General features: G+C 66.5%; 57 protein-coding genes (2 of these 57 running past the window's edge). 34 read left to right on the top strand and 23 right to left on the bottom strand.

Going from position 1 to position 53985, the window contains the following annotated elements; translation table 11 throughout:
- Positions 1-207: the 3' end of a DUF1523 family protein gene (locus tag QO033_RS03175; protein WP_284479481.1), read on the top strand. Its footprint begins 429 nt before the window's first position; 207 of the gene's 636 nt are visible here — the last part of the coding sequence; its start codon lies beyond the left edge, outside the window; its stop codon occupies positions 205-207.
- A 1-nt stretch (position 208) separates the two neighbouring features.
- Here QO033_RS03175 and QO033_RS03170 read toward each other — a convergent pair whose 3' ends face one another.
- A complete protein-coding gene (locus tag QO033_RS03170) occupies positions 209-1786 on the bottom strand; it encodes a DUF5928 domain-containing protein (RefSeq protein ID WP_284479480.1) in 1578 nt (525 codons plus the stop codon).
- A gap of 147 nt (positions 1787-1933) precedes the next feature.
- Between QO033_RS03170 and QO033_RS03165 the strand changes: the two genes are divergently transcribed.
- The 4 genes from QO033_RS03165 to QO033_RS03150 all read left to right on the top strand — a co-directional run bounded on the left by QO033_RS03165 (position 1934) and on the right by QO033_RS03150 (position 6025).
- Complete coding sequence (locus QO033_RS03165; protein ID WP_284479479.1) at positions 1934-2752, top strand: sulfotransferase family protein; 819 nt, start codon at positions 1934-1936, stop codon at positions 2750-2752.
- 160 nt (positions 2753-2912) lie between these two features.
- Positions 2913-3389, top strand: a complete 477-nt coding sequence (gene smpB, locus QO033_RS03160; protein ID WP_284479478.1) for an SsrA-binding protein SmpB — start codon at positions 2913-2915, stop codon at positions 3387-3389.
- A gap of 595 nt (positions 3390-3984) precedes the next feature.
- Positions 3985-4836, top strand: a complete 852-nt coding sequence (sseA, locus tag QO033_RS03155) for a 3-mercaptopyruvate sulfurtransferase (RefSeq protein ID WP_284479477.1) — start codon at positions 3985-3987, stop codon at positions 4834-4836.
- 4 nt (positions 4837-4840) lie between these two features.
- Positions 4841-6025: an amino acid aminotransferase gene (locus tag QO033_RS03150; protein ID WP_284479476.1), complete on the top strand. Its 1185-nt coding sequence runs from the start codon at positions 4841-4843 to the stop codon at positions 6023-6025.
- 166 nt (positions 6026-6191) lie between these two features.
- Here QO033_RS03150 and QO033_RS03145 read toward each other — a convergent pair whose 3' ends face one another.
- Together QO033_RS03145 and QO033_RS03140 are read right to left on the bottom strand one after the other, a co-directional pair.
- Positions 6192-7514, bottom strand: coding sequence for an ammonium transporter (locus tag QO033_RS03145; protein ID WP_284479475.1), 1323 nt, complete (start codon positions 7512-7514; stop codon positions 6192-6194).
- A gap of 29 nt (positions 7515-7543) precedes the next feature.
- Positions 7544-7882, bottom strand: a complete 339-nt coding sequence (locus QO033_RS03140) for a P-II family nitrogen regulator (protein WP_284479474.1) — start codon at positions 7880-7882, stop codon at positions 7544-7546.
- Between the two features lie 253 nt (positions 7883-8135).
- Here QO033_RS03140 and QO033_RS03135 point away from each other — a divergent pair, with 253 nt between their 5' ends.
- Entirely contained in the window at positions 8136-10403 is a 2268-nt protein-coding gene (locus QO033_RS03135) for a transglycosylase domain-containing protein (RefSeq protein WP_284479473.1), read from the top strand.
- A gap of 121 nt (positions 10404-10524) precedes the next feature.
- Here QO033_RS03135 and QO033_RS03130 read toward each other — a convergent pair whose 3' ends face one another.
- Together QO033_RS03130 and QO033_RS03125 are read right to left on the bottom strand one after the other, a co-directional pair.
- Positions 10525-11130 (bottom strand): MlaC/ttg2D family ABC transporter substrate-binding protein, encoded by a 606-nt coding sequence (locus tag QO033_RS03130; RefSeq protein ID WP_284479472.1) that lies wholly within the window; start codon positions 11128-11130, stop codon positions 10525-10527.
- Entirely contained in the window at positions 11130-11891 is a 762-nt protein-coding gene (locus QO033_RS03125) for an MlaA family lipoprotein (RefSeq protein ID WP_284479471.1), read from the bottom strand. The genes QO033_RS03130 and QO033_RS03125 overlap by 1 nt, the downstream gene beginning before the upstream one ends.
- 195 nt (positions 11892-12086) lie before the next feature.
- On the opposite strand from QO033_RS03125, the gene QO033_RS03120 reads away from it, so the two are divergent.
- From QO033_RS03120 to QO033_RS03095, 6 genes are all read left to right on the top strand, one after another.
- Positions 12087-13835, top strand: a complete 1749-nt coding sequence (locus QO033_RS03120) for a type I secretion system permease/ATPase (protein ID WP_284479470.1) — start codon at positions 12087-12089, stop codon at positions 13833-13835.
- Complete coding sequence (locus QO033_RS03115; protein WP_284479469.1) at positions 13832-15277, top strand: HlyD family type I secretion periplasmic adaptor subunit; 1446 nt, start codon at positions 13832-13834, stop codon at positions 15275-15277. Before QO033_RS03120 ends, QO033_RS03115 begins: the two co-directional genes overlap by 4 nt.
- 71 nt (positions 15278-15348) lie before the next feature.
- Entirely contained in the window at positions 15349-15807 is a 459-nt protein-coding gene (locus tag QO033_RS03110) for a RidA family protein (protein WP_284479468.1), read from the top strand.
- Positions 15804-16580, top strand: a complete 777-nt coding sequence (locus QO033_RS03105; RefSeq protein WP_284479467.1) for a glycerophosphodiester phosphodiesterase family protein — start codon at positions 15804-15806, stop codon at positions 16578-16580. The genes QO033_RS03110 and QO033_RS03105 overlap by 4 nt, the downstream gene beginning before the upstream one ends.
- A 46-nt stretch (positions 16581-16626) precedes the next feature.
- On the top strand, positions 16627-17814 hold the full coding sequence (locus QO033_RS03100) for a GNAT family N-acetyltransferase (protein ID WP_284479466.1): 1188 nt from the start codon (positions 16627-16629) through the stop codon (positions 17812-17814).
- Positions 17811-18104 carry a 4a-hydroxytetrahydrobiopterin dehydratase gene (locus QO033_RS03095; RefSeq protein ID WP_284479465.1) on the top strand — a complete coding sequence of 98 codons (294 nt, stop codon included), beginning with the start codon at positions 17811-17813 and terminating at the stop codon, positions 18102-18104. The genes QO033_RS03100 and QO033_RS03095 overlap by 4 nt, the downstream gene beginning before the upstream one ends.
- Before the next feature lie 63 nt (positions 18105-18167).
- Here QO033_RS03095 and QO033_RS03090 read toward each other — a convergent pair whose 3' ends face one another.
- On the bottom strand, positions 18168-18656 hold the full coding sequence (locus tag QO033_RS03090; RefSeq protein ID WP_284479464.1) for a peroxiredoxin: 489 nt from the start codon (positions 18654-18656) through the stop codon (positions 18168-18170).
- A 95-nt stretch (positions 18657-18751) separates the two neighbouring features.
- Here QO033_RS03090 and QO033_RS03085 point away from each other — a divergent pair, with 95 nt between their 5' ends.
- The 3 genes from QO033_RS03085 to QO033_RS03075 all read left to right on the top strand — a co-directional run bounded on the left by QO033_RS03085 (position 18752) and on the right by QO033_RS03075 (position 20846).
- A complete protein-coding gene (locus QO033_RS03085) occupies positions 18752-19963 on the top strand; it encodes an NAD(P)/FAD-dependent oxidoreductase (RefSeq protein WP_284479463.1) in 1212 nt (403 codons plus the stop codon).
- On the top strand, positions 19960-20520 hold the full coding sequence (gene rsmD, locus QO033_RS03080) for a 16S rRNA (guanine(966)-N(2))-methyltransferase RsmD (RefSeq protein WP_284479462.1): 561 nt from the start codon (positions 19960-19962) through the stop codon (positions 20518-20520). Before QO033_RS03085 ends, rsmD begins: the two co-directional genes overlap by 4 nt.
- Before the next feature lie 164 nt (positions 20521-20684).
- Complete coding sequence (locus QO033_RS03075) at positions 20685-20846, top strand: hypothetical protein (RefSeq protein ID WP_284479461.1); 162 nt, start codon at positions 20685-20687, stop codon at positions 20844-20846.
- 95 nt (positions 20847-20941) lie between these two features.
- On the opposite strand, the gene map is transcribed toward QO033_RS03075, so the two are convergent.
- Positions 20942-21784, bottom strand: coding sequence for a type I methionyl aminopeptidase (gene map / locus QO033_RS03070; protein WP_284479460.1), 843 nt, complete (start codon positions 21782-21784; stop codon positions 20942-20944).
- Positions 21785-21906: 122 nt separating this feature from the next.
- Between map and QO033_RS03065 the strand changes: the two genes are divergently transcribed.
- Positions 21907-22554 (top strand): hypothetical protein, encoded by a 648-nt coding sequence (locus QO033_RS03065; RefSeq protein WP_284479459.1) that lies wholly within the window; start codon positions 21907-21909, stop codon positions 22552-22554.
- A gap of 6 nt (positions 22555-22560) precedes the next feature.
- Here the strand turns inward: QO033_RS03065 and sfsA are convergent, their stop codons facing one another.
- Positions 22561-23259: a DNA/RNA nuclease SfsA gene (sfsA, locus tag QO033_RS03060; RefSeq protein WP_284479458.1), complete on the bottom strand. Its 699-nt coding sequence runs from the start codon at positions 23257-23259 to the stop codon at positions 22561-22563.
- A gap of 62 nt (positions 23260-23321) precedes the next feature.
- On the opposite strand from sfsA, the gene QO033_RS03055 reads away from it, so the two are divergent.
- From QO033_RS03055 to QO033_RS03040, 4 genes are read left to right on the top strand one after another with little or no spacing between them, the layout of a single operon-like run.
- Positions 23322-24044, top strand: coding sequence for a competence/damage-inducible protein A (locus tag QO033_RS03055; protein ID WP_284479457.1), 723 nt, complete (start codon positions 23322-23324; stop codon positions 24042-24044).
- Positions 24041-24757, top strand: coding sequence for a GNAT family N-acetyltransferase (locus tag QO033_RS03050; protein ID WP_284479456.1), 717 nt, complete (start codon positions 24041-24043; stop codon positions 24755-24757). Before QO033_RS03055 ends, QO033_RS03050 begins: the two co-directional genes overlap by 4 nt.
- Positions 24758-24770: 13 nt before the next feature.
- Positions 24771-25343, top strand: a complete 573-nt coding sequence (locus QO033_RS03045) for a peroxidase-related enzyme (RefSeq protein WP_284479455.1) — start codon at positions 24771-24773, stop codon at positions 25341-25343.
- Positions 25344-25355: 12 nt separating this feature from the next.
- On the top strand, positions 25356-26300 hold the full coding sequence (locus QO033_RS03040) for an OmpA family protein (protein WP_284479454.1): 945 nt from the start codon (positions 25356-25358) through the stop codon (positions 26298-26300).
- A gap of 121 nt (positions 26301-26421) precedes the next feature.
- On the opposite strand, the gene QO033_RS03035 is transcribed toward QO033_RS03040, so the two are convergent.
- Together QO033_RS03035 and QO033_RS03030 are read right to left on the bottom strand one after the other, a co-directional pair.
- Positions 26422-27327, bottom strand: coding sequence for a LysR family transcriptional regulator (locus tag QO033_RS03035; protein ID WP_284479453.1), 906 nt, complete (start codon positions 27325-27327; stop codon positions 26422-26424).
- Between the two features lie 129 nt (positions 27328-27456).
- A complete protein-coding gene (locus QO033_RS03030; protein ID WP_284479452.1) occupies positions 27457-28170 on the bottom strand; it encodes an ArsR/SmtB family transcription factor in 714 nt (237 codons plus the stop codon).
- 72 nt (positions 28171-28242) lie between these two features.
- On the opposite strand from QO033_RS03030, the gene QO033_RS03025 reads away from it, so the two are divergent.
- Positions 28243-28557, top strand: coding sequence for an NIPSNAP family protein (locus QO033_RS03025; protein ID WP_284479451.1), 315 nt, complete (start codon positions 28243-28245; stop codon positions 28555-28557).
- Positions 28554-28904, top strand: coding sequence for an antibiotic biosynthesis monooxygenase family protein (locus tag QO033_RS03020; protein ID WP_284479450.1), 351 nt, complete (start codon positions 28554-28556; stop codon positions 28902-28904). The genes QO033_RS03025 and QO033_RS03020 overlap by 4 nt, the downstream gene beginning before the upstream one ends.
- 187 nt (positions 28905-29091) lie before the next feature.
- On the opposite strand, the gene QO033_RS03015 is transcribed toward QO033_RS03020, so the two are convergent.
- Positions 29092-31116: an NADPH-dependent 2,4-dienoyl-CoA reductase gene (locus tag QO033_RS03015; RefSeq protein ID WP_284479449.1), complete on the bottom strand. Its 2025-nt coding sequence runs from the start codon at positions 31114-31116 to the stop codon at positions 29092-29094.
- Between the two features lie 130 nt (positions 31117-31246).
- Between QO033_RS03015 and QO033_RS03010 the strand changes: the two genes are divergently transcribed.
- Positions 31247-31735: an RNA pyrophosphohydrolase gene (locus QO033_RS03010; protein WP_284479448.1), complete on the top strand. Its 489-nt coding sequence runs from the start codon at positions 31247-31249 to the stop codon at positions 31733-31735.
- A gap of 38 nt (positions 31736-31773) precedes the next feature.
- Positions 31774-31971 (top strand): hypothetical protein, encoded by a 198-nt coding sequence (locus QO033_RS03005; protein WP_284479447.1) that lies wholly within the window; start codon positions 31774-31776, stop codon positions 31969-31971.
- A gap of 50 nt (positions 31972-32021) precedes the next feature.
- Here the strand turns inward: QO033_RS03005 and QO033_RS03000 are convergent, their stop codons facing one another.
- Genes QO033_RS03000 through nth form a run of 3 tightly spaced genes read right to left on the bottom strand, consistent with a single transcriptional unit; the run spans position 32022 to position 34251 of the window.
- On the bottom strand, positions 32022-32621 hold the full coding sequence (locus QO033_RS03000) for a GNAT family N-acetyltransferase (RefSeq protein ID WP_284479446.1): 600 nt from the start codon (positions 32619-32621) through the stop codon (positions 32022-32024).
- The gene (locus QO033_RS02995; RefSeq protein ID WP_284479445.1) at positions 32621-33610 is read right to left on the bottom strand and encodes an adenosine kinase; all 990 of its coding nucleotides are present in this window, start codon (positions 33608-33610) and stop codon (positions 32621-32623) included. The genes QO033_RS03000 and QO033_RS02995 overlap by 1 nt, the downstream gene beginning before the upstream one ends.
- A complete protein-coding gene (gene nth / locus QO033_RS02990; protein ID WP_284479444.1) occupies positions 33607-34251 on the bottom strand; it encodes an endonuclease III in 645 nt (214 codons plus the stop codon). The genes QO033_RS02995 and nth overlap by 4 nt, the downstream gene beginning before the upstream one ends.
- Positions 34252-34450: 199 nt before the next feature.
- Between nth and QO033_RS02985 the strand changes: the two genes are divergently transcribed.
- Positions 34451-35320, top strand: coding sequence for a bifunctional helix-turn-helix domain-containing protein/methylated-DNA--[protein]-cysteine S-methyltransferase (locus tag QO033_RS02985; protein ID WP_284479443.1), 870 nt, complete (start codon positions 34451-34453; stop codon positions 35318-35320).
- A 122-nt stretch (positions 35321-35442) separates the two neighbouring features.
- On the opposite strand, the gene QO033_RS02980 is transcribed toward QO033_RS02985, so the two are convergent.
- Together QO033_RS02980 and QO033_RS02975 are read right to left on the bottom strand one after the other, a co-directional pair.
- Positions 35443-36066 carry a sulfotransferase family 2 domain-containing protein gene (locus QO033_RS02980; RefSeq protein WP_284479442.1) on the bottom strand — a complete coding sequence of 208 codons (624 nt, stop codon included), beginning with the start codon at positions 36064-36066 and terminating at the stop codon, positions 35443-35445.
- Positions 36067-36402: 336 nt separating this feature from the next.
- Positions 36403-36606, bottom strand: coding sequence for a hypothetical protein (locus tag QO033_RS02975; RefSeq protein WP_284479441.1), 204 nt, complete (start codon positions 36604-36606; stop codon positions 36403-36405).
- Positions 36607-36734: 128 nt separating this feature from the next.
- Between QO033_RS02975 and QO033_RS02970 the strand changes: the two genes are divergently transcribed.
- The 3 genes from QO033_RS02970 to QO033_RS02960 all read left to right on the top strand — a co-directional run bounded on the left by QO033_RS02970 (position 36735) and on the right by QO033_RS02960 (position 38911).
- Entirely contained in the window at positions 36735-37424 is a 690-nt protein-coding gene (locus QO033_RS02970; RefSeq protein WP_284479440.1) for a helix-turn-helix transcriptional regulator, read from the top strand.
- Positions 37425-37598: 174 nt separating this feature from the next.
- Positions 37599-38261 (top strand): OmpA family protein, encoded by a 663-nt coding sequence (locus tag QO033_RS02965; protein WP_284479439.1) that lies wholly within the window; start codon positions 37599-37601, stop codon positions 38259-38261.
- A gap of 107 nt (positions 38262-38368) precedes the next feature.
- Positions 38369-38911 carry an NADPH-dependent FMN reductase gene (locus tag QO033_RS02960; RefSeq protein ID WP_284479438.1) on the top strand — a complete coding sequence of 181 codons (543 nt, stop codon included), beginning with the start codon at positions 38369-38371 and terminating at the stop codon, positions 38909-38911.
- An 84-nt stretch (positions 38912-38995) separates the two neighbouring features.
- On the opposite strand, the gene QO033_RS02955 is transcribed toward QO033_RS02960, so the two are convergent.
- The gene (locus QO033_RS02955) at positions 38996-39400 is read right to left on the bottom strand and encodes a VOC family protein (protein ID WP_284479437.1); all 405 of its coding nucleotides are present in this window, start codon (positions 39398-39400) and stop codon (positions 38996-38998) included.
- The gene (locus tag QO033_RS02950; RefSeq protein ID WP_284479740.1) at positions 39397-40434 is read right to left on the bottom strand and encodes an NAD(P)/FAD-dependent oxidoreductase; all 1038 of its coding nucleotides are present in this window, start codon (positions 40432-40434) and stop codon (positions 39397-39399) included. The genes QO033_RS02955 and QO033_RS02950 overlap by 4 nt, the downstream gene beginning before the upstream one ends.
- 63 nt (positions 40435-40497) lie before the next feature.
- On the opposite strand from QO033_RS02950, the gene mnmD reads away from it, so the two are divergent.
- Together mnmD and QO033_RS02940 are read left to right on the top strand one after the other, a co-directional pair.
- Entirely contained in the window at positions 40498-41169 is a 672-nt protein-coding gene (mnmD, locus tag QO033_RS02945; protein WP_284479436.1) for a tRNA (5-methylaminomethyl-2-thiouridine)(34)-methyltransferase MnmD, read from the top strand.
- Complete coding sequence (locus QO033_RS02940) at positions 41166-42041, top strand: DMT family transporter (protein ID WP_284479435.1); 876 nt, start codon at positions 41166-41168, stop codon at positions 42039-42041. The genes mnmD and QO033_RS02940 overlap by 4 nt, the downstream gene beginning before the upstream one ends.
- On the opposite strand, the gene QO033_RS02935 is transcribed toward QO033_RS02940, so the two are convergent.
- On the bottom strand, positions 42015-44009 hold the full coding sequence (locus tag QO033_RS02935) for a lytic transglycosylase domain-containing protein (protein WP_284479434.1): 1995 nt from the start codon (positions 44007-44009) through the stop codon (positions 42015-42017). The two genes, QO033_RS02940 and QO033_RS02935, sit on opposite strands and share 27 nt — an antisense overlap.
- A gap of 190 nt (positions 44010-44199) precedes the next feature.
- Between QO033_RS02935 and dapA the strand changes: the two genes are divergently transcribed.
- Positions 44200-45072, top strand: a complete 873-nt coding sequence (gene dapA, locus QO033_RS02930) for a 4-hydroxy-tetrahydrodipicolinate synthase (protein ID WP_284479433.1) — start codon at positions 44200-44202, stop codon at positions 45070-45072.
- A gap of 63 nt (positions 45073-45135) precedes the next feature.
- Here the strand turns inward: dapA and QO033_RS02925 are convergent, their stop codons facing one another.
- Positions 45136-46269, bottom strand: a complete 1134-nt coding sequence (locus QO033_RS02925) for a citrate/2-methylcitrate synthase (protein WP_284479432.1) — start codon at positions 46267-46269, stop codon at positions 45136-45138.
- Positions 46270-46302: 33 nt separating this feature from the next.
- Here QO033_RS02925 and QO033_RS02920 point away from each other — a divergent pair, with 33 nt between their 5' ends.
- Entirely contained in the window at positions 46303-47157 is an 855-nt protein-coding gene (locus QO033_RS02920) for a phosphate acyltransferase (RefSeq protein ID WP_284479431.1), read from the top strand.
- Between the two features lie 107 nt (positions 47158-47264).
- Here QO033_RS02920 and xsc read toward each other — a convergent pair whose 3' ends face one another.
- Together xsc and pdxR are read right to left on the bottom strand one after the other, a co-directional pair.
- Positions 47265-49040, bottom strand: a complete 1776-nt coding sequence (xsc, locus tag QO033_RS02915) for a sulfoacetaldehyde acetyltransferase (protein WP_284479430.1) — start codon at positions 49038-49040, stop codon at positions 47265-47267.
- Between the two features lie 611 nt (positions 49041-49651).
- On the bottom strand, positions 49652-51133 hold the full coding sequence (gene pdxR, locus QO033_RS02910; protein WP_284479429.1) for a MocR-like pyridoxine biosynthesis transcription factor PdxR: 1482 nt from the start codon (positions 51131-51133) through the stop codon (positions 49652-49654).
- A 208-nt stretch (positions 51134-51341) separates the two neighbouring features.
- Here pdxR and QO033_RS02905 point away from each other — a divergent pair, with 208 nt between their 5' ends.
- Both QO033_RS02905 and QO033_RS02900 read left to right on the top strand, forming a co-directional pair.
- A complete protein-coding gene (locus QO033_RS02905) occupies positions 51342-51650 on the top strand; it encodes an ArsR/SmtB family transcription factor (protein WP_284479428.1) in 309 nt (102 codons plus the stop codon).
- Positions 51643-52692 (top strand): permease, encoded by a 1050-nt coding sequence (locus QO033_RS02900; RefSeq protein ID WP_407682086.1) that lies wholly within the window; start codon positions 51643-51645, stop codon positions 52690-52692. Before QO033_RS02905 ends, QO033_RS02900 begins: the two co-directional genes overlap by 8 nt.
- 106 nt (positions 52693-52798) lie before the next feature.
- On the opposite strand, the gene QO033_RS02895 is transcribed toward QO033_RS02900, so the two are convergent.
- A protein-coding gene (locus tag QO033_RS02895) for a bifunctional metallophosphatase/5'-nucleotidase (RefSeq protein WP_284479427.1) crosses the window boundary here: on the bottom strand, positions 52799-53985 show its 3' portion. 811 nt of this gene lie beyond the right edge of the window; the window shows 1187 of its 1998 coding nt (coding positions 812-1998); its start codon lies off the right edge, out of view; it ends in the stop codon at positions 52799-52801.

The following is a 53985-nucleotide window of genomic DNA, read 5'->3' as shown; positions in this document are numbered from 1 at the left end:
CCGGATGTTCGGATCATCCCCTGGTTCAACATCGTCTTTCTGACGCTGCTGGCGGCGGTGGTCTATGCCATCTGGGTGCGCTGGCGCCGGTTCCGCCGCCGTCGCATCGATCCGCTGATCGAGGATATCGAAGACAATCTGGAAATCGCCGGAGAGGCGATCTCGGAACGCCGCAGCCGGTTCCGGCGCTGGCTGGACGGGCGCTGAGCTAGTCGGCGAAGAGATACTCGGTCCGGGCCAGGCTCAGGGCCTGATCCCGGCCGATATTGAGGAAAGCGGCGAGATGATCGGCGTTTTCCTCGGCGGAGGCGGTTTCGCTGATCCGTTCGTAATGGCCGAAACCGGCATCGCGGATGCGGTCGGTTTCGTAATGCATGTCGTTGCGGATCGTCGGCAGCAGCCGTTCCAGCGTTGCCGGGCTGGTCTGATCGCCGGCCAGCCCGATGCGGTGGGCGTGGCCGATCAGATAGTCATCCGAGAACAGGCATTCGACCTCGAGGATCCGGGTCACCGACCGGTCCGAGGCGAAATCCTGGATCAGATCCAGATTGGCCGGGTCCATGCAGACGATCAGCCGGTCGGTTTCGTAATAGTCGAACAGCATCCGCATCAGCGCCCGGCGGTGGCGGGTGCGTTTTTCCAGCGTGGTCTGGATGCCGCCGAGATCGGGCAGCGGCGTATCCGCTTCGTTAAAGAGATATTCGATCGCCGGCACATTGGTGGTCTGGCGGATATGGGCCAGCAGCCGCTTGGCCACATGCCATTTCTTGCAGACCACGATCATCAGTTCGCGTTCGCGGCCCAGGCTGCTTTCGGTTTCCCAGAACCGCATGCCGAACCGCCGGCCGATCCGTCCGCGCCCGGTGAGGAACTTGTACAGGCTGCGTCCCTCGTTCGAGATCCGGAACGCGACATCTTCCTCGGAATAGAGCCGCCCCAGCCGGCTTTTCAGCTCGCTTGCCTCGGGGCTGATCTTCCGGGCGAACAGGAAATCCTGCCCCAGTAGCATGTCGTAGTGATCGTTGTAGAAGGTCACCGGCATGCCGTAGTCGGAAAACATCAGAAATGTCAGCGTGCGGCACTCGATCTCGTTCTCGGGGACCAGATGGCGCACCAGTGTCTGGAAAAAGGTCTCGTCCGGGATCCAGGTGGTTCGGAAGAACCGCATCACGTCGCGGCGCGCGCGAGTGAAATCGAGGATCCATTCGATGGTGCGGCGGCGCAGGCACCACCACTGGCTGCCGATCTGGATCTGCAGATCGGCCGGGATCGCCCGTTTCAGCCCCAGCTTTTTCTGCAGGTTGAAACTGGCATAGAACAGCGCCTTGTGTTTGCGTTCGTTCAGGACGTGGCGATAGATCAATCGCTCTTCTTTGATGCCGGTCTTGATCCAGTCGCTTTCGAAGAAATCGAAGCTCTCGATGAAATCGCTGTCGTGATCGTCGAGGAAACGGCGGGCGTATTCGGCCGTCTTGATCGGCATGCAATCGCCCGAAAGCATGTAGAAATGGGTGGCGCGCGGAAAGGCGTCGACCGCCGCCGCCACCGCGTTCAGCGTCGCCTGAACCAGCGACCATTCCCCCCAGCCACAGCGAATCCGCGGCCGCGCGAAGGTGACGTTGGGGTTATCGCCGAGGGTGTCGCGGATCTGGCGGAACGCTTCCAGCGGCGCGCTGGCATCGAAGTGGATGGAGATGTAGTCGCCAGCGTCAGTGATCCGCCTGGCCTGCGTGACGATGGCGTCGGGATCCTTGTGACACAGAAGGATATACGCGATTTTCGCCATGGGGGACAGGATTTACCGCTAACTGCTCTACCCCACATTAGATAAAGGCGAAGTCCGATTGAATAAACACTGATTATTTGGTTTTTTCGGGCGGCGGATGCGGCGCAGTGAAACAGACGCCCCCGCGCAGCATGGAGGCAGGAGCAGATGGGCTTTCCCGGGACCTGGATGACCGAGAGTGAGAGCATGGTGTATCGGGTGGTGCCGAAATGCGCCTGTTCGACGATCGGGCAGATCATGTTCTACTCCGACCACGGGCGGTTTTTCGACGGCGACATCCATGATGCGCGCGAGGGGCTGCACAAGTGGTCGCAGGAGCACAGTCACGAGCCGATCACCCGCAACGTGCAGGCGCATCGGTCCTATGCCTTCACCTGCGTGCGCAATCCCTACACCCGGATTCTCAGCTCCTTCTTCGACAAGATCTGCGGCATCCAGCGCAATGGCAAACGCTATCGCGGCAATATGGTGCCGAAGCTGACCTATACCTATGGTGTCGAGGTCGGCGGCGACGACGGCAAGCAGGAGTTCGACCAGATCCAGAGCTTTCGCCGGTTCCTGCTGTTCGCCCGTGACACCATCCGCTGGCGCCGGCCGATGGAGCCGGACATCCACTGGTCGGCGATGTCGGGCCATGTATCGACCTTCATCGCCAATGGCGGACGCTACGATCACATCTTCTGGACCGAGCGGTTCAACGAAGGCATGCAGGGGGTGCTGGACGCGGTGGAGACGCCTCATCCGGTCGATCTGGCGGCGATCCCGCGGTTCAACGAAAGCGAGGGCCACGGCCCCAAACGGGCGCATCCGGTCGAGGAGTATTTCGACGATCTGTCGATGCATCTGGTCTATGAGATCTACAAGCGGGACTTCGAACTGTTCAAATACGACCCCGCCGATCCGTCCAACAAGATGCCGGTGGGGGAGATCGACCTCGACGAGGTGCATGCCAAACTGGGCGGCTGAGACGCGGCCGGGGGCGGGCCCGATATCGCGGCTGCGCCGCGATCCCTTCGGGGAGGATATTTGAAGCCAGAAAAAGAGCCGGGCGCGGCGGACCTGCGCGGCGCGGGGAACTTGCAGGCGGATCTTGCAGAATGCCGGTGGCATGCGTAGATCGGTGCGCATGGCCAAGCAGAAGACAGATCCGAACTACAAGATCATCGCCGAGAACCGGCGCGCGCGCTTCGATTACGCGATCGAGGAGGATTTGGAGTGCGGCATCGTCCTGGAAGGTTCCGAGGTGAAATCGCTGCGCGCCCATGGCGGCAATATCGCCGAAAGCTATGCGGCGGTGGAGAACGGCGAGCTCTGGCTGGTGAACTCCTATATCGCGCCCTACGCGCAGGCCAAGACCTTCGGCCATGAGGAGCGGCGGCGGCGCAAGCTTCTGGTCAGCCGCAAGCAGATGGCCGACCTGTGGAACGCCACCCAGCGCAAGGGCATGACGCTGGTGCCGCTGGTGATGTATTTCAACCATCGCGGCATCGCCAAGATGAAGCTGGGCATCGCCAAGGGCAAGAAGAACCATGACAAGCGTGAAACCAGCGCCCAACGCGACTGGTCGCGGCAGAAGCAGCGGTTGTTGAAAGACAATCGTTGAGGCGGCGTTTTGGGGCGGTGTACTATCGCTCCGGCGCCGGGATTTCGTGAAAACCCCGGCTGGGGAAGAGTTTTTTGCCTGATCGCGGGGCCGGCCGAGCAGCTGCCGCGCCGGATCGGCGAAGGCGGCGAAACCGGGGGGGGAGCCGGTCGTGCTGCCTGCCTTCGACGATCCACAGAACCGGCGCCTGCCCCCGCGCGCAGCAGACCCCGGCAAAGGCCACGGCGGCGGGGCCGCAGACCTCTTGCTCGCGATTCGCTTTCAGCGGGAAGGCGGGGGGCGGGAGGCGGGACATGGCCTGGCATGCTGCCGGAAAACCGGCACCGGGGGAAGCGCCCGGCGGGTCGGCGCCGCGCCCGCGGTCGATGTGGCGCCGTGAGTATTTTTGCAGAGAAGAAGCCAGGGCAGGGCGCGGCGTGTCGAGGGTCGGGTGCAACTGACCTCTTCTTCTCTGTGCAAATACTCTCGCCGAAGGCATCCGCCGCGTCGGGGTGGGCGGCCGCTTTGGCCGTGGCGCGCCGCCAAAGCCCGCTTGCCTTGCACCCGGGCGCCCCCGATAGTAGGCAGGATACGGTTTTATGCACAGGGTGGAGCGATGCAGGACGACCCGAAAACACTGGTTTCGACCGACTGGCTGGCGGCGCATATCAAGGACCCAGATCTGCGGATTCTCGATGCCTCCTGGTATCTGCCGCAGTTGGGCCGGGACGCGCGGGCCGAATACGAGGCCGCCCATATTCCCGGCGCGCGTTTCTTCGATATCGACGAGATTTCGGATCACCGCTCGGACCTGCCGCATATGGCGCCGCCGGTCGAGAAATTCATGTCGCGGCTGCGCGCGATGGGGGTCGGCGACGGGCATCAGGTGGTGGTCTACGACGGCGCCGGCATCGGCTCTGCGCCGCGGGTCTGGTGGCTGTTCCAGCTGATGGGGCAGACCAATATTGCCGTTCTGGACGGCGGTCTGCCGAAGTGGCAGGCCGAGGGGCGCGAGATCGAGGACCTGCCGCCGGTGGTGCGTGACCGTCACATGACTGTACGGGTGCAGAACCATCTGGTGCGCGATGTGACCCAGGTGTCTTCCGCCGCCAAGCTCGGTGATCACGAGATCGTCGACGCCCGTTCGGCCGGCCGGTTCCGCGGCGAGGAGCCCGAGCCGCGTCCGGGGCTGCGCAGCGGCCATATCCCCGGCGCCCGCAACGTGCCCTATACGACGCTGCTGAACGATGACGGCACGATGAAATCGCCGGAGGACTGCCGCGCGGTGTTCGAGGCCGCCGGCGTCGATCTGTCCAAGCCGGTGATCACCAGCTGCGGATCGGGGGTGACCGCCGCGGTGCTGAGCCTGGCGCTGGAGCGTATGGGCAAGACCGATCATTCGCTGTACGACGGCTCCTGGTCCGAATGGGGGGCCTTCCCCACTCTGCCCGTCGCAACCGGAGACTAAGTTTATGTTCGAAACTCTCAAGAAGCAGCCGGCAGACAAGATTCTGCAGCTGATGCTGATGTATGCCGACGACCCGCGCGATCAGAAGATCGACCTGGGCGTGGGCGTTTACAAGAATGCCGAGGGCGTCACCCCGATCATGCGGGCGGTCAAGGCGGCGGAGAAGCGGATCTGGGACGAGCAGACCACCAAGACCTATACCGGGCTGACCGGCGACAGCGCCTTTACCGGCGGCATGACCCGGCTGCTGCTGGCGGATGCGGTGGCGCCTGAGGCGATCTCGGCGGTGGCCACCACCGGCGGCACCGGGGCGGTGCGCCTGGGCTTCGAGCTGATCCAGATGATGAAGCCCGGCGGGCGGATCTGGATTTCCGATCCGACCTGGCCCAACCATATCGCGATCCTGAACTACCTCGGCATCGAGATCAAAACCTATCGCTATTTCGACGCGGAGACCCGCGGTGTCGATTTCGACGCGATGATGGAGGATCTGAAGGGCGCGGAAGCCGGCGATGCGGTGTTGCTGCATGGCTGCTGCCACAATCCGACCGGCGCCAACCTGAACATGGTGCAATGGCAGGAGGTCGCCGACCTGCTGAACGCGCGCCGCCTGCTGCCGATGATCGACATCGCCTATCAGGGCTTTGGCGACGGCCTGGAAGAGGACGCCGCCGGCACCCGGCTGATCGCCTCCTCGGTGCCGGAATGCCTGATCGCGTCGAGCTGTTCGAAGAACTTCGGCATCTACCGCGAGCGGACCGGCATGCTGATGGCGATTTCCGCCGATACCGCCCGCAAGCCGCTGGTGCTGGACACGATGGCGACGCTGAACCGCCTGGCCTATTCCTTCCCGCCCGATCACGGCGCCCGGATCGTCGCGACGATCCTGAACGACGATGCGCTGCGCGCCGACTGGATGGCGGAACTGGAGGAGGTGCGGCTGTCGATGCTGGGCCTGCGCCAGCAGCTTGCGGACGAGCTGCAGCGGCTGACCGGCTCGGATCGCTTCGCCTTCCTGGCTGGGCACCGGGGCATGTTCTCGCGGCTGGGCGTCTCGCCCGAGATCGTGGAGCGGCTGCGCACCGATTACGGCGTCTACATGGTGGGCGACAGCCGGATGAACATCGCCGGGCTGAACAGCAGGACGGTGCCGCTGCTGGCCCAGGCGATCGTCGACGCCGGCGCCTGACACCTGCGTTCCAGACGGATTGAAAACGCCCCGTTCCCTGTGGACGGGGCGTTTTCTTATGCCCGGATCAGGCCGGCCGCCCGGGTCGTGGCATATGGGGCGGGGCCCAAGGAAAAAGGCCCGGGCGGATGCCCGGGCCTTCTGGTTGTTTCGGATCGAGGACCGATCAGGTCTTCGAGAATTCCGGATAGGCTTCCATGCCCAGTTCCGCCATGTCGAGACCGTTGATCTCGACTTCTTCGCTCACCCGCAGGCCCATGATGGCTTTCAGGATGAACCAGACCACGGCGGAGACGATGCTGACGAACAGACCGACCACGATGATCGAGTAGAGCTGGGTGCCGAAGGAGGCGCCCGGGTTGGTCAGCGGAACCGCCAGGGTGCCCCAGATGCCGCAGACCAGGTGCACCGGGATGGCGCCGACGACGTCGTCGATCTTCAGCTTGTCCAGGAACGGCACGGCGAAGACCACCAGGACACCGCCCACGGCGCCGATCAGGGTTGCTGCGCCCAGCGAGGGCATCAGCGGTTCGGCGGTGATCGACACCAGGCCGGCCAGCGAACCGTTCAGCACCATGGTGATGTCGGCCTTTTTGTACAGCAGCTGGGTCAGGATCAGCGCTGCGATGGCGCCACCGGCGGCTGCGGTGTTGGTGTTGGCGAAGATCCGGCTGATGTCAGCCACGTTGCCTGCGGTGTCCATGTAGAGTTGCGAACCGCCGTTGAAGCCGAACCAGCCCAGCCACAGGATGAACGTCCCCAGGGTGGCCAGCGTCAGGTTCGAACCCGGGAAGGGATGGACCTTGCCGTCTTTGTACTTGCCGATGCGCGGGCCGAGGATCAGCGCGCCCATCAGAGCCGCCCAGCCACCGACGGAGTGCACCACGGTCGAACCGGCGAAGTCCTGGAAGCCGGCCGCATCGAGGAAGCCGCCGCCCCATTTCCACGACGCCTGGATCGGATAGATCAGAGCGGTCAGGATGATGACGAAGATCAGGAAGGGCCACAGCTTGATACGCTCGGCCAGGGTGCCCGACACGATCGACGCGGTGGTGGCGCAGAACATCAGCTGGAAGAAGAAGTCCGAGCCAACCGACGCATAGGTCAGATCGGTTTCGGTGTCGGCCAGGCCGACCGGCTCAAGCACCGCGGGCGAGAAGGCGCCGAGGATGCCATCGATGCTCCAGCCGTCGCCGGGATACATCAGGTTGTAGCCGATCAGATAGTACATGATGGCAGCGAAGGCGAAGAGCGCGACGTTCTTCATCAGCTGCATGGTGACGTTCTTCTGACGAACCAGACCTGCTTCCAGCATCGAGAAGCCGGCGCCCATGAACATCACGAGGAAACCGGTGACTAGGAACATGAACGTGGTGAAGATGTAGCCGATCTCAGCATTCGGCGGGGTTACATCCGCCTCCTGCGCCAGCCCGAGGCTCGGCAGCGCGATCAGCGCCGCGGCCAGGCCGAGTTTCGTCAAGGATTTCATTTGCATTTCTGTTTCCCCTGTTCCGCGTCTCAGAGCGCGTCGTCGTTGGTTTCACCGGTGCGCACGCGGATCGCTTGTTCCACGTCCAGCACGAAGATCTTGCCGTCGCCGATTTTCCCGGTCTTGGCAGTGCTGGTGATGGTCTCGACCACCTGGTCGGCCATGGCGGCGCTGACCACGATTTCCAGCTTGATTTTCGGCACGAAATTCACGGCGTATTCCGCGCCGCGATAAATCTCGGTGTGGCCGGACTGCGATCCGAACCCTTTGATTTCCGTCACCATCATGCCGCGAACGCCGGCCTCGGTCAGCGCTTCGCGCACCTCCTCCAGCTTGAACGGCTTGATTGTCGCAATGATCAGTTTCACGATCGTCCCCTTCGTTCGGCAGGTCCCCCTGCGGTCGCCTCGCAAGGAAGGCTTCCCACAGGCAGGAATGGAATGTTTTCTGCCACATAACTGTGACTTGTCGCCTATTTTTTGCACATTTTTTGCACAGAAAATGTATGATGCCCAATAAATGGGCGAAATAGAGTCGTGTCACAGTCGGGTTACGGGCTCTCAACAAATCGCCGCGGGCGCTGTAGTCTGTCTCCAGAACAAAGATCGAGCAGGATCGGGCATGGCAGACTCCTCACGTCGCAAACCGCCACTGGTTGCGGACAAACGCTATTCTTCGGCCAAGAGCGGGGCGAAGGGCACGGCGAAGGCCGGGGCCAAGAAGACGGCGAAACCGGCCAAGACCACCAAGACCACCAAGACCGCCAGCAAGGCCAAGCCGGCCACCGGCGGCCGGCGCCGGACGAAGGCCGCGGCGCGGCGCGGCTCGGGCGGTGGCGGCGGCGGTATCGTGGGGTTTTTCAAGCGTGTGATCTTCGGCATCTTCGGCCTGATCTGGGGATTCTCCTGGCGCATGGGGATGGTGATCGGGCTGCTGATCGCTGCGGCAGTGGGATATCAGTACACGCAGCTGCCCGAGATGACCGCGCTGCTCGACGGTCGGGCGCGCGGCTCGGTGACGCTTCTGGACCGCAACGGTCAGGTTTTCGCCTGGCGCGGCGATCAGTTCGGCGGTGTCGTCACCACCGAAACGGTCTCGCCCTATCTCAAACACGCGATCATCGCGACCGAGGACCGGCGATTCTATCATCACTTCGGGGTCAGCCCGCGCGGCGTCGCCAGCGCCGTGGCGATCAACCTGCGCGAAGGTCGCGGGCCGCTGTCCGGGCATGGCGGCTCGACGATCACCCAGCAGACGGCCAAGCTGCTGTGCCTCGGGGTGCCCTACGATCCCGAGAGCGGCATGACCGAGGCGGAATACGAGGCCGACTGCCGGCAGAGCACGCTGTGGCGCAAGATCAAGGAAGCGATCTACGCCATGGCGATGGAGGCGAAATACTCCAAGGACGATATCCTGACCATTTACATGAACCGGGCGTTCCTGGGCGCTGGTGCCCGTGGCTTCGAGGCGGCGGCGCAGCGCTATTTCGGCAAGTCGGCCTCTGACCTGAAACCCGCCGAGGCGGCGATGCTGGCCGGGCTGCTGGTGGCGCCGACCCGATTCGCGCCCACCAACAACCTGACCCGGGCGCAGAACCGGGCCGGGGTGATCGTCGGCCTGATGCAGGAGCAGGGCTATATCACCCAGGCGCAGGCCGATCAGGCGCGCGCCAACCCCGCCGAATTGTCCGAGGCCGCGGCGGCGCGGGCGGGCGGGTATTTCGCCGATTGGGTGATGGACGAGACGCCGGAGTTCTTCGGCGACAAGACCACCGAGGACGTGATCATCAAGACCACGCTGGATCAGCGCATCCAGACCTCGGCGGAAGAGGCGATGAACTTCATCTTCCAGGAAAAGGTCAGCCCGGGGTCCAAGGCGCAGGCTGCCATCGTGGTGATGAGCCCGGACGGCGCGGTGCGCGCCATGGTCGGCGGTCGCAAGACCCGGGTGTCCGGGGTGTTCAACCGCGCCACACAGGCCAAGCGGCAGACCGGTTCGGCCTTCAAACCCTTCGTTTATGCCACGGCGCTCGATCTCGGGGCCTCGCCGCTGGACATGGTGACGGACGAGGCCTTCTGCATGACCATCCCCGGCTCCGGCCAGTGGTGTCCGCAGAACTATACCCACAGGTTCTATGGCCAGGTGACCTTGACCGAGGCGCTGAAGAAGTCGCTGAACATCCCGGCGGTGAAGATCTCCGAGAAATACGGCCGCGACAAGGTGCGGCTGGTGGCGAAGGAGTTCGGCCTGGACAGCGATCTGGCGATGGGTCCGGCGCTGGCGCTGGGGGCCTCGGAAAGCACGCTGATCAACATGACCGGGGCCTATGCCGGCATCCTGAACGGCGGCTCTTCGGTCAAACCCTATGGGCTGACCGAGCTGAAGCTGGTGGGTGACGATGCGCCGGTCTTCGGCGCCTCGGGCGGCATCGGCGAGCGGGTGATCCGCACCGAGGCGGCCGAACAGCTGATCTGGATGCTTGAGAAGGTGGTTTCCGAAGGTACCGGCGGACGGGCGCGGCTGCCGGGCTGGCAAGTGGCGGGCAAGACCGGCACCTCGCAGGAGGCGCGCGATGCCTGGTTCATCGGCTTCACCGCCGATTACGTCACCGGGGTCTGGATGGGCTATGACGACAACACCCCGCTCAAGGGGGTGACGGGCAGCGGCCTGCCGGCGGAGATCTGGCATGAGACCATGATGCGGGTGCAGGAGGGGATGACCCCGACACCGCTGCCGATGCGGGAGCCGATCCCGCCGACCGCGCCGCCGGCGGCCAAGGCGCCGTCCTCGGGCGGTGGCGGGTTGGGCCAGGCTGTCGACCAGCTCCTGCGCGACATCTTCGGCGGTGGCGGCGGCGGCAATGGTGCCGGGGCGCAGTCCAAACGCTAGGGCGTCCTGCTGGCCGGGCGACAAAAAACCGGCCCCGCTGCCGTCTGGCAGGTCGGGGCCGGGTCATTCTTGCCGCGTCTGGCGCAGCGTCTCACTTTTTGGTGAGGATCAGGTGATCTGCCTAACCAATAGTCTTCAGATCGCTGATCAGCTGGTCGATGTTGCCTTTGCGCTTGTCCAGAAGCGAGCCGATCTCGGTTCGTTCGGTCAAGAGCATGTTCACACCCTCGATATAGATGTTGAAGAACAGCTCCTTGCCGGTGCGGTCGGAGACGTGGAACGCGACCTCGAAAGGCGATTCCCCACGCAGGTAGGCGGTGGTGCGCACCTCGAGGAAATTCTTGATCTGCCGCACGTCCTCGACCTCGAGCCGGCCGCCGATGAATTCGCGGAACCGCTTGCCGTATTTGCGGGCGATATAGCCGGTGAACGCCTCGGTGAAAGCGCGTTTCTGGCTTGAGGTCGCACGGCGTCCGTCCACCCCCAGCGCATAGGCCGCGATATAGGACGTATCGGCGTAGGATCTGAAAATCCCCTCGAAATCGCGATACATCGCGCTTTCGGATTTGCCGCTGTCAATGACGCGGTTGATCTGCCCCACCAGCTGGTCGACCATGGATTTTGCCTTGGTCTCGCTGAGCGCCAGGGCGGATTTGGGCAGGGTTACACTCGCCAAAACAGCGCCGGCCGTGGCGATCAGATGCCGGCGCGAAAAAGTAAAGCTCATCAGAAGCCCTCGGTACTGATCTCGTCAGGCGTAATGTAGAGGTCCGGGGTATCGCCTTCCAGCTTGAACCGGCGATTTTGCATGTAGATAGTCCGTGCCTGCGCGTAACTATCTGCACTTTCATAAAGAATTGCATCGACCGCATCGGAGTAGCGGCCCCGGTCACCCAGTCGTTTGACCGCCTGCGCGTAAAGGCCGAGGTTATCCACGGGCTGGTTCTTGGCGTAATCCAGCGGGTTGAGCACGAAATCGACCAGCAGGCCGATCGCATCGCGGCTGGTCGAGGGGCCGTAGAGCGGCAGTTCGATATAGGCGCCCTCGCCAAGGCCCCAGCTGTGCAGGGTTTCGCCGAAATCGGTATCGACCTTGGGGATTTCGAAGTTGCTGGCCGGGTCGGACAGGCCGGCGAAGCCGACGGTGGAGTTGATCACGAAGCGCGCCAGGGCGATGCCGGCCTGTTTCGGCTTGCCCTGCAGCAGCGAGTCGACCATCTGCCCCGGCATCGACAGGTTCTCGGCGAAGTAGTTGAAGCTGTCGACCATCGGCGGCGGGACGATGGCGACGTAGCCTTTGGCGGCAGGGCGCAGCAGCACCTTGTCGAGACCGACGTTGAAGCCGTGAATCGAGCGGTTGGTCGATTCGTAGGGGTCGAAAATTTCACGGCTTGCTTTCTGTTCCGGCGTAGGCGTGGCACAGCCGGCGAGAAAACCCGTTGCTCCGAGCAGAGCGGCAACGAGGAGGGGGCGCAGCGAAAGGTCCATGGGTCAGGAGAATCCGTTATTTTCGGGCAGCAGGGCGGTAACCCTTGAAATGTAGGAGCCGACATGATTGGTCAAAGGCGACATTGCGCTCCTTAATGGATGTGTTGCTGTATTGGAACAGACGCCAGGTGATTTGACTGCGAACATGCCTGGTGCCGGTGTATTTGTGACCGGCCGAGAACGTGGGGGAGAACCTTGAGACCCGCCTATCGAAATGCCGCCTTCCCGGCGGATGGTTTTGCGGAGCTGGCCGCGGCGCGGCGCCAGAGCCGCGCCTTGTACTGGGCCGTGGGGCTGTTCAGCTTCTTCTGCAATCTGCTGATGCTGACCGGCCCGCTCTATATGCTGCAGGTCTATGACCGGGTGCTGGGCAGCCGGTCCGAGGAAACCCTGGTGGCGCTGTCGCTGCTGGTGGCCTTCCTCTATGGGGTGATGGGTCTGCTCGACTTCACCCGCGGCCGGGTGATGGCGCGTGTCGGCGCCCGGTTCCAGGCGACGCTGGATCGCCGGGTGTTCGAGGCGATGCTGAGCCGCTCGGCGGTGGCCAACGATCCGGTGGCGCAGACCGGGCTGCAGGATCTCGAAGCGGTGCAGCGGCTGATGGCGGCACCGGTGCTTCTGGTGGTCTTCGACCTGCCCTGGACGCCGTTCTTCCTGGCCGGCATCGCGCTGTTTCACCCCTGGCTGGGGATTCTGGCGGTGGCCGGCGGCAGCCTGCTGGTGCTGATCACCGTGCTGAACCAGTTCTACTCCCGCAGCCCGGTGCTGAAGGCCAATGTCACCTCGCATCGTGCCACCCTGATGGCGGAGGAGATCCGCGGCGAGGCGGAGACCATCCAGTCGATGGGGATGCGCGGCGCGGCGTTTTCGCGCTGGAACGGCACCCGCCAGACCTCGCTCGACGAATCCGTGCTGGCCAGCGATGTGGGCGGCTCGTTCTCTTCTCTGACCAAGACGCTGCGGATGTTCCTGCAATCGGCGATGCTGGGCCTGGGCGCTTATCTGGTGCTGAAGGCCGAGGTCACCGCCGGGGTGATGATCGCCTCCTCGATCCTGCTCAGCCGGGCGCTGGCGCCGATCGAACAGCTGGTCGGCCACTGGCCGCAGGTGCAGCGCGCCCGCAAGGGCTGGCAGTCGCTGGGCGAGCTGCTGTCCAAGGTGCCCGCCGATGTGCGGCGGACGGCGCTGCCCAAACCCAGGGCACGGCTGGACGTTCAGGGGCTGACCGTGGTGCCGCCGGGCGATACCCGGGCCAAGCTGAAGACCGTCAGCTTCAAGCTGGAACCGGGGCAGGCGCTGGGGGTGATCGGCCCGTCAGGCGCCGGCAAGACGACGCTGGCCCGTACCCTGACCGGGTTCTGGAAACCCGCCGGCGGGGTGGTGCGGCTGGATGGCGCCTCTCTCGATCAATATGCGCCGGACGTGCTGGGCCAGCATATCGGCTATCTGCCGCAGCGGGTGCAGCTGTTCGACGGCACCATCGCCGAGAACATCGCCCGGCTATCCCCCGACCCCGACAGCACGAAGGTGGTCGAGGCCGCCAAGAAGGCGGCGGCGCACGATCTGATCACCTCGCTCCCCGATGGCTACGACACCCGGGTGACCTCGGGCGGGGGACGGCTTTCGGGCGGTCAGATGCAGCGGGTGGCGCTGGCCCGGGCGCTCTATGACGATCCGGTGCTGCTGATCCTGGATGAGCCGAACTCGAACCTCGACAACGAAGGCTCTCTGGCGCTCAACAACGCGATCAAGGGCATGAAGGCGGCGGGCAAATCGGTGCTGATCATGGCGCACCGTCCCTCGGCCATTCAGGAATGCGACCTGCTGCTGGTGCTGGAAGACGGCCACCGCAGCGCCTTCGGGCCGAAGGATCAGGTGCTGCGCGAGATGGTCTCGAACCATGAGCAGCTGTTGAAATCGGCCGGTATGGGGGGCGTGCGATGAGCCAGAGCGACGAGACCGACGGCAAGCTGGTCGAAGCCAAGCCGGCGATGCCGGCGAAGAAACCGCAAACCGCCCCGGCCAAGCCGGAGAAAATCCCGCTGCCGACGGCGGCGGTGACGGCGAAGGCGGGCAGCGGGGCTGCCCCGGGCCGCTCGTGGTCGGCGCGCTGGCCGCTGCTCGTGGGGTTCCTGACGCTGTTTCTGCTGGTCGGCGGCTTCGGCAGCTGGGCGGCGATGTCCAATATCGCCGGCGCCGTGGTGGTCACTGGCCGTATCGAGGTGGAGAGCAACCGCCAGGTGGTGCAGCATCTCGATGGCGGTATCGTGTCCGAGATTCTGGTCACCGAAGGCGATGAGGTGACGGCAGGCCAGACCCTGATCCGGCTGGACCCGACGCTCTTGCGTTCGCAGCTGGTCATCGTCGAGGGCCAGTTGTTCGAGCTGATGGCGCGGCGCGGCCGGCTGGATGCGGAGCGCGACGAAACCGATACGATCGAATTCGATCCCGAACTGGTGGCGATCGCCAAGGACCGCCCCGAGGTTGCCGAACTGATCGAAGGCCAGCGGCGGCTGTTTCTGGCGCGGCGTGATTCCATCGCCCGCGAGACCGAGCAGCTGGAAAAACGCCGTGGCCAGATCGGCAATCAGATCGAGGGGATCGAGGCGCAGCAGCAATCCCTCGCCGTGCAGCTCGACCTGATCAATCAGGAGCTGGCCAATCAGCAGACGCTGCTGGATCGGGGGTTGGCACAGGCCGCGACGGTACTGAACCTGCGTCGCACCACCGCCGATCTGGAGGGCACGCTGGGCGAGCTCAAGGCCTCCAAGGCGCAGGCGGAGGGGCGGATCACCGAAATCGAGATCGAGATCCTCAAACTGGGCACCACCCAGCGCGAGGAGGCGATCAGCCGGCTGCGCGACTTGCGTTATCGCGAATTGGAACTGGCCGAACAGCGCCGGTCGCTGAAGGAACAGCTGTCGAGGCTGGATATCACTGCGCCGGTGTCGGGGGTGGTCTACGGGCTTCAGGTGCATACGCCGCGCTCTGTCATCCGGCCCGCCGATCCGCTGCTCTACATCGTGCCGACCGACCGTGATCTGGTGATCGCGGCGCAGGTGGACCCGATCCACGTGGACGAAATCCACGTCGGCCAGAATGTGATCGTCACCCTGACGTCCTTCGACCATCGCACCACGCCGCAGCTTGAGGCGACGGTGCTGCGGGTCTCGGCCGATGCGTTCCAGGACAGCAACAGCGGTCAGTCCTTCTATCGGGCGGAGATCGTGCTGGACGACGGCGAGGTGGACAAGCTGCCGGAGGGCACGGTGCTGATCCCGGGCATGCCGGTGCAGGCCTTCGTCCGCACTGCCGACCGGTCGCCGATCGCCTATCTGGTCAAGCCGCTGGCGGAGTACTTCACCAAGGCCTTCCGCGAGAGCTGACGATTTCGCTTTTCGCCCGGAAAGCATCGCGATAGCGTCCGCGCGACACCGGCCAAAAGGAGAGCGGAGCGATGAGCATCGAAGGCAGACTGGAAGAGATGGGCGTGACGCTGCCCGATGCCCCGGCGCCGGCGGCGAACTACGTGCCCTTCGTTCAGGTGGGCGACATGCTCTATGTTTCGGGGCAGATCTCGGCGGATGCGACCGGTCTGATCACCGGTAAGCTGGGTGCCGACATGGAGGTGGAGGCCGGCGCCGCGGCGGCGCGTGCCTGTGCGATCAACCTGCTGGCGCAGGTGCGGGTGGCCTGCAAGGGGGATCTGGACCAGTTGGTACGGGTGGTCAAGCTGACTGGCTTCGTCAACTCCACCCAGGAGTTCACCGATCAGCCGAAGGTGATCAACGGCGCTTCCGACTTCATGGTCGAGGCACTGGGCGATGCCGGCAGGCACTCCCGTTCGGCGGTCTCCGCGGCGGCGCTGCCGCTGGGGGTCGCGGTGGAGATCGAAGGGATCTTCCAACTGCGATGAGACAGCTTGCGACGCTGCCCGACGATCTGCTGCGGCTGCCGGTCGCGCATCGGGCCCTGCATGACCGCAGCGACGGTCGGCCGGAAAACAGCCGCGCGGCGATCCGCGCGGCGATCGCGGCGGGCTATGCGATCGAGATCGACCTGCAGTTGACCGCCGACGGTCAGGCGGTGGTGTTTCACGATTACGATCTGAAGCGGCTGACCGCCGAGACCGGTGCGGTTCGGAAGCGGACCGCGGCAGAGCTGGAGCAGATCCCGCTGACCGGCGGCGATGGCGAGGGCATCCCCGGCTTTGACGAGGTGCTTGCGCTGGTCGCCGGGCAGGTGCCGCTTCTGGTCGAGATCAAGGATCAGGACGGTGCCATGGGACCGGACGTGGGCCCGCTGGAGGCCGCCGCGGCGGCGGCGCTGGCCGGCTATGACGGACCGGTGGCGGTGATGTCGTTCAATCCCCACAGCATGGCGGAAATGGCACGGCTGGCCCCCGATCTGCCGCGCGGTCTGGTGACCAGCGCCTATGATCCCAGCAAATGGCCGCTGTCGCCGGAGGTCTGCGACCATCTGCGCCGGATTCCGGATTTCGACCGCGTCGAGGCCGCGTTCATCAGCCATGAGGCCGCCGATCTGGGCCGCGCCCGGGTGCGGGCGCTGCATGGCGAGGGGGTGCCGGTGCTGTGCTGGACCATCCGGTCGCTCGCTGCCGAGGCAGCGGCGCGCAAACTTGCCGACAATATCACCTTCGAAGGCTATCTGGCCGCGATCCCGGGTTGAACGGGCGGGGTCCGGGCACAGATAGTGCGGGGGCCCCGGAGGGAAGATGGACCAGGCACAGATCGAAATTCAGGTCGTCGCGTCGCTGTCAGAGATTTCGGCGGAGGACTGGGATGCCTGCGCCTGTCCGGAGGCAGCGGAGGGCGGGGCGCCGACGGATCCCTTCACCACGCACCGGTTTCTCAAGGCGCTGGAAGACAGCGGTTCGGTCGGGCGCGGCACTGGCTGGCAACCGCAATATCTGACCGCCTGGCTGGATGGGCAGATGATCGCGGTGGCGCCGATGTATGCCAAGTCGCACAGCCAGGGCGAATATATCTTCGATCACAGCTGGGCGCATGCCTATGAACGCGCCGGCGGACGATATTATCCCAAGCTGCAGATCGCAGTGCCCTTCACCCCGGCGACGGGGCGGCGGTTCCTGACCCGCCCCGGCTATGAAACGGTGGGCCAGTCGGCGCTGGTGCAGGGCGCGGTGCAGCTTGTCGAGGCCAATGGCCTCTCCTCGCTGCATGTCACCTTCTGCACCGAGGCGGAGGCCGAGGCGGGCGAGAGGATGGGGCTGATGTCGCGCGCCAGCCAGCAGTTCCACTGGCTCAATCAGGGCTATGCCGATTTCGACGGTTTTCTCGCCGACCTGTCGTCGCGCAAGCGCAAGAATATCCGCAAGGAACGCCGGCAGGCCAACGACTTCGGCGGCAGCATCCGGCTGTTGACCGGGGACGATCTGCAGCCCGAGCATTGGCAGGCCTTCTGGAGCTTCTATCAGGACACCGGCGCGCGCAAATGGGGCTCTCCCTATCTCACGCGGGCGTTCTTCGATCTGGCGCAGGAGCGGCTGCGCGACGATATCGCCCTGGTCCTGGCCGAACGCAACGGCCGCTGGGTCGCCGGGGCGCTGAACTTCATCGGTCGCGATACGCTCTACGGGCGCTATTGGGGCTGCGTCGAACACCACCCCTGTCTGCACTTCGAACTGTGCTATTATCGCGCCATCGACTATGCCATCGCCCATGGGCTGGGCCGGGTCGAAGCCGGCGCGCAGGGCGAACACAAACTGGCGCGCGGCTATCTGCCGACCCAGACCCACAGCCTGCATTGGGTGGCCGATCCCGGCTTCGCCGATGCGGTGGCGCAGTTTCTGGAGGCCGAGCGCGCCGCCGTGAGCGAGGAAATGGAGTTCCTCACCGACTACGGCCCGTTCAAAAAAATAGAAGTAGAGGAGCAGGAATGAGCGAAATTCTTTCGGAAGAGGGCCGTCACCTGCTGTTGGAGCCGCTGCTGGCGAACGGCTGGGCACTGGCCGAGGGGCGCGATGCGCTGGTGAAAACCTATGAATTCGACAGTTTCGTCGATGCCTTCGGCTGGATGACGCGGGTCGCGCTCTGGGCGGAGAAATGGAACCATCACCCGGACTGGCAGAATGTCTACAAGACCGTGGTGGTGACGCTGTGGACCCATGATCTGGGCGGGCTCAGCGCGCAGGACGCCAAGCTGGCACGCAAGATGGACAGCCTGCTGTAAGCTGTCTGAAAGGGACCGGCCGGGGTGCGTCTTCCCGGCCGGCCCTGAAATTGCAGGGCGGGGTCAGATCGCGGCCAGCAGCCCTTCGCCGGCGGAAATCTCGCATTGGCCGGGGTTCTCCTCGGCGTTCAGCTGGGTGATCTTGCCGTCTTCGACCAGCATGGCATAGCGCTTGGACCGCGCCATCAAACCGGCCGGCGGGGCATCGAAATTCATGCCGATGGCGGTGGTGAAGGCGCTTTCGGCATCGGCCAGCATGGTGATCCCGGCCTCGGTCGCGCCAGTCGCCTCGCCCCAGGCCTTCATCACGAAGGGATCGTTCACCGAGACGCAGATGATCTCGTCCACGCCCTTGGCGTCGAACTCCGCCTTGGTGCGGATGAAGCTGGGGACATGCGCCATGTGGCAGGTGGGGGTGAAGGCGCCGGGAACGGCGAAGATCACCACCTTGCGTCCCTTGGTGAGGTCGGAAATCGCGACCGCCTCGGGTCCTTCGGCTCCGAACCGGATCAGCGTCGCGTCTGGAAGGCTGTCGCCCGTCTTGATGGTCATTGGTGTTCCTTTCTCAAGCGAGATTGTGTTTCGCTCGGGGTTGAATGTAGTGTCCCGGCGAAAAAGGAAAACGACCAAAGTCCATGGAGAGGGAAATGAGCCATATCGTCGTGATCGGAGCGGGGCAGGCGGGATCGTCCCTGGTGGCGAAACTGCGCAAGGACGGTTTCGACGGTGAGATCACCCTGATCGGCGCCGAGGCGGTGCCGCCCTATCAGCGGCCGCCCCTGTCCAAGGCTTATCTCCTGGGCGACATGGCGCTGGAACGGCTGTTCCTGCGGCCGGAGAGTTTCTATGCCGACCAGAACATCACCCTGAAGCTGGGCCAGACGGTCACCGCGATCGATCCGGCGGCTCGGACCGTGACGCTGGACGACGAGAGCATCGCCTATGACGAGCTGGTGCTGACCACCGGGTCGGACCCGCGTCTGTTGCCGGCGGCGATCGGCGGCGATCTGGGCGGGGTCTTCGCGGTGCGCACCCTGAAGGATGTCGACGCCATGGCGCCCGCCGTGGTCGATGGCGCCCATGCGCTGATCGTCGGCGGTGGCTATATCGGGCTGGAGGCGGCGGCGGTCTGCGCCAAGCTGGGGGTCAAGGTCACCCTGGTCGAGATGGCGGATCGCATCCTGCAGCGGGTGGCGGCGCCGGAGACCAGCGATTATTTCCGCGACCTGCACCGGTCGCACGGGGTGGATATCCGCGAAGGCATCGGGCTGACCCGGCTGGTGGGCCCCGAGGGCAAGGTCACCGGCGCGGTGCTGTCGGATGGCAGTGAGCTGACGGTGGATTTCGTCGTCGTCGGCGTGGGCATCGCACCGGCCACCGCTCTGGCGGAAGCGGCGGGGCTGGAGATCGACAACGGCATCAAGGTCGACGGGCTCGGCCGCACCTCGGATCCGCATATCTGGGCGGCAGGCGATTGCGCCTCCTTCCCGCACAACGGCGGCCGGCTGCGGCTGGAAAGCGTGCCCAATGCGATCGATCAGGCCGAATGCGTCGCCGGTAACCTGCTGGGCGCCGGGGTGGATTACGTGCCGAAACCCTGGTTCTGGTCGGATCAATATGACGTCAAGCTGCAGATCGCCGGGCTGAACGCGGGCTATGACCATATCGTCGCGCGTCGGGGCGAGGGGCTGAGCGCGTCGTTCTGGTACTTCAAGGGCGATCAGCTGCTGGCGGTGGACGCGATGAACGATCCGCGCGCCTATATGGTCGGCAAACGGCTGATCGATGCCGGCAAGACCGCCGATCCGGCGCTGGTCGGCGATCCGGATTTTGACCTGAAGGGTCTGATGCGGGCGTGAGGATCATCGCGGGAGAGTTCCGGGGCCGTGCGCTCGCCTCGGTCGGCAAGGGGGATGCGGGCGCGCATCTGCGCCCCACCACCGACCGGGTGCGCGAAAGCCTGTTCTCGGTGCTGACCCATTACGGTGTGATCCCCGGCGCCCGGGTGCTCGACCTTTTCGCCGGCACCGGCGCGCTGGGGCTCGAGGCGCTGTCGCGCGGCGCGGCGGAGGTGACCTTCGTCGAAAACGGCCGGGTCGGGCAGGGGCTGATCGGCAAGAATGTCGAGATCACCCGCAGCAGGGCCGCGACCCGGCTGATCCGCCGAGATGCCACCCGGCTGGGCCCGCATGAGGGTGCCGGGTTCGATCTGGTCTTCCTCGATCCGCCCTATGGCATGGGGCTGGGTGCCCGGGCGTTGACGGCGGCGCTGGCGGGCGGTTGGCTGGCGCCGGCGGCGCTGGTGGTCTGGGAGGAAAGCGCGCCGATGGAGCCGCCGGAAGGATTCGTCCTGATGGAGCGGCGCAAGTACGGCGATACCCATGTGACCCTGCTGGAGGTCGCCCCGGCGGGGTAAATCGGCCTTTCTCGCTGTGGATAACTGCCGGGTCGCGCCAAGTAACAACTTTGTGACACTGCGTCGCAGCATTTTCCGCTGCGGTGCCTCTCGCATTTCTTGAGCAAGCTGCCTATTTCCCGCGCAGAACAAGAAACGACTGAACAGACGAACGAGCGAGAAGAATGACGGGTTTGCGTGTGTCTCTACTGGGTGCGATCACCCTTACTGCCCTGGTCGCGGGCACGGTGGCGCTTTATGCCGCGGATTGCGAACAGCGTGTCTCGGCGCGCTACGATGCGGCGCCGCTGCATGTGCAAAAGGCGCTGTCGCTGCGGGCGCAGTGACCTCCCGGCGCGGTGGCCGATGCCGCGGCGCGGGTGGCTGATACGACAAAGGCAGGCCTGGGCCTGCCTTTTTTCTTGCGTGGTGGACCGGGTTGTCAGCCGTAGGTCGGATGGAACTTGCCGGCCGGCGACAGGGTGAAGATATCGACCCCATCCGCAGTCACGCCGACGGAATGTTCGTATTGCGCCGACAGCGATTTGTCGCGGGTCACCGCGGTCCAGTCATCGGCCAGCGTCTTGGTGTCGGGCCGGCCCAGGTTCACCATCGGTTCGATGGTGAAGAACATGCCTTCCTCCAGCACCGCGCCGGTGCCCGGGCGGCCATAGTGCAGCACGTTGGGACGGTCGTGGAACACCTGCCCGAGCCCGTGGCCGCAGAAATCGCGGACCACGCTCATCCGCTGGCTTTCGACATAGGCCTGAATGGCATGGCCGATATCGCCGAAGGTATTGCCGGGTTTGACCATGTCGATGCCGATCATCAGGGAATCATAGGTCACCTGGATCAGCCGCTCCGCCTTGCGCGACAGCTTGCCGGCCACATACATGCGGCTGGTGTCGCCGAACCAGCCATCGACGATCACGGTGACGTCGATGTTCAGGATATCGCCGTCCTTCAGTCGCTTGTCGCTGGGGATGCCATGGCAGACCACATGGTTCACGCTGATGCAGCTGGCGTGCTTGTAGCCCTTGTAACCGATCGTCGCCGAGGTCGCGCCATAGGCGGTCACCTTCTCCTCGATCAGGCGGTCGATCTCTCCGGTGGTCTGGCCCGGGAAAATATGCTCAGGCATTTCGTCCAGAATCTGCGCGGCGATACGCCCCGCCTTATGCATTCCTGCGAAATCTGCCGGCTCGTGAATTCGGATACCGTCCCGGTTGCGATGTCCGCGCAATTCGGTGTTCAAGGGTAGGCTCCATCTTTTTGCCTCGACCATGCTATTTAACGCCTTCCCCCGGGAAGTGCCAGAGGGCGGCCGAGAACACCGGCTTCACAGTTTCAGGACGGCGCGTTTCGGGCTATGCTGGGATCATATTTTATGCTGCTGGATTTGTTCCGATGAGACTGCTTTTCGCCTTTTTGGCCGGTTTGGGAACCCTGATTTCGGCGCTGCCTGGACCGGCGCGGGCGGGCAGCTGCCGCAGCGAGATCGCGGCGCTGTTCCACGGTGGGGCGCTCGATCCCTTCGCCCGTCCGCCGCATGTCGTCGACACTACGGTCCTGACGGTCGGGGGGCAGGTGAAGAAACGGCAGCGCGTCGTCTTCGACACGCCGATGAAGTCGCTGACGGGCCTGCCGGGGCAGCAGATGACGCTGGTGATCGGTGGCCGGTCGTGGAGCGGGCCGACCGCGCAGGGACCCTGGCGGCAGAACCTGACGATGCGGGCGCCGGGCGATTTCGAGGCGGAGGAGCGGGCCAGCCGGGACCAGATGTCGCGCAATATCTCGGACCCGGTCTGCCGCGGAGTGGTGGAGCATGAGGGTCAGCGTTATCGCGTCTACGAATTCTTCACCCGGACCGATGCGGATGCCTCGGGCCGCTATTTCGGCGCCCGCCACGTCGTCTATATCGATCCGAAGAGCGGCCTTCTGATGCTGCAGGAACGCAGCGGCGATGTCGCAGACTATCTGCCGCAGCCGGGCACGGAGCGGCGGGTGATGCGCTACCGCTACGACCCGTCCCTGCGGCTTTCGGCGCCGGGCTGAGCCGGGTCAGCCGACGAAGGGCAGCGGCCGGCGCAGGGTGATCTCCTCCGGCGAAATGGCGCAGTCGAAGCAGGCCACCTCAACACCCGCGGCGCGCGCGGCCACCAGCCCGGCGGCATAGGCCGGGTCGATATCGCCGGCGATGCCGACGCGGTCGCAATCGGTGCGCTGCACCAGGTAGAGCATCACCGCACGATGGCCGGCGGTGACCATGGCCGAGAGCTCCTCAAGGTGTTTCAGCCCGCGCGCGGTGCGGGAGTCGGGGAATTCGGCAAAGCCGGGGCTGCGGCTGAGCGTGACCGATTTGACTTCGACATAGGTATCGGGCCCGGCGCCGGACAGCAGGAAATCCACCCGGCTTTTCTCGCCGTATTTCACCTCTGCCCGCACGGTCGGTGCGGTCAGGCCGGGAACGTCGCCGGCGATCAGCGCCGCCTTCAGCGCCCGGTTCGGAACCGAGGTATCGACGCCGGTGAAATGGCCGTTTTCGTGATCGACCAGCCGCCAGCCGTATTTCAGTTTCTTTTTCGGATCGTCATTGGGTTCGAGCCAGATTTTCATCTCCGGATCGGCCAGGCCCATCATCGAACCCGGATTGGCGCAATGGGCGGTGATCTCGCTGCCGTCCTGCAGCCGGCAATCGGCAAGAAAGCGTTTGTATCGGCGGATCAGCCGGGCCGGGACAAGAGGGGTTTGAAAGCGCATGAAACCCGGCCTATACCTGCCTGCGCGGCCCTTCAAGACCGCGATATGAGGGACGGGGCACCATGACCAATCCAACCGCTGCCATGCTCGTGATCGGGGATGAAATCCTCTCCGGGCGGACCCGCGATTCCAACATGTATCACCTCGCCGGTGAGCTGACCAAACAGGGCATCGACCTGCAGGAGGTCCGTGTTGTCGGCGATGAGCGCGCGGCGATCGTCGCGGCGGTCCGGGCGCTGTCCGGGGCCTATGATCACGTGTTCACCAGCGGCGGCATTGGCCCGACCCATGACGATATCACCGCCGATTGCATCGCCGCGGCCTTCGAGGCGACCATCGATGTCCGCGCCGATGCCCGGGCGCTGCTGGCGGCGCATTATGCCCGTACCGGAGCGGAGCTGAACGAGGCGCGGCTGCGGATGGCGCGGATCCCCGAGGGGGCCACGCTGATCGACAACCCGGTCTCGGTGGCGCCGGGCTTCACCCTTGGCAACGTGCATGTGATGGCGGGTGTACCGGCGGTGTTCGAGGCGATGGTCGCCAGTGTCCTGCCGACCCTGACGGGCGGCGCGCCGCTCCTGTCGCAAAGCCTGCGGGTGATGCGCGGCGAGGGCGAGATCGCCACGCCGCTGGCCGCACTGGCCGCCGATTTTCCCGATCTCTCGATCGGGTCCTATCCGTTCCAGAAGGACGGGGCTTACGGCGCCAATATCGTGGTGCGCGGCGCCGAAGGGGCCCGCGTCGATGCCGCGATCACCCGGCTCGCCCGGGAGCTGGGCCTGTGACCGCCGCGCCCTGGCTGTTCGACACCATCGACGGGACCTGGCCCGCGGCGCGCTATCTGTCCGAAGGCCCCTGGCTGCTGCGCGAGGGGCGGGGCGGCGGCAGCCGGGTATCCGCCGCCTCGGCGCGGGACGCGGTGCAAGAGGATGATATCGCGCAGGCCGAAGCCGGCATGCTGGCGCTGGGGCAGCCCCGGCTGTTCATGATCCGGCCCGAGGACAGCGCATTGGATGCGGCGCTGGCGGCGCGCGGCTATCAGATCAAGGACCCGGTCACCGCCTATGCCACCCCGGTAGACCGTCTGACCCAGATCCCGGTGCCGCGCGTCACCGTGCTGCCGGTCTGGGAGCCGCTGGTGATCATGCGCGAGATCTGGGCTGAGGGCGGGATCGGGCCGGAGCGGCTGGCGGTGATGATGCGCGCCGAAGGGCCCAAGACCGGGCTGCTGGCACGCTATAACGACAAGCCGGGCGGCGCGGCCTTCGTCGCCGTTCACCAGGGCGTCGCCATGCTGCACGCGCTGGAGATTCTGCCGCATCAGCGCAAGCAGGGGCTGGGCCAGTGGATGATGCGCGGCGCTGCCTTCTGGGCCAGAGCGCAGGGCGCGCAGAAGCTTTCGGTGGTCTGCACCCGGGCAAATGACGGGGCGAATGCCTTGTATTCCTCTCTCGGAATGGACGTAGTGGGGGCGTATCACTACCGCATCTTGCAATAGGAGGAGTTTGCAAGTGACCCAGGAGAGAGCCCCCACCGCGCTGGACCTGCCGATGGTCGATCCGCTGCCGGACGCCACCCAGAAGTACTTCGACATCTGTCAGGACAAGCTGGGGCTGGTGCCGAATGTGCTGAAGGCACATGCCTTCGACATCGACAAGCTGAACGCCTTTTCGGCGATGTATAACGACCTGATGCTGGCGCCCAGTGGGCTGAGCAAGCTGGAGCGCGAGATGATCGCGGTTGTGGTGTCGTCGATCAACCGCTGTTTTTATTGTCAGGTCGCCCATGGCGCCGCCGTGCGCGAGCTGTCGGGCGATCCCGCGTTGGGTGAGATGCTGGTGATGAATTACCGCGTCGCGCCGCTCGATGCGCGGCAACGGGCGATGCTGGAGTTTGCCGAGAAGGTGACCACCGCCAGCTCTACCGTCGCGGAGGCGGATCGCCAGGCGCTGCGCGCGGCCGGCTTCAGCGACCGGGACATCTGGGATATCGCCAATGTGGTGGGGTTCTTCAACATGACCAACCGGGTGGCCAGTGCCATCGCCATGCAGCCCAACGATGCCTATCACGCGCAGTTCAGATGAGGGTGGCCTGAGATGATCCGGGCGGCGGCATCGGGGCTGATGGCCGGGCTGGGGGCGCTGCTGCTGGCGGCGCCGGGGCCGGTCTGCGCGCTTGAGGTGCCGGCGGCCGCCCGGCTTTTGTCCGAACGCAGCAGCCCGCTGGACAGCTATGACCTGCCGCTGGCCGGCTTCGATGGCAGTCGGGTGCCCTCGGCGCATCTGGAAGGCGCGGTGATGCGCCGGACCTGGCGGCTCGATGGCACCTCTGCCACGCCGCTGCAGCTGCTGGCGCCGCTGCGGGCGGAGCTGGAGGCGGAGGGCTATCGCATCCTGCTCGACTGTACCGCCGAAAGCTGTGGCGGGTTCGATTTCCGCTATGGCACCGAGGTCGCCCTGGCGCCGCAGATGCATGTCGATCTGGGCAACTTCCGCTTCCTGTCGGCGCGGCGGGGCGCGGCGGAGGCGGTCAGCCTGATGGTCAGCCATACCGGCAGTAGCGCCTATCTGCAGATGATCGAGGTGACCCCGGCCGACCCGGGCGCGACCGAGATCGCACCGGCGCCGGAGACCGAGCTGCCCCCGACCCCGGCCGACGCCGAAGAGGCCCTGGCCGCCGTTCTGCTGGCGGAGGGCCATGTGGTTCTGAGCGATCTGGATTTCGGCACCGGCGCCGACACGCTGGGGCCGGAGCGCTACGATTCGCTGGTCGCGCTGGCCGGGTTCCTCGCCGCCAATCCCGGGTTTCGGCTGGTCTTCGTCGGCCATACCGACAGCGTCGGCGGGCTGGAGGCGAATATGGCCCTGTCGAAGCAGCGGGCCGAGGCGGTGCGGGCGCGGATGGTCGCGGACTATGGCGCCGATGCCGGCCGCCTCTCGGCCGATGGGGTGGGCTATCTGGCGCCGATCGCTCCCAACACCACCGATGCGGGACGCGAGAGGAACCGCCGGGTCGAGGCGGTGCTGCTGCCCGCAGGTTGATCGCAGCCGCCACCGCCAAAAAAAGACCCCCGGCGGTCTTTGCAGGACACGCACGGGGGCAGGCGGGTTGCCAAGGGAACAGGTTTCAGCTCAGGCAGGCAAAGGCGGTCAGCGATAGGGCTTACCAGTCGGTCGGGCCCTTTTCGGCAAAGGCATGGACCAGGAAATCGATGAAGGCGCGCACTTTCGGCTGGGTGAAGCGGCCGGGCGGATAGACGGCATAGATGCCCTGGGTCTCCACCGGCAGCGACGGCATGGCGTCCTCGACCAGGCCTTCCTTCATCGCATGGGCATAGAGATAGCTGGGCAGATAGGCGATTCCGAGCCCGGAGATCGCAGCGTTCAGCAGCGATTGCCCGTCATTCACCGACAGCCAGCCGGCGGTCCGCACCTGGCGCTTTTCGCCCGAGGGGGCGGTCAGCTTCCAGACATTGCCGCTGGACTGGTTGGAATAGTGCAGCAGCTTGTGATTGTTCAGGTCGTCGATCTTCTGCGGCCGGCCGAACTGCTGCAGATAGCTGGGGCTGGCGATCAGCCGCTTGGTGCTTTCGGTCAGCTTGCGGGCGCGCAGCGTGCTGTCTTCCAGCTCGCCGATGCGCACGGCCATGTCGAAACCTTCCGAGATCAGTTCGACATAACGGTTGTTCAGCACCATGTTGACGGTGATATCGGGGAAATCGGTCAGGAAGTCCGACAGGATCGGCGACAGCAGGTTGACGCCGAAATCGGTGGCGACGCTGACCCGCAGCAGCCCGGAGGGCGCCGATTGCATCGAGGTCACCAGCGCATCGGCCTCGCCGGCGTCGTTCAGCACGCGGCGGGCGCGGTCGTAATAGGCCAGGCCGATTTCGGTGGGGCTGACGCGTCGGGTGGTGCGGTTCAGCAGCCGCGCCCCGAGCCGGGCCTCAAGGCTCGACACATGTTTCGAGACGGCCGATTTCGAGATGCCCATCTTCTTGGCCGCATCTGTGAAGCCACCCTGATCCACCACATTGGCGAAGGCTTCCATTTCGGTCAGTCGGTCCATGCCGTCGTCCTCGGTTTCTTGTCTTTGGATCGGTTATCGCGGCCAATCTGGGCAAGAACGGGGCAGGGGTGGGATATTCTCGGGGATTTGATGGGTATCGTTTATGGCGCAGAAACGATGTTTGGGGGTTCAGCCCGCCGCCGCTGCTGCCGTTTCCGCCGGCGGCCTGGCGAAGGCGCGGGCAAAGGCGGCCTCTCCCGCCGGGGTGAACCGTACCGCCCGGCCGGTCGCGTCGCGCCGCGCCCAGCCGGTGGCGATGAACTGCGCCAGCAACGCTCGGCCCAGCCGGCCGGCCAGATGCGATTGCCGTGCACTCCAGTCCAGGCATTCCCGGCACAGCGGCGCGCGGCTGCGCGGCAGGCTGTCGAGATCGATGCCCAGCCCGGCGACGAAATCCCGCCCCGAGGCGGTCAGGAGCAGATCGTCGGCCGGTCCGGCGATCTGGCCGCGGGCGCGCATCACCTCGTAGATCTGCACCCCCATCTCTCCGGCCAGGTGGTTGTAGCAGACCCGGGCGCGGCGCAGCGCATCGTCTTTCGGTCCGGTGCGGCTGCGCAGGTGGCCCCGGCCGGCGGCCAGTCCCATCAGTGCCTCCAGCACTTGGGCGACCTCTTCTCCGGATAGGGTGAAATAGCGGTGGCGGCCGGATTTGCGCAGGCGGATCAGCCCGCTGTCCTCCAGTTTGCGCAGGTGGGAGGAGGCGGTCGGCAGGCCGACGCCGGCCTCTGCCGCCAGTTCGCTTGCGGTCAGGGCCTTGCCGCTCATCAGCGCGGTGAGAATGTTGGCGCGGGCCGGGTCGCCGATCAGGGCGGCGATGCGGGCGATATCGGGTCCTTCTTTCATGCTTCGACTGTGGTCGAAGCATCTGCGCCGCGCAAGGGGGTAGAAGCGGGCAGGCATTCGAAGGAGACCCCCATGCTGACCTGTGTCATCCGCTATCAGATCGATCCCACCAAACACGACCAGTTCCGCCGCTACGCCCGCACCTGGGGCGAGGCGATCCCGCGCAACGGCGCCGATCTGATCGGTTATTTCGCGCCGCATGAAGGCTCCAGCACGCTGGCATATGGTCTCTACAACATCGAAAGCCTCGCCGCCTATGAAGCCTATCGCGCCCGGCTGGCTGCCGATCCGCTGGGACGGGAGAATTATCTTTTCGCGCAGAAGGAGGGCTTTATCCTGCGCGAGGACCGGAGCTTTCTGAAACTGGCCTCGGGAGGGGGATCATGATCGCAATCATTTTCGAAGTGGAACCGGCAGAGGGCGCGACCGCGGCCTATCTGGACATCGCCGCCGAGATGCGGCCGTTGGCGGAAGAGATCGAGGGCTTCATCTCGGTCGAGCGGTTCGAGAGCCTGACCCAGCCCGGCAAGCTCCTGTCGCTGTCCTTCTGGGAGGATGAGGCGGCGGTGGCGCGCTGGCGCCAGCTCGCCGCGCATCGGCAGGCGCAGGCCAGCGGCCGTGGCGGGCTGTTTCGCGATTATCGGCTGCGGGTGGCGCATGTGCTGCGCGACTACGGCCTGACCGACCGCGCCGAGGCGCCGGAGGACAGCCGCGCGGCGCACGATGGGGAATAGGAGGCTCTGTCCCCACGGCCTGCGGCCGTTCCCCCCGGATATTTGCAGCCAGAAAAAGGGCGAGCGGCGCCCGGAAAACGGTCCAGTGGACCGTTTTCAGCCGCGAACGGGCGGAGCCCCGGGAGACGCCCGGGCCGAGACGACGGCCAGATAAGGCCCCGCCTCGACCGGTTTTGTGGCGCGCGGATCAGAGCGTGGCGGCCAGCCGCGTGCCCTGATTGATCGCCCGTTTGGCGTCGAGTTCCGCCGCTACATCGGCGCCGCCGATCACATGGGCGGTGATGCCCCTTTCGGCCAGCGCATCGGCCAGGCTGCGCTCCGACACCTGGCCGGCACAGAGCACCACGGTATCGGCGGCGATCAGCGTGGGGTTTTCCCGCGCTTCGCCGAAGCTGACATGCAGGCCCTCTGCGTCGATCTTCTCGTAATTGACGCCGCCGACGAACTCGACGTCCTTCATCTTCAGCGTGGCGCGGTGAATCCAGCCGGTGGTCTTGCCAAGCCCCTTGCCATGGGCCTGTTTCTTGCGCTGCAGGAGCGTCACCCGCCGCGCCGGGGCCGCCGGTTGCGGCCCTTCGGGGGCCAGGCCGGAGCGATGCTCTGCCGGGTCGGTCACCCCCCACTCGGTCATCCAGGCCGGCAGATCGGTGGCGGGGCTGTGGTCTTCCAGCAGGAATTCCGAGACGTCGAAGCCGATGCCGCCGGCACCGATCACCGCCACCCGCGGACCCACCGGGGCCTTGTCGCGCAGCACCTCGATATAGCTGAGCACATTGGCGCCATCCTCGCCGGGGATCTGCGGATCGCGCGGGGTGACGCCGGTGGCGATCACCACCTCGTCGAAGCCCGTCAGATCGTCGGCGGTGACCTCCCGGCCGAGCGTCAGTGTGACGCCGGAGTGTGCCAGCATGGTCCGGTACCAGTCGACGAGGCCCCAGAACTCCTCCTTGCCGGGGACTTGCTTGGCCATGTTGAGCTGGCCGCCGATCTCTTCCGCCTTGTCGAAGAGGCTGACCTTGTGACCCCGCTCCGCCGCCGCGAGGGCAGCCGACAGGCCGGCGGGGCCGGCACCGACCACGGCGACGGTTTTCGGCGCGGCGGTCTTTTCCAGGACCAGCTCGGTCTCGTGACAGGCGCGGGGATTGACCAGGCAGGAGGTCAGCTTGCCGCCGAAGGTGTGATCCAGACAGGCCTGATTGCAGGCGATGCAGGGGGCGATGGTGGCGGCGGCACCAGCGGCGGCCTTGGAGACGAAATGCGCATCCGCCAGCATCGGCCGGGCGAGAGAGACCATATCGGCGCAGCCTTCCGCCAGCACCTCTTCGGCGACGTCGGGGGTGTTGATCCGGTTCGAGGTGATCAGCGGCACCGAGACCTTGCCGATCAGTTTCTTGGTCACCCAGGCGAAGGCGCGGCGGGGCACCGAGGTGGCGATGGTCGGAATCCGCGCCTCGTGCCAGCCGATGCCGGTGTTGATGATGCTGGCGCCGGCCTTTTCGATCTCCTGCGCCAGTTGCACGACCTCATCATGGGTGGAGCCGTTGGGCACCAGGTCGATCATCGACAGCCGATAGATGATGATGAAGTCGGGGCCGACGGCCTCCCGCGTGCGGCGGACGATCTCGATCGGCAGGCGCATACGGTTCTCGTAAGAGCCACCCCAGTCGTCGCTGCGCTTGTTGGTATGGGTGACGAGGAACTGGTTGATGAAATAGCCCTCCGATCCCATGATCTCGACCCCGTCGTAGCCGGCCTTCTGTGCCAGCATGGCGGCCTGAACGAAATCAGCGATCTGCTTCTCGATCCCCGCCGCGTCCAGCTCGTTCGGCGGGAAGGGGGAGATCGGCGATTTCACCGGGCTGGGCGCCACGCATTTCGGGCCGAAGGCATAGCGGCCCGCATGCAGGATCTGCATGGCGATCTTGCCGCCGGCCTGATGCACGCGGTCGGTGACGATGGCGTGGTTGGCGACGTCCTTGTCGGTGGCCATCATCGCCGCGCCCGGCGCGACCGAGCCTTCGAGGTTCGGGCCGATGCCGCCGGTGACCATCAGGGCGACGCCGCCGCGGGCGCGTTCGGCGTAGAATTCGGCGACGCGGTTCCAGTCGCCGGTCTCCTCCAGCCCGGTGTGCATGGAGCCCATCAGAACGCGGTTTTTCAATGTGGTGAAGCCCAGATCCAGCGGCGCCAGAAGATGTGGGTACTCGGTCATATCGCCCTCCCTTAGCTGGCGGCAGAATTGCCGCATTGTCGGTCTGTGTCACGTCGGAACCCTGCGTCACTGGCTTGCACCCGCCGAGGCAGGCGCTAGACAGAAGGGGCACAGCGAAAGGAGCGGGCCCATGACCCCCGAAGAGATCGCCAGGCTGCCCTATCGTCCCTGCGTCGGCGTGATGCTGATGAATGCGGACGGGAATATCTTTGTCGGCCAGCGCAACGACCGGTACGAGGATGCCTGGCAGATGCCGCAGGGCGGTGTCGACAAGGGCGAGGCGCCGCGCGATGCGGCGCTGCGCGAGCTGTGGGAAGAGACCGGGGTGACCGCCGATCTGGTCGAGGTGGTGGCCGAGAGCGCCCGCTGGTTGCCTTATGACCTGCCGCATGACGTGGTGCCGCATATCTGGAAGGGGCGCTATCGCGGTCAGGAGCAGAAATGGTTCCTGATGCGGTTCCTCGGCACCGACGATCAGGTCGATATCGTCACCGAACATCCGGAGTTCAGCACCTGGCGCTGGCAGGAGCCGGCGCATCTGGTGGAGAGGATCGTGCCGTTCAAGCGCGCGGTCTATGAGCAGGTGGTGGCGGAATTCGCCCCCTATCTGGGGCTTTGAGCGGCGGCCATGGGGCGGGTCCCGCCGGGAGGGGTGTGATGCGTCTTTTCGTGGGGATTCTGGTGGTGGCGCTGGCGCTGGCCGGCTGTACCGGCTGCAACTCCCGCCCCGATCTGCAGGCTGGTGTCGGGGTCGGCGCCAGCGGCACCCATTCGCGGGTCTCTGTCGGCCAGAGCTGCGGTCCGATGCATGTGCGGGTCGGCACCGGCGGAATGGGGATGGGCCTGCATCTCTGACATCCTGCGAAATCCAGGCAGCACATTTCGGGCGCGGGGCGCGGGCGTGGTCAGCCGTCGAAGAGCGGGATGTGGCTGCCGGCATCGCGCGGCAGATCGTCGGTGAGCCTGGGGTCGGCGGCGATCTCGATCTGCTGGCGCATCGGGGTGAAGCCGCTGCGCCGGTAGAACGCCAGCGCGCCGGGGCTGTCGAGTGTGCAGGTATGGACGTGGAAGCGGGAGATCGGGCGCGCCCAGGCGGAGGCGATGGCCCGGCTCATCAGGAAGCGGCCCGCGCCCTTGCCGATCAGCGCGCCGGTCAGGCCGAAGAAGGCGAGTTCGCAGGCGCCCTGCTGCCGGAAATCGAGTTCCAGCAGCCCTTCGGCGCGGCCGTCCTTCTCCAGCGCCCAGATCTCGACATCCGGATCGGAGAGGATCGCGGCGAGCTCCTCCTCCGGCATCTGCAGCCGGGAAAACCACAGCCAGTCGCGGCCGACCCGGGTATAGAGGTCGCGGTACCAGTCGGGTGTCGGGGCGGCGATCCGGGTCAGCGCGATCCCCGCCGGCAGGGGGCCGGGGCGGGCGGGGGGCGGTGCCCGCATCTCGAGATGGGTCACCACCGTCGCCACCATGCCCGGCGGCACGTCGTGAAACCCGGGCGCCAGCGCCATCAGAGCAGGCCTGCCTCTTTCAGCAGGGCCGAGACATCGGCCTCCGGCCGCGGACCGATATGGCTGATCACCTCGCGGGCGCAGATATTGCCGATCCTGGCGCAGGTCTCCAGATCGCGGCCCGTCGCCAGACCGTAGAGGAAACCGGCGGCGAACTGGTCGCCGGCGCCGGTCGCGTCGACCGGGGTGATCTTTTCCACCGGGATATCGGTGCGCGAGGTGCCCTCCATCACCGTCACCCCGTCGCCGGAGCGGGTGCAGACCACCAGCGGGCAGAGCGCCGCGGTCATCACCAGCGCGTCGTCCAGGTGATCGGTCTGGAACAGCGACTGGATTTCGGCCTCGTTGCCGATGACGAAATCCATCTGATGTTCGATCAGCGACAGGAAATCGCTGCGGTGGCGGTCGACGCAGAAGGGATCGGAGATGGCGATGCCGATCTTGCCTCCGCCGGCGTGGCAGGTCTTGGCGGCCTGCAGGAAGGCCTCCTTTCCCTTGTCCTTGTCGAAGAGATAGCCTTCGAGGAACATCAGCTGCGCCTGGCCGGCGACCTCGGCCGGAACGTCGGCGGAGCTGAGTTCCGAGGAAATCCCCAGATAGGTGTTCATCGAGCGTTCGCCGTCGGGCGAGACGAAGATCATCGAGCGCGAGGTCGGCAGTTCGCCGCCGGCGACCGGCGGGTTGACGAAATCGACGCCCTGCTGCGCCATCGCGCCGGCATAGAACTGGCCGAGCTCGTCTTCGCGGACCCGGCCGATGAAGGCGGTCTTCAGCCCCAGCGCGCCGGCGCCGGCGATGGTATTGGCGACCGAGCCGCCGGGCGTCTGCAGCCGGTTGGTCATGGCACCGTAGAGCAGCTCTGCCCGGTCGGTCTCGATCAGCTGCATGATGCCCTTCTCGATGCCGTGATCGGTGAGGAAGGCGTCTTCGGTCTGCGAGATCACATCGACGATGGCATTGCCGATGCCGACAAGTTGATAGGTGCTCATAGGGTCTTCTCCTCGAAAAGGCAGAGATCGCGGATCAGGCAGGTGCCGCACAGCGGTTTGCGTGCCTTGCAGTGATAGCGACCGTGCAGGATCAGCCAGTGATGGGCATGTTGCTGGAAATCCACCGGCACGTTGTCTTCGATGGCGCGTTCGACCGCATCGACATCCTTGCCCGGGCAGATGCCGCTCCGGTTGCCGACGCGGAAGATATGGGTGTCGACCGCCTGCGCGGGGTAGTGCCACCACATGTTCAGCACCACATTGGCGGTCTTGCGCCCGACGCCGGGCAGCGATTGCAGCGCGGCGCGGGAATTGGGCACGATGCCGTCGTAATCCTCGACCAGGATCTTCGACAGCTTGATGACGTTCTTGGCCTTGTTTCGGTAAAGCCCGATGGTCTTGATATGCTCGATCAGCCGCTCCTCGCCCAGGTCGAGCATCTTCTGCGGCGTATCGGCGATCTTGAAGAGCTCTCGCGTCGCCTTGTTCACCCCGGCGTCGGTGGCCTGCGCCGACAGCGCCACGGCCACCACCAGGGTGTAGGCGTTGACATGCTCCAGCTCGCCCTTGGGTTCGGGTTCGCGCTCGTGGAAGCGGGTGAAGATCTCGCGGATCGTGTGGTAATCGAGCTGCTTTGCCATCCGGGGTTTAATGCCCGTTGCCGCGTCGGGGTGCAATGGCCGACGGGCGGGCGAGCGGGCTCCGCCCGGGGGTGGTGCGGATAAGCCGCGCCGACGTGCTGCCGGAGGCGGCACCCCCGGTGATCAAACCGCAGGAAACGGGTCGCGCCGGCGCTGGCGCGGGCCTAATCTGGAACCGGACGAAAGGGGAGCTGCGGGCATGAGTGGCGACGAGATGGATCAGGGCTATCATTTCAACGTGATGCGCCGGGCGATCGAGCTGATCGATGCCGGCCAGCAGGCGGGGGAACCGGCGCTGTCGCTGGAGGAACTGGCGGCGCGGATGAACATGAGCCCGGCACATTTCCAGCGCATCTTCTCGCGTTGGGCGGGGGTGTCGCCGAAGAAGTTCCAGCAATATCTGCGGCTCGGCCATGCCAAGGCGCTGCTGCACGACCGCTTCACCACGTTGGAGACCGCCCATGCGGTGGGGTTGTCGGGTGCCGGGCGGCTGCACGATCTGTTCCTGCGCTGGGAAGCGATGAGCCCGGGCGATTTCGCCCGCCACGGCGCCGGGCTGACGATCCGCTGGGGCTGGTTCGACAGCCCCTTCGGCCCGGCGCTGGCGATGGGCACCGACCGCGGGCTGTGCGGTCTGGCCTTCGCCGCCGAAACCGGGGCGGAGGCCGCGATGGCCGACATGCGGGGCCGCTGGCCGGGCGCCGCCTTCGCCGAGGATCCGGGCGCACTGGCCGGCTGGGTTGCCGCCGCCTTCGACCAGAGCGGCGAGACCGCGCTGCATATGATCGGCTCGCCGCTGCAGATCAAGGTCTGGGAGGCGCTGCTGCGCATCCCCTCGGGCCATGTCAGCACCTATTCGGAAATCGCCCAGTCGATCGGCGCGCCCCGGGCGGTGCGGGCGGTGGGCACGGCGGTGGGGCGCAACCCGGTCAGCTGGCTGATCCCCTGCCACCGCGCCCTGCGCAAGTCCGGCGGGCTGGGGGGATACCACTGGGGCCTGCCGGTCAAACGCGCCATGCTCGCCTATGAGGCCGCGCGGGAAGAGGAGCGGGAGCAGATCGCCTCCTGAAGGGGGGGGCTCAGCGGGGCGCGGGGATACCTCCTTGTCGATCTGAAGCCGCGCGACGAGGGGCCAAAGCCATGACTGCCGGGCGCGAAGCCGGACCGGCGGGGCTGCTGGTTCAGTCCCTGTCAGGACCATCCAGCAGCGTAGTCGGGGGCAAAGACCGATTGCGCGTATCGATACTGCGAGGGGGCCAACTCGATCTTGCTGAGCTTCAGGTGTTTTGCGTTGCGGGCATGGAAGGGCGGCAGCGGCATCTTGAAGACGACGTCCTGACAAAACGCGCGCACCGCGTCCATTCGATGGATGTCGAAGACATGGTCGAAGTAATCCATCTGAGGACCGAACCAGGTGCATTGGTCCAGGAAATGACTGGCGGCGAGCTTGTAGGGGTCGTCGGAGCGCGCGATTGCTTCCATCTCGCCGCTTTCGATCATGGACAGGCAGGTATCGATCGACCAGGGTGCAAGCTTTTCGTGCAGCACCTTGTCGGTATAGGCGCTGATAAACCGGTCAATCGGATCGCGCTTGATGCAGAAGCGGATGTTACCTTCCTCACCGGGGGAAAAGAACTGGGGGTGGACCATCGCGTTATTGTGCCAGGCGGTGGGCAGGCCCAGTCCCCGCAGGGTGTAATAGCCCGACCAATCCCTGGTTTCGGGCAGGCGCTGCTCGTAGTGTTTCAGCCACATGCGCATGGTCGTGCCCGCGTTCTTGGGCGCGTCGTAGAACTCCACGCCGTTGACGGTCATGTTTGGTATTCTCGCATCCCGTTGGTCTTGCTGATGTGGCCGCTGGCAAAACGGCCTGTTGTCAGAGCTTATCTATCGGGCTGGAGACTAACGACTATTGCCGGGCCACCGAAAGCACTCTTTGTCAGGAAATCGGCTCTCTCGTGTCGAGAGGGCCGCGGGAGCTGGTGAAAACCAGAAGGGGGCTTCAGTAATCCGCCCCCCGTCTTCAGGTGGGGCGACACTGCGAGACGCGGCAAGAGGGGGGGCGACTGGCGCGGACCGAGGCTTGGTGAGAGCTCTCTTCGCGTCTGTCGCTCAGCTCTGTAACGCGCTGTCCGTTCGTTGGGCTGGGTGTCACCCTCTCGGGCGGAAGAGGCGCCTGCCAGCAAGACCGGTGCCGCCCGGTGCCCGCCGCTTTTTCGCCGTCTCTGCCGCCTTGCGGACCTCGTGCTGTTTGCGGATCTCGCACAGCTCGATCTCATGGGGGCTTGGGCGGCGCTCCGCTTGCCAGCGGTCGAGCCCGAGGGTGATCATCACGATCCAGTCATAGGAACACATCTGTCGTCTCCGGTATCTGCGTCTTGGCGGGCAGATAACCGCAGGGCTGCTGACAGCCCGTTGTCAGTGGCGCATGCTAGGATGGCAGCAGGCTGACAGCCCCCTGACCTGCCGGACCGGAGTTCCCGATGCCCCGAAGCGACCGATTGTTCGAAATCATCCAGATCCTGCGCGCTGCCCGGGCGCCGCTCCGGGCGGAGGATCTGGCGGCCCAGCTGGAGGTCTCGAAACGCACGGTCTACCGCGACATCGCCGCGCTGCAGGCGATGCGCACCCCGGTCGAGGGTGAGGCGGGCGTCGGATATGTGCTGCGCAAGGGCTATGACCTGCCGCCGCTGAATTTCGATGCCGAGGAGATGGAGGCGCTGCATGTCGGCCTGGCGATGCTGATGCGCACCGGCGACGGGGCGCTGCAGCAGGCCGCCGCCCGGGTCAGTCGCAAGATCACCGATGTGCACGCCTCGGCCGACTGGTTGCAGGTGGCGCCCTGGGGCGCGCCGCCCGACGACCCGGAACAGGGCTGCGTGCCGGTGGCGCGGCTGCGCGCTGCGGTGCGCGATGCGCGCAAGCTCCGGCTCTGTTACGTCGACAAGGACGGCAAGCAGACCGACCGGGTGCTGCGCCCGCTGGGACTGATCTATCACGTCGAATGCACCCTGCTGGCCGGCTGGTGCGAGCTGAGGGGCGGGTTTCGCCATTTCCGCACCGACCGGATGCTCGCTGCCGATCTGTTGGAGCAGAGCTTTGCCGAGGATGCCCCGATGCTGCGCAAGCTCTGGCGCGAGCAGGAGGACTGGAATTACATCTTCAGCCCGTGACCCCGTGACCCCGACCCTGAACGGGGTCGCCTCAGGGGCGATCGGCCGCAGCCGTGGGCGGCAATCCGCCGAGATTTCCGCGCCGCCGCTTGAGTGCGTCGGGCCGCAGGCAGATATAAGAGCCAAGGTCCCGCAGAACGGGACGGCAAAACAAGCAGAACAAGAGGCAAGCCAATGAAGCTCTTGAAGACCACGACCGTCGCGGCGGTTTCCGCCGCCCTGCTGCTGGGCGCCTGTTCGGACTCGCAGCTGCTCAGCAACAGCGATCCGAATGCCAACACCAAATCGGCAGCGATCATGGGCGGTCTTCTGGGCGCCGGGATCGGCGCGGTATCGAATTCCTCGCACAAGACCACCGCGGTTCTGGGCGGCGCGGCGGTGGGGGCGCTTGCCGGCGCGGCCATCGGCCAGTCGCTGGACCGGCAGGCCGCCGAATTGCGCCAGCAACTGGCCAATGACGGCATCACCGTGGTCAATACCGGCGACCAGCTGGTCCTGACGCTGCCGACCGACATCACCTTCGCGACCGACAGTTTCACCGTGCGCCCGGCGCTGCGGGCGGATCTGAACACTGTGTCGCAGCACCTGCTGCGCTATCCCGACATGATGGTGCAGGTGATCGGCCATACCGACAGCGATGGCGATGCTGCCTATAACGTCGGCCTGTCGCAGCGCCGCGCCTCCGCCGTGGCCAATATCCTGCAGGCCAATGGCGTGCCCTACACCCGGCTGACCACCATCGGCCGTGGCGAGGAAGTACCGATCGCCTCGAACCTGACCGCCGAGGGCAAGGCGCGGAACCGCCGGGTCGAGATCGTGATGATCCCCACCAAGTGATCGGCTGACATCTCACCGCCCCGGGGCCGGCCGCCGCGCAGAGGTGGCGGAGCGGGCGGGGGCGGTCTATCCTCCGGCTGAGGATGTTCAGCCGGAGGTGACATGACATGAGCGATCCCACCCTTCTCGGCCTGTCGGGCGCGCTGCGCCGGCTGTCGACCAACCGGATGCTGACGCGCGAAGCGGCGCGGCTGTTCGGCCCGGCGGTGTTCGTCGAGGCCGATCTGGCGCTGCCGCTTTATGACGGCGATCTGGAGGGGGAGGCGGGCATTCCCGGCGCGGTGCAGCAGCTTGCCGATCAGATCGCCGCGGCCGACGCGGTGGTGATCTCCACGCCGGAATACAACAAAGGGCCCTCGGGGGTGCTGAAAAACGCGCTCGACTGGGTCAGCCGCACCGCCGCCAATCCCTGGGCCGACAAGCCGGTGGCGGTGATGTCCTCGGCCGGCGGGCGCGCCGGCGGCGAGCGGGCGCAGATGGTGCTGCGCAGCTTTCTGGTGCCGTTCCAGCCGCGGCTGATCACCGGGCCGGAGCTGCATGTCGCCGATTGCCGCAACCAGTTCGACGACGCGGGCCAGCTGATCAGCGACCGCTATGCCGCGACGCTGGAGGCGCTGATGCGGAAGCTGCGCGCCGAGATCGGAGCCTGAGCCCGGGTCCACGCGCCGGGGGCTTTGCCCCCGGACCCCCAGGACATTTATGACCAGATCGAAGGGGGAGGCGTCAGGCCCGGGTCAGCGGATCGGTGTCGCGATCTCGATCAGATTGCCGTCGGGGTCGCGGATGTAGAGCGACAGGATCGGCCCGGCGGCGCCGGTGCGGCGGATGGGGCCTTCCTCGACGGTTACACCCCGGGCAGCGAGATGGCTCTGCCAGTCGGTGAGCGGCGTCTCGGTCAGGAAGCACAGATCCGCCGTGCCCGGACCGGGGTGGGCCGCCTTCGGCTGGAACGGGGCGGCGGCGGGATGCAGGTTGATCTTCTGCGGTCCGACGCGCAGGGCGATACGGCGGCTGCCGTCGGCGGGATGAAAGACCTCGGCCCGCATGCCGAGCACGTCGGAATAGAACCCTACCGTCGCGTGGATATCCGTCACGGTCAGGACCAGATGATCGAGCGCGGTCAGGCGGGGGGCGGTCACAGCGAGGCCTCCGGCCGGAAGCCTTCGGGGATGGTATCGCGCCCCTCCAGCATCAGATCGGCCATCACTTGGGCCACCTTGGGGGCCATGCCGAAGCCGATCTTGAAGCCGCCGTTGGCGATGAACCGGCCCGGGTGCAGCGGATGCGCCCCCAGCATCGGTGCGCGCGACCTGCTGCGGGGGCGCAGCCCGGCCCAGCGTTCGAGCACCGGCACATCGGCCAGCGCCGGCATCGCGGCGACGGCGCGGGCGAGGACGGCATCGAGCTGGGCGTCGGTGGCGGTGGGATCCTCGAACTCCCGCTCGCTGGTCGATCCGATGGCGAGGGTGCCATCGGCATGGGGCACGATATGGACCGCATCGGCGAAGAGCTGTGGCGCTCCGGGGCCGGCATCATAGGCGAGGAGCGCGGCCTGCCCCTTGACGGCATTGCCCACCACCTTGCCGAAATGCGCGGAAAGCTCGGCCAGACCGGCGGCGCCGGTAGCGTGGAGTACCAGGCCCTCTACCGGGCCTTCGGCCACGATCTCTGCCCCTTTGGCCCTGAGGGCGGCGACCAGCGCCGCGCAGGCGCGGCGCGGGTGCATGCGGGCGCTGAGGCTGTCGTGGATCAGAAAGCCGGTGGGCGAGGGGGGCGCCCAGGGGCCGAAATCGCCCAGCGGGCGCACTGCCCAGGTCGCGTGGTCCCGCCAGAGATCGGCGGCGGTGATCTCGCGGGCACGGGCCAGTTCCAGCGCCCGGTCGTCGGCGATCGGCTGCAGCCGGCCGGTGCGGCCATAGCCGGCGCTGGTGCCGCCCGCGGCCTCGACCCCGGCCCAGAAGGCTTCGGCCATCAACAGGCTGTCGAGCTGGAAGGCCTTCTTGTCGTTCCAGTTCTCCGGCACATGCGGCGCCAGCGCCCCGACCAGCCCGCCGGAGGCCCCGGCGCCGGGGCCGTGGGGATCGATCACCCGCACCTTCGCGCCCCGGGCGCAGCAGGCCCAGGCGGTTGCCAGTCCGAAGATGCCTGCGCCGTAGATCGTCACATCGGCCATTGCCATTGCCGCCGCCTTTCTCCAATGTCGCGCCGTTCTTGGACTGTCTTACGGAAAATCGGAATGGCCGACCAGCGGGCGGAACTCACCTGGCGCGACGGTGGCGTGCCGGTCTCGGCGCGGTTCGACGACCCTTACTTCTCGTTGCAGAACGGGCGGGCGGAGACGCAGCACGTGTTCCTGGCAGGCAACGACCTGCCGGCGCGGTTCGCGCCCGGGTTCCATGTGGCCGAGCTGGGCTTCGGCACCGGGCTGAACCTGCTCTCCGCCTGGGCGCTGTGGGAGGAGAGCGGCCAGCAGGGGCCGATCGGCTTCACCACGTTCGAGGCGTTTCCGATGGCGCCGGCGGATATGGCCCGCGCGCTGGAGGCCTTCCCCGATCTGGCGCCCTGGGCGGCGCGCTTTCTGGCGGTCTGGACCGGCACCGGGGCGGTGGCGCTGGACACGCTGCGTTTCCAGATGATCGAAGGTGATGCGCGGCGGACGTTGCCGCAGTGGCAGGGGCGGGCGGATGCCTGGTTCCTGGACGGTTTCGCCCCGGCGAAGAACCCCGAGCTCTGGGGCGACGATCTGCTGGCAGAGGTCGCCCGCCACACCGCACCGGGCGGCACCGCCGCCACCTATACCGCCGCGGGATTCGTGCGGCGGGGGCTGGAGGCGGCGGGATTTGCCGTCGACCGGGCCCCGGGCTTCGGCCGCAAACGTCACATGACCCGGGCAAGGATGCCGCAATGAGCGACCCGCAACGCAACAACGTGCCGCTCGGCATCCTGCTGATGATCGGCTCCACCATCGTCTTCGCCCTGCAGGACGGGATTTCGCGGCATCTGGCGGGGACCTACAACACCTGGATGGTGGTGATGATCCGCTACTGGTTCTTCGCCGCCTTCGTCATCGTGTTGGCGGCCCGCGGGCGCGGCGGCCTGCGCCGGGCGGCGCGGACCGAGCAGCCGTTTCTCCAGATCTTCCGCGGCCTTTTGCTGGCCGGAGAGGTCTGCGTGGCGATCTACGGCTTTACGCTGCTGGGGCTGATCAACAGCCAGGCGGTGTTCATCAGCTATCCGCTGCTGGTGGCGGCGCTGTCAGGGCCGGTCCTGGGCGAGCGGGTCGGCTGGCGGCGCTGGAGCGCCATCGGTATCGGCCTGATCGGGGTTCTGATCATTCTGGAACCGGGGGTTGGTGTCTTCGATCCGGCGGCGATCATCCCGCTGATCTCGGCGCTGATGTTCGCGCTTTACGGATTGCTGACCCGCTATGCGGCGCGGCGCGATTCGACCGAGACCAGCTTTTTCTGGACCGGCGTGTCGGGGGCGGTGATGATGACCGCCCTCGGTGTCTGGTTCTGGGAACCGATGACCGGGCCGGACTGGGCCTGGATGTCGGTGCTCTGCATCACCGGGGTGCTGGGCCACTGGCTGCTGATCAAATGCTACGAGGTGGCCGAGGCCGGGGCGGTGCAGCCTTTCGCCTATTTCCACCTGGTCTGGGCCTCGATCCTGGGGATGACGATCTTCGGCGAGGTCCTGCGCAACAATATCCTGATCGGCGCCACGCTGATCGTCGGGGCCGGGCTCTTCACCCTATGGCGCGAACGCGTGAAGGGTTGAGCCCGCCAGCTCCTGCGAAAACGGGATCGGCAGCGGTGTCTTGCCCAGCCGGGCGCGATAGACCGGCAGGCTTTCCGTCACCCGCATGACGTAATTGCGGGTCTCGTCGAAAGGGATATTCTCGATCCAGTCGACGATATCGACGCCGGGCGCACGCGGGTCGCCGTACTCCTCGATCCAGCGGGCCGGGCGCCGCGGCCCGGCGTTGTAGCCGGCCGCCATCAGCACCACGTTGCCATCGAAATCGCCGGCCAGCTTGGCCAGGTAATTGGCGCCGAGCTTGGCGTTATAGGCCCAGTCGCTGGTCAGCCGGTCGGTGCTGTGGCCGCCGAGAATGCCCAGTTCGGTCGCCATCAGCTTGGCGGTGGCGGGCATCACCTGCATCAGCCCGCGGGCGCCGGCGCCGCTGATCACGCCGGGATCGAATTCGCTTTCGCGCCGGGCGATGGCCAGGGTCATCTCCTGTGCCATCGGCAACTCCAGCCCGGCAACCGGATGCAGCGGGTAATAGATGCCCTCCAGCACGATGCCGCGGCTGGCGGCGCGCTTGGCGATCATCACCGCCAGATGCGGCCGGTCCATCTCCACCGCCATGGCGCCCATCTGCGCCGCCTGCACCGGATCGAGGCTTTCGACCAGATGGGTCAGGAACCGTTCGCCAAGGTCGGTTTCGCCCGCGGCCAGCAGCAGCAGACCGGCCTCGGCGACGCTGGATTTGAGAAACGCCGCCTGTCGCCAGGGCGGTGGCGCCGGCGGGTCGAGCAGGGCGGGATCGAAGGGGCGGCCGATCTTCTCGGCGGCCAGCAGCCCGTAGAAGGAGGTCTGCTGATCAGCCGCGCTGGCATAGGCGGCATAGGCGCTGTCGCTGTCGCCGAGCGCGGCATAGGTGCGGCCCAGCCAATAGCCGGCGCGGCCCCGGGAAATTGGCGTCTCCACCACCGCGTCGAAGTTGTGGAAGTGCTTCAGCGCGGTCTTCGGGTCGTTGAGCCGGGTCAGCGCGGCATAGCCGGCGATCCATTCCAGATCGGCATAGGCATAGCCGGCCTCGGGCGTCAGCTGATGCTGCGCGGCGATGCGGTAGGCCAGCGCGCCGTCGCCGTCGCGCAGTTTCTCCCGCGCCAGCCAGCGGCGGCGCTGTGCCCAGGCGGCAGGTTCCCCCAGCTCGGCGGCGCTGGTGGAATGCTCCAGCATCAGGGTGATGGCGTCGTCGCTGCGGCCCTTGCGGTGGCGCCAGACGAACCGGGCATGCGACAGGCCGGGATCGTCCTGCAGCCCGGCGGGCACCTTGGCGATCAGCCCGTCGACCCCGGGGGCGAGTTCCAGCAGGCCGATCCGGGCCTCCGCCAGGGCGCGCTGATCGGCGCCGACCAGCGGCAGCATCTGCTTGGCGCTGACCAGATTGCCGTCCCAGATCATCCTGTCCAGCCGGGCCTGATGATGCGGGGCCAGAAGCTTGCCGTGCCGGTCGAGATAGAGCGCCTGCAGCCCGGCCCCCATCGGCAGGGTTCGCCAGGCCAGCACCAGACCGGCCTGGGCCTCGCCGCTGCGGCCCCGGGACTCCAGCGCCTCCGCCTGGGCCAGGGCGCCCTCGGCGGTCTGTGGCGGGGTCTGGGCGAAAAAGCCCAGCACGCGTTCGGGCGGTTCGCCGGTGAAGGCCGGCTCGCTCTTGCGGCGTAGCCAGTCGAGCCCGGGCCAGTCGGGGCGGCGGTCGAGGAACACCAGAACGTCGCCGGCGCTGCCCTTGCCGGCCCTGAGCCAGTGCCAGACGATGATGTCGCGCGACAGCGATCCGCGCGCGCCGGAAACCGCCAGCGCCCGGTCCCAGTCGGCCTTGCGCATCGCCTCCAGCCCCTGGGAGAGATCGGCGACCGCATCGGCTCGGGCGTCGCGCCCTCCGGCCAGCACGGCCAGGCAGATCAGGAGCGCCGCGACGAGGCTCCCGGGCAACGGCGCGACACTGGCCCGCATGCGTGACATCCCTTGCATTTCTCACCCAACCGTGGCTAGAGCCTCTGACGATAAGTCACGCATCGCGCGGATCAACTCACAATTGCGGAAGCAGGCCCGGTTCGGCGGGCCGCTGCCCGTGCCAGACCGTTCAAACCCCAAGACCGGCGGGGACAGCGCCCGCCACGACCACGCTTTAAGGAGCACTTCCATGTTCAAAGGCTCAATGCCGGCCCTCGTCACCCCGTTCCGCAACGGCGAGCTGGACCTGGATACGCTCAAACACCTGGTCGAATGGCATATCGGCGAAGGTTCTGGCGGGCTGGTGCCGGTGGGCACCACCGGCGAAAGCCCGACCCTCACCCATGAGGAGCATGAGACCGTCATCGCCGAGGTGGTCAAGGCCGCCGCGGGCCGGGTGCCGGTGATCGCGGGCGCGGGGTCGAACAACACCGTCGAGGCGATTCGCTTCGTGCAGTTCGCGGCCGAGGCCGGTGCCGATGCGGCGCTGGTCGTCACCCCCTATTACAACAAGCCGACCCAGCGCGGTATGATCGCCCATTTCACCGCGCTGCACGACTGCGCCGATATCCCGATCATCATCTACAACATCCCCGGCCGGTCGGTCGTGGACATGACGCCGGCGACCATGGGGCAGCTGGCGAAACTGCCGCGCATCGTCGGGGTGAAGGACGCCACCGGCAAGTTGGAGCGGGTGAGCCAGCAGCGCGCCAGCTGCGGCGCCGATTTCATCCAGCTTTCGGGCGAGGATGCCACCGCGCTGGGGTTCAACGCCCATGGCGGCGTCGGTTGCATCTCGGTCACCGCCAATGTCGCGCCGAAGCTCTGCGCCGAATTCCAGGCGGCGACGCTGGCCGGCGATTACCGGCTGGCGCTGGAGTATCAGGACAGGCTGATGCCGCTGCACGAGGCGATCTTCATCGAACCCGGCCTGGTCGGCGCCAAATACGCGATGTCGAAACTGGGGCTCTGCGGGGAAGAGGTTCGCTCGCCGCTGACGCCGCTGGAAGACAGCACCAAGGCCGCCATCGACGCCGCCATGGCCCACGCAGGTTTGCTCTGACCCGCACCGCCGCGGTCCTGTACCTTTGCCGATGGCCCCGCCGCTCTGGCGGGGCTTTTTGCATCAGCGCGCCGCCAACGGCACATAGGCCCGCGGGTCCGGCCCGGTATAGAGCGTGAGCGGCCGGATCAAGATGTTGCTGCGCCGCTGTTCGATGCACTGGATCACCCAGCCGGGCATCCGGCCGATGGCGAAGATCGGGACATAGAGGTCCATCGGGATGTCGTGCAGCTGATAGATCACGCCGGAATAGAAATCGACGTTCACGTTCAGCCCGTGGCGGGCATAGGGGGCCATCGCCTCCACCACCGCCTGCAGGATCTCGTACCACTCTGGCGCGCCCATCTCCTCGCCCAGCTGGCGGACGCCGTCGCGCATGTGTCGGGCGCGCGGGTCCTCGCGGCGATAGACCCGGTGGCCGAAACCGGTGACCGGCTCCTTAGCGGCGCGTTTGGCACGGACATAGGCGGCGGCGTTCTCCGGCCGGCCGATTTCACGGACCATCTTCATCACGTCCTCTGCCGCGCCGCCGTGGGCCGGGCCGGCAAGGGTGGAAAGCGCGGTGACGATGCCGGCGTGCAGGTTCGCCTCCGTCCCGATGGTGACCCGGGCGGCGAAGCTGGAGGCATTGGCGCCATGTTCGGCATGCAGGATGAAATCCACATCCGCCAGCCGGGCGGCGGCCTCTGACGGCGGCTCGCCCTTCAGCATCCACAGCCAGTTGGCGGCATGCCCCAGCGCCGGATCGGGGGCGACCGGATCGCGGCCGTTGCGAAGCGCCTGATGCGCGGCGACGATCATCGGCACCTGCGCCGTCAGCCGGATGCCATTGGCGACGAAGGCGTCTTCGCCGGTGTCGCGGCTGGCAGGCTCCAGCGCCGCGAGCGCCGATACCGCGGTGCGCAGCACATCCATCGGGTGGCCGTCGCGGCAGGCGGCGATAATGTCATGGACCGGATCGGGCAGCACCCGGGCGGCCCTGAGCCGGGCGTCGAATCCGGCCAGTTCCTCCGCCGTGGGCAACTCCCCATGGATCAGCAGATAGCAGACCTCCTCGAAGCTCGATTGCGTCGCCAGATCGTGGATCGAGTAGCCGCGATAGGTCAGCTCCCCCCGCGCACCATCGATGTCGCTGACGCCGGAGCGTTCGAAATAGACCCCTTTGAGGCCGCGGTTGATCTTGACGTTGTCGCTCATGACTGGCTCCTTCGGCTGGAACTGGAGGATGGAATGTCGGCACTGACACAGGCGTTCGAAGCCGCCCGCGCACGCCGGGCCCGAGTGGTGTTCCCTGAGCTGGGAGAGGACCCGCGCATCGATGCCGCCGCCCGGCGGCTGGCGGAGGACGGGCTGGCGGAGCCGGTCCCGCCGACGGCGCCGAGCGCGGCGCAGGTCGCGGCTCTGGTCGCGGCGCGCGGGCTCCGGCCGGCGCTGGCAGACCGGATGCTGGCGCGCCCGCTGATCCGCGCCGCCGCCATGGTCGCCGCGGGCGAGGCCGATGCGATGGTCGCCGGTGCAGTGGCGCCGAGCAGAAAGGTGATCGAGGCCGCGAGCCTTGCCATCGGGCCGGCCGAGGGGGTGCGCACGGCCTCGTCCTTCTTTCTGATGATCTTCCCCGACGGGCGGGAGCTGATCTTTGCCGATTGCGGGCTGAACGTGGACCCGGACCCGGAGGAGCTGGCTGATATTGCCCGCGCCTCGGCCGCCACCGGCCGGGCGCTGCTGGGCGCGGCGCGGGTGGCGCTGTTGTCCTTCTCCACCGGGTCGAGCGGGGCGGGCGCCTCCGTCGACAAGGTGCGCGCGGCGGCGGAGGCGACTGGGTTCGCCGGCCCGCTGCAGGGGGACGCGGCGCTCAACCCGCGGGTGGCGGCGGTGAAGGGGATGGGGACGGGCGATGCCAATGTTCTTGTCTTTCCCGATCTCGATGCCGGCAATATCGCTTATAAGCTGGCGCAGGAACTGGCCGGCGCCCGGGCGCTGGGACCGATCCTGCAAGGGTTCCGCCGCCCGGTCTGCGATCTCAGCCGGGGGGCGACGGTGGAGGATATCGTGGCCGCCACCGTGGTGACGCTGGCGCTGGGATAGACCGGGTACGGCGCCGCGGCCGGACCCGGAATTTTGCAAATTCCGGACAAATTTCTTCGAAGAAATTTGCGCTGCCGCCGCTGTGCGCCCCGGGCCTCCCCTCCGGCTCAGACCTGCTGCGGGGCCATGTCGTCCGGATCGATCCCGGCCACCGCCACCGGCGCCGTCATCGCGTCGCGGCGGAACGGCTCGCCCAGTTCCTGGTTGATCATCGCCTCGATCAGCGTGGTCTTGCCATGCGTCATCTGGTCTTCGATCGCCCGGGCCAGTGCCGCCGTCAGCTCCTCCATCGTGCGGGCGACCACGCCCTGCAGCCCGCAGGCGCGGGCAATCCCGGCATAGGAAACCTGGGTGTCCAGTTCGGTGCCGACGAAATTGTCGTCATACCAGAGCGTCGAATTCCGCTTCTCCGCCCCCCATTGGTAATTGCGGAACACCACCTGGGTGATCGCCGGCCACTCGCCCCGGCCGATGGCGGTGAGCTCGGTGACCGCAATGCCGAAGGCGCCGTCGCCGGAGAACCCCACCACCGGCACGTCCGGGCAGCCGATCTTGGCGCCGACGATGGCCGGCAGGCCATAGCCACAGGGGCCGAACAGTCCGGGCGCAAGGTATTTCCGCCCCGCTTCGAAGCAGGGATAGGCATTGCCGATGGCGCAGTTGTTGCCGATGTCGGAAGAGATGATCGCCTCGCGCGGCAACGCCGACTGGATCGCGCGCCAGGCCATGCGCGGGCTCATCCAGTCGGGCTTGTCGGCGCGAGCACGGGCGTTCCAGCTGGTGCCGGGATCGTCGTCTTCGTGGTCCATCGAGGCAAGCTGCTGCGCCCAGGCCGATCTGGTCTGCGCGATCAGGGCCTTTCGGGCCTCCCGGCCGTCGTCGCCGGCCGCCTCCGCCAGTTTGTGAAGGATCGCGGTCGCGACCTTTTTCGCATCGCCGACGATGCCGGTGGTGACCGTCTTGGTGAGGCCGATGCGGTCGGGGTTGATATCGACCTGGATGATCGCGGCGTCCTTGGGCCAGTAATCGATGCCATAGCCCGGCAGGGTCGAGAAGGGATTGAGCCGAGTACCGAGGCAGAGCACCACGTCGGCTCTGGCGATCAGCTCCATCGCCGCCCTGGAACCGTTATAACCCAGCGGCCCGGCAAAGAGCGGATGGCCGCCGGGGAAGGCGTCGTTGTGCTGATAGCCGACACAGACCGGCGCATCGAGCCGCTCGGCCAGCGCCATGGTGGCCGGGATCGCGTCGCCCAGCACCACGCCGGCCCCATTGAGGAGGACGGGGAATTTCGCCTCTGACAGCAGTCGCGCGGCGCTGTCCAGTGCCGCCTCGCCGCCGCCGGGGCGTTCGAAGTCGACGATCTCGGGCAGTTCGATATCGATCACCTGGGTCCAGAAATCGCGCGGCATGTTGATCTGCGCCGGCGCGCTGGCGCGTTTGGCCTGAAGGATCACCCGGTTCAGCACCTCCGCCACGCGGGACGGGTCGCGTACCTCCTCCTGATAGGCGACCATATCCCTGAAGGCGGCCATCTGCTCGACCTCCTGAAATCCGCCCTGTCCCATCGTCCTGTTCGCCGCCTGCGGGGTGACCAGCAACAGCGGTGAATGGTTCCAATAGGCGGTCTTCACCGCGGTGACGAAATTGGTGATGCCGGGGCCGTTCTGGGCGATCATCATGCTCATCCGGCCGGTGGCGCGGGTATAGCCATCCGCCATCATCCCGCCGGAGCCCTCGTGGGCACAGTCCCAGAACCTGATCCCGGCCTTCGGGAACAGATCGGAAATCGGCATGAAGGCCGAGCCGATGATGCCGAAGGCCTGGTCGATGCCATGCCGCTGCAGCACCTTCACGAACGCCTCTTCCGTGGTCATTCTCATGGCTGGTCTCCCCCCTTGCCATCTCTCCCGTTACGGTCGCGGCGATGGTGACCGCCACGCGGGGTCGCCGGTAGGGCCAGACGCCGGGGGCAGATAGGGCCACTTCAGGGACGCGCCCCGATGGCGACCGAAGCGGATACGCAGAGGGGAGGGGGGCCATGGTCTCCGCTGGGGATGCGGCGATGGGGAGAACGCCGGTCGGGCAATTCTGCGTGCCCTCGATGGGACGGTGCGACGCGGAAAGGCGGCGCACTGACATCGTGTCTGCGCAACGGTGTCCTGCGAAGCGCAAACAGATTGCTTGTCTAGGCTAGGCGCAGCCGCTCCCGCGCCTTTTTGTGCCGAGGGGCTTTCCTGGGGTCTCCACCGTGCCGGCCCTCTGTCGCGCTGTCATGGCTGAATGCGTTTCCGGGGGGCTTCCTCGGGGCGCGCCGCGTTCGCAGATGAAAACGGTCCACTGGACCGTTTGTCCCCGCGCCGCTCACCCCCCTTCTTTTTCTGGATTTAGATTTCCTGGGGGTCTGGGGGCAAAGCCCCCGGGCAGGAGGTCTGCCAGATGCGCCTCCGATTGCGGAAGAGCACTCGGGTTGTCGCTGATCCCTCACGGGCTTTCACTGGGCCGCCGTCTCCCGGCGCGATGCCCGGGTGGCGGCGGCGATCCGGGCGATGCCCTCGCCGATCCGCGCCGTCGGGATCGAGGAATAGCCCAGACGATAAAAGCGCGACGGTCGCTCGGGGCCGGCGAAGAAGGGGGCGCCGGGCTCGATGAAAACACTGTCGGCCTGCAGCCGGGCGGCCAGCCGGGCGCTGTCGACACCCTCTGGCGCCTGCATCCACAGCGAGGAACCGCCATAGACCCCGCGGCCGGCGATGGTCAGCCCCTCGGCGGCGATCGCCGCTTCCAGAACCCGGCGGCGCTCGTGCAGGGCGCGGCCCATGCGGCGGATCTGGCTGTCGTAATGGCCCAGAGACAGGAAATAAGCGGCGGTGCGCTGGATATGGCCGGGCGGGTGGCGCAGCATCGCGGCACGCAGCGCCCGGGCCTCGCGGATGAAGGCCTCGGACCCGACCATGTAACCCAACCGCAGACCCGGAAACAGCGATTTCGAGAAGCTGCCGACATAGATCACCCGCCCGTCGGTATCGAGCGATTTCAGCGCCGGCGAGGGGGCGGCGAGAAAAGCCATCTCGAATTCGTAATCGTCCTCGACCACCAGCGCATCGAGCCCGCGGGCGCGGGCGAGCAGCGCTTGCCGGCGGTGGAGCGGCATGGTCGCGGTGGTCGGGCACTGGTGGCTGGGGGTGGTGAAGATCAGGTCGGTGCCCTCGGGGATCGCCTCGGGGGGCAGCCCGTCGGCATCGACCCGCACCGGCACCAGCCGGCAGCCCGAATGGGTCAGCAGATCGCGCTGCGCCGGGTAGCAGGGATCCTCGATCACCGCCTGGCGCCGGCGGTTCAAAAGCATCCGTGAGGTCAGCCAGAGCGCATTCTGCGCCCCGAGCGTGATCAGAATCTCCTGCGGCCGGGCCGAGATGCCGCGGCGGGGCAGGGTGTGGCGGGCGATATATTCCACCAGCAGCGGATCGTCGCGGTCGACGTAATCGTCCGTCATCGCCGCGAAATCCTTCTGCCCCAGTGCGCGCAGGGCGCATTGGCGCCAGTTGGCGTGATCGAACAGCGTCGGATCGGCCTGACCGTAGATGAAGGGATAGCGGAAGGCGCGCCAGTCGTCGGGCTTGCTGGGGGTGTCGCCGCCGGTGAACCGCTGCACCAGCGCCCGCGACCAGTCCACCGTATCGGCGGCGCGGGGGTGCGGGGTGTAGACCGGCGGAACCGGCGCGTTTTCTGAGACGTAATACCCCGACCGGCCGCGGGCGGAGAGGTAATCATTCGCCACCAGCTCGGTATAGGCGAGGGTCACGGTGATCCGGCTGACCCCCAGATGCGTCGCCAGCCGGCGGGAGGAGGGCAGTTTCTCGCCGACATGAAACCGGCCGGACAGGATGCCCTCGGCGATCATTTGCTGCACCTGCGCCTGCAGGGTGCCCGGCGCTCCGGGGGTGAGAAAGAAGGTTTCGACGGCGATGGTCATGGCCGCAGAATAGGTTGGACCTAAGTGGCCTGTAAACTGGATATAACCGGGATGCGGGTCCTCAGGGGAAAACGCGCCGTCACTCCCGCGCTGCGCATTTCCCTCTGGGTCTTGGCCCGAAACAGCGTTGATGCCGCGGTGTCGGAAAAGGGGTTGACCGGTTGCAATGATTCGAAATAACTAGTTTTATAGTGATATGGAGACGCAGATGTGGGAAGAAGCCGCGCAGGGTTTTGCCGCGATGGGCTCGGAGGCCCGGCTGAAGGTGCTGAAGACGCTGGTGCGCGCGGGGGAGGCGGGGTTGACGGTGGGCGAAATTCAGGACCGCACCGGCATCGCCCCCTCGACGCTCGCGCATCATCTGAAGTTCCTCGCCGCCGGTGAGCTGGTGGCACAGAAAAAGCAGGGGCGCTCGGTGATCAACCGGGCGCGCTACGACACGTTGAGACATCTGGCGGACTTCATTCTGAGCGAATGCTGCGCCGACACCGAGAAAAAGGCGGCGAACGATGGCTGAGACAACGCAAGAACGGTCCGGCGGCACCGGCCGGGCCATGATGCCGGCGCTGTTGGGTGCGCTGAGAACGCCCTGGGCGGGGATCGTGCTGCTGCTGGCGGCGGTTGCGGTGCTGGACCCGGCCAATCTGCGCGAGACGGTGGTGTTCGCCGCCCGCGCATTGGCCGGGACGGCGCAGTATATCGTCATCGCGGTATTGCTGCTGGCCTATCTCAAGGCCACCGGGGCCGAGGTGATGGTGGCGCGCGCCTTCGAGGGGCGGGAGATCAGGATGATCGCCTTTGCGGCGCTGCTGGGCGGGCTGGCTCCCTTCTGTAGCTGTCAGGTGATCCCGTTTATCGCCGGGCTGCTGGCGTTGGGCGCGCCCCTGTCGGCGGTGATGGCCTTCTGGCTGTCCTCGCCGCTGATCGATCCGCCGACGCTGCTGATCACCGCAGGCGCCCTGGGCTGGCCCTTCGCGGTGGGCAAGGCGGTGGCCGCGGTGGCGCTGGGCCTGTTCGGAGGCTTCGCGGTCAAGGTGCTGATGCGAAGCGGTGCATTGGCCAGCCCGCTGAAACAGGCGCCGCGCAGCGGCTGCGGCTGTGGCGGGCCGAAGCCGGGCGGCAAGCCGGTCTGGCGGTTCTGGAGCGAGGCGCCGCGGCGGCAGACCTTCCGGGCGGAATGTGTCGGCAACGGGGTGTTCCTGCTGAAGTGGCTGGCGCTGGCCTATGTGCTCGAGGCCCTGCTGGTGCAGTATGTCCCGGCCGAGCTGATCGCGCAGCTCGTCGGCGGTGACGGCCTCGGGGCCATCGGGATCGCCGCGCTGGTGGGGATGCCGGCCTATCTGAACTCCTACGTGGCGCCGCCGTTGCTGGCGGGGCTGATCGGGCAGGGGATGAGCGCGGGGGCTGCCATGGCCTTCATGATCGCGGGCGCGGTCAGTTCGATCCCGGCGATGGCGGCGGTCTGGTCGCTGGTGAAGCCAAGGGTCTTCGCGCTTTATCTCGGGCTGGGGCTGCTGGGCGCGGTGATGGCCGGGATGCTGTTCCAGCTGGTGGTGTGAGGGGGGGGCTCTGCCCCCACGGCCTGCGGCCGTTCCCCCGGAGTATTTTGCAGAGAAGAAGGAAAGAGCGGGGCGCCAGGATCAGGCGCCCCGCACGCTGTTTGGATCAGGCGAGGGCGAGGCGGCCGTCCAGCACCACGCCGGTGGTCTCGGAGATGGTGCCGATCTCGCGCAGCGCGGCGATCAGCTCGTTGCGATAGACCAGCCCGGTGTGGTTCCAGGGCAGCCCGCGCACGTCGAAGCTGGGGATCTCGCCGGCGACGCCGCCGCCGATCGGCTTGCCGTTCCAGGTCTCGCCGAAGGCGCCAAGCGAGATGTAGCTGTTGAAGGCCATGGTGAAGCTCTGATCCAGAAGCTCCTCGACCGGCGTGCCGTTCAGGGTGATGTCCACCGCCCGGGCGTCGGCCGCCGAGGCGCCGAGCGCGATCCGGTAGCGGATGCCGGAGGAGAAATGCAGGAAGCCGCGCGACACGAAACCGGTCAGATCGGTGCCGGCGACCTCTTCGGGCCGCAGGATGCGTCGGGCGTTCGAGGTCAGCATGTCGCGGATCTGGGCGCCGGTCAGGGTGGCGACGTCGATCACATCGGCATAGGGCATCACGTCGAACCATTCGCGGAAGGTCAGCGGCCCCTTGTCGATGCCCCGGGCAAGGCCGGTGGCATTGAACAGCGAGAAGTCGACCGGCCCGCCGGGGAAGCTGGCGGAGCGTTTGACCAGCGTATCGTTCATCAGGTTGCCGATGGCGACCTCGCCGACATAGCGGTCGGCGACGGTGCGGGGGGTGGAGACAAGCGTGTCGTCGGCGACCTCTGCGATCACCTCGGAGAGCTTGCCGTCGAGCGCCGCGATCATCGGGGCCATCACCTGCGCCTCGAACCCGGCATCGTAATCGCCGTCGTGTTCGGCGCGGTCATAGCCGTCGTCGCCGGGCTTCAGCCGGTCGTCGCGCCGCTTGACCGGGTGCAGCGCCACGCTGGAGAACCACTGATCGCGGCCCTGGCCCTTGGCGACCGACATGGCGATCTCGCCCAGGAACTGGCCGTTGGCCTTGGCCTGGGTCAGCAGCAGCCCGGCAACCATGTTGTCGGCGTCGATCCCCTCGGCGTTCAGCGCGGTGTGGGAATGGCCGCCGATCAGCACCACGGGTTTTTCGGACATCGGGCCGATGGCGTCGGCGATGTCGAAATCGCCCTCGCCGATCAGCCGGGCGGCGGCGGCCTTGCCGGATTTATGCATGCCGCGGCCATAACCGCAGTGCGACAGGATCACCACCACGTCGGAGACCGCCTCGA

Origin of the sequence: Pseudodonghicola flavimaris (assembly GCF_030164425.1) — a bacterium.
Classification (GTDB): Bacteria; Pseudomonadota; Alphaproteobacteria; order Rhodobacterales; family Rhodobacteraceae; genus Pseudodonghicola; species Pseudodonghicola flavimaris.
Note: the sequence above shows the minus strand (reverse complement) of the source record. Positions and strands in the feature narration are given on the sequence as shown.

Bases quoted from the DNA above. Each gene is read 5' to 3' on its own strand.
- QO033_RS03170 (WP_284479480.1), bottom strand. From the start codon at position 1,786: ATGGCGAAAATCGCGTATATCCTTCTGTGTCACAAGGATCCCGACGCC.
- QO033_RS03165 (WP_284479479.1), top strand. From the start codon at position 1,934: ATGGGCTTTCCCGGGACCTGGATGACCGAGAGTGAGAGCATGGTGTAT.
- smpB (WP_284479478.1), top strand. From the start codon at position 2,913: ATGGCCAAGCAGAAGACAGATCCGAACTACAAGATCATCGCCGAGAAC.
- sseA (WP_284479477.1), top strand. From the start codon at position 3,985: ATGCAGGACGACCCGAAAACACTGGTTTCGACCGACTGGCTGGCGGCG.
- QO033_RS03150 (WP_284479476.1), top strand. From the start codon at position 4,841: ATGTTCGAAACTCTCAAGAAGCAGCCGGCAGACAAGATTCTGCAGCTG.
- QO033_RS03145 (WP_284479475.1), bottom strand. From the start codon at position 7,514: ATGAAATCCTTGACGAAACTCGGCCTGGCCGCGGCGCTGATCGCGCTG.
- QO033_RS03135 (WP_284479473.1), top strand. From the start codon at position 8,136: ATGGCAGACTCCTCACGTCGCAAACCGCCACTGGTTGCGGACAAACGC.
- QO033_RS03130 (WP_284479472.1), bottom strand. From the start codon at position 11,130: ATGAGCTTTACTTTTTCGCGCCGGCATCTGATCGCCACGGCCGGCGCT.
- QO033_RS03125 (WP_284479471.1), bottom strand. From the start codon at position 11,891: ATGGACCTTTCGCTGCGCCCCCTCCTCGTTGCCGCTCTGCTCGGAGCA.
- QO033_RS03115 (WP_284479469.1), top strand. From the start codon at position 13,832: ATGAGCCAGAGCGACGAGACCGACGGCAAGCTGGTCGAAGCCAAGCCG.
- QO033_RS03110 (WP_284479468.1), top strand. From the start codon at position 15,349: ATGAGCATCGAAGGCAGACTGGAAGAGATGGGCGTGACGCTGCCCGAT.
- QO033_RS03105 (WP_284479467.1), top strand. From the start codon at position 15,804: ATGAGACAGCTTGCGACGCTGCCCGACGATCTGCTGCGGCTGCCGGTC.
- QO033_RS03100 (WP_284479466.1), top strand. From the start codon at position 16,627: ATGGACCAGGCACAGATCGAAATTCAGGTCGTCGCGTCGCTGTCAGAG.
- QO033_RS03095 (WP_284479465.1), top strand. From the start codon at position 17,811: ATGAGCGAAATTCTTTCGGAAGAGGGCCGTCACCTGCTGTTGGAGCCG.
- QO033_RS03090 (WP_284479464.1), bottom strand. From the start codon at position 18,656: ATGACCATCAAGACGGGCGACAGCCTTCCAGACGCGACGCTGATCCGG.
- QO033_RS03085 (WP_284479463.1), top strand. From the start codon at position 18,752: ATGAGCCATATCGTCGTGATCGGAGCGGGGCAGGCGGGATCGTCCCTG.
- QO033_RS03075 (WP_284479461.1), top strand. From the start codon at position 20,685: ATGACGGGTTTGCGTGTGTCTCTACTGGGTGCGATCACCCTTACTGCC.
- map (WP_284479460.1), bottom strand. From the start codon at position 21,784: ATGGTCGAGGCAAAAAGATGGAGCCTACCCTTGAACACCGAATTGCGC.
- QO033_RS03065 (WP_284479459.1), top strand. From the start codon at position 21,907: ATGAGACTGCTTTTCGCCTTTTTGGCCGGTTTGGGAACCCTGATTTCG.
- sfsA (WP_284479458.1), bottom strand. From the start codon at position 23,259: ATGCGCTTTCAAACCCCTCTTGTCCCGGCCCGGCTGATCCGCCGATAC.
- QO033_RS03055 (WP_284479457.1), top strand. From the start codon at position 23,322: ATGACCAATCCAACCGCTGCCATGCTCGTGATCGGGGATGAAATCCTC.
- QO033_RS03040 (WP_284479454.1), top strand. From the start codon at position 25,356: ATGATCCGGGCGGCGGCATCGGGGCTGATGGCCGGGCTGGGGGCGCTG.
- QO033_RS03035 (WP_284479453.1), bottom strand. From the start codon at position 27,327: ATGGACCGACTGACCGAAATGGAAGCCTTCGCCAATGTGGTGGATCAG.
- QO033_RS03030 (WP_284479452.1), bottom strand. From the start codon at position 28,170: ATGAAAGAAGGACCCGATATCGCCCGCATCGCCGCCCTGATCGGCGAC.
- QO033_RS03025 (WP_284479451.1), top strand. From the start codon at position 28,243: ATGCTGACCTGTGTCATCCGCTATCAGATCGATCCCACCAAACACGAC.
- QO033_RS03020 (WP_284479450.1), top strand. From the start codon at position 28,554: ATGATCGCAATCATTTTCGAAGTGGAACCGGCAGAGGGCGCGACCGCG.
- QO033_RS03015 (WP_284479449.1), bottom strand. From the start codon at position 31,116: ATGACCGAGTACCCACATCTTCTGGCGCCGCTGGATCTGGGCTTCACC.
- QO033_RS03010 (WP_284479448.1), top strand. From the start codon at position 31,247: ATGACCCCCGAAGAGATCGCCAGGCTGCCCTATCGTCCCTGCGTCGGC.
- QO033_RS03005 (WP_284479447.1), top strand. From the start codon at position 31,774: ATGCGTCTTTTCGTGGGGATTCTGGTGGTGGCGCTGGCGCTGGCCGGC.
- QO033_RS03000 (WP_284479446.1), bottom strand. From the start codon at position 32,621: ATGGCGCTGGCGCCCGGGTTTCACGACGTGCCGCCGGGCATGGTGGCG.
- QO033_RS02995 (WP_284479445.1), bottom strand. From the start codon at position 33,610: ATGAGCACCTATCAACTTGTCGGCATCGGCAATGCCATCGTCGATGTG.
- nth (WP_284479444.1), bottom strand. From the start codon at position 34,251: ATGGCAAAGCAGCTCGATTACCACACGATCCGCGAGATCTTCACCCGC.
- QO033_RS02985 (WP_284479443.1), top strand. From the start codon at position 34,451: ATGAGTGGCGACGAGATGGATCAGGGCTATCATTTCAACGTGATGCGC.
- QO033_RS02980 (WP_284479442.1), bottom strand. From the start codon at position 36,066: ATGACCGTCAACGGCGTGGAGTTCTACGACGCGCCCAAGAACGCGGGC.
- QO033_RS02975 (WP_284479441.1), bottom strand. From the start codon at position 36,606: ATGTGTTCCTATGACTGGATCGTGATGATCACCCTCGGGCTCGACCGC.
- QO033_RS02970 (WP_284479440.1), top strand. From the start codon at position 36,735: ATGCCCCGAAGCGACCGATTGTTCGAAATCATCCAGATCCTGCGCGCT.
- QO033_RS02965 (WP_284479439.1), top strand. From the start codon at position 37,599: ATGAAGCTCTTGAAGACCACGACCGTCGCGGCGGTTTCCGCCGCCCTG.
- QO033_RS02960 (WP_284479438.1), top strand. From the start codon at position 38,369: ATGAGCGATCCCACCCTTCTCGGCCTGTCGGGCGCGCTGCGCCGGCTG.
- QO033_RS02950 (WP_284479740.1), bottom strand. From the start codon at position 40,434: ATGGCCGATGTGACGATCTACGGCGCAGGCATCTTCGGACTGGCAACC.
- mnmD (WP_284479436.1), top strand. From the start codon at position 40,498: ATGGCCGACCAGCGGGCGGAACTCACCTGGCGCGACGGTGGCGTGCCG.
- QO033_RS02940 (WP_284479435.1), top strand. From the start codon at position 41,166: ATGAGCGACCCGCAACGCAACAACGTGCCGCTCGGCATCCTGCTGATG.
- QO033_RS02935 (WP_284479434.1), bottom strand. From the start codon at position 44,009: ATGCGGGCCAGTGTCGCGCCGTTGCCCGGGAGCCTCGTCGCGGCGCTC.
- dapA (WP_284479433.1), top strand. From the start codon at position 44,200: ATGTTCAAAGGCTCAATGCCGGCCCTCGTCACCCCGTTCCGCAACGGC.
- QO033_RS02925 (WP_284479432.1), bottom strand. From the start codon at position 46,269: ATGAGCGACAACGTCAAGATCAACCGCGGCCTCAAAGGGGTCTATTTC.
- QO033_RS02920 (WP_284479431.1), top strand. From the start codon at position 46,303: ATGTCGGCACTGACACAGGCGTTCGAAGCCGCCCGCGCACGCCGGGCC.
- xsc (WP_284479430.1), bottom strand. From the start codon at position 49,040: ATGAGAATGACCACGGAAGAGGCGTTCGTGAAGGTGCTGCAGCGGCAT.
- pdxR (WP_284479429.1), bottom strand. From the start codon at position 51,133: ATGACCATCGCCGTCGAAACCTTCTTTCTCACCCCCGGAGCGCCGGGC.
- QO033_RS02905 (WP_284479428.1), top strand. From the start codon at position 51,342: ATGTGGGAAGAAGCCGCGCAGGGTTTTGCCGCGATGGGCTCGGAGGCC.
- QO033_RS02900 (WP_407682086.1), top strand. From the start codon at position 51,643: ATGGCTGAGACAACGCAAGAACGGTCCGGCGGCACCGGCCGGGCCATG.